Raw genomic sequence first — 57,671 nt, 5'->3', positions numbered from 1 at the left:
CCCCTTCCATCCCACGCCGCGCGTGCTCGGCACGGAGCGCACGGGGCCGGACCTGAGCAACATCGCGGCTCGACAGCCGAGCGCGGTGTGGCACTACTTGCACCTGTACCAGCCGCGCGCCGTCGTCCAGGGGTCTGTCATGCCGTCATTCCCGTGGTTGTTCGAGGTGCGCGACAGCGCCTCGGCCGGCGATTCGGCGATCACGGTTCCGGCGCCGTATGCGCCAACCGGCGGCGTGGTGGTGCCGAGGGAGTCGGCGCGTGCGCTGGTGGCCTATCTCCTGGCGCTGCGCAGCGCTTCACTGCCGTCTTCGTCGTCCGCGCCCGCGTCCGGCGTGGTGCGCGAGACGGCGGCGCCAGTTGCAACGCCGACGAGCACCGATGACGGCTCCGCGTGGCGCGAGCAGGGGGCGAAAGTCTATGCGTCCAACTGCGCCGCCTGCCACCAACCGTTGGGGACCGGGCTTCCCGGCACATTCCCACCGCTCGCCGGCGACGCGATGGTGACGGCGGCGGACCCGACTCGGCACATCGAGACCGTGCTATTCGGTGCGAGCGGGAGCACGATTGGCGGGGTGCGCTACACCAGCCCGATGCCCGCCTGGGGAGCGACGCTCTCCGATGCCGACATTGCCGCGGTCATCAATCACGAACGGAGCAGCTGGGGAAACCGGGCGCCGCTGGTGAGCGCGGCCGATGTCGCGACCATTCGCGCGCAGGGAGGACGTCGTGCGCAGTGAATTCATGCCTGACGAGTCGCTGGTCGAGGTCTATCTCGATGGCGCCGCGGAGCCATTCGCCACTCACGTTCCGCCGGCGCGCTTTGAACTCGACACCACGCGCATCGAGGACGGCGTGCATACCTTGCGCGTCGTTGCGCGCGACGGCTCGGGGCGCCGCGGCGTGCGCTCGGTCTCGTTCACGGTGCGCAACGGTCCGGGCATCGCCATCGACGGTGTACACGATGGCGACGTGGTGGACGGGAAGCTCGCGCTCCTGGTGAACGCGTATGGCGCCGGCTATGAGCAGCACTGGGAACCGGCACGCGCCGAGACCCCTGCACCCATTCCGACCGCCACATGGGTCCTCCTGCTCCTGATAGTGGCCTGGGGGCTCTTCTACCTGGTGAGCAACTGGTCGCCAAACGGATCGCCGGCACTGCTCGAGGGGGCGGGGCATCATGCCTCGGCGCCCTCCGGCGGAGTGGGGACGGCGCTGGTGGTGGGCGGGGCGGTGGCGCTGGTGGTGGCGGTTTTCGCGTTAGGCATCTGGAAGTTCCTCCGTCCCGGCGAGCACGAGGCGGATCACATCAAGCGTCGGGTCCTCGAATGACGGAGGTGCCATGCAACCTGCACCGATGACTTCCCGCCACCGCCTGTTGCTCGACGCACTCAAGCGGCGGGGGCGCGCCACTGTCCCGCAGCTAGCTGACGAGCTGGCGCTCAACATCGAGACGGTGCGCGATCACCTGAAGACGCTGGTCGCGCGCGACCTCGTTCGGCGCGAGCCGGCGTCCCGCCACGGTCCGGGGCGGCCGGAGATCGCCTACGCCCTCACCGACGCCTCGGAAGTGCTCTTCCCTCGGCGCGAGGGCGAGATCCTGCGCGAACTCGGGACGTATCTCGTACAGCACGGGAACGAGCAGCTGCTGCGCGACTTCTTCTCCGGGTATATCGACCGGCGCCGGCACGAGGCGGCGGAGCGCGTGGCGCATCTCGAGGGACGCGAGCGCATCGACGAAGTGGCGAGGATCTTTTCCGAGTTGGGGTTCATGCCCGTCGTCCAGGAAACGAATGACGGGCCGCGCCTGCGGCTCTGTCATTGTCCCCTGCGTGACCTCGTGAGCGCGACCCGCATCCCTTGTCGCGCCGAGATCGGCTTCCTGGCCGAGCTTCTCGAGACGCGCCTCACGCGGGTGAGCTACATTCCCGAGGGTGATGACAGTTGTTCGTATGAAGTGGCACGAGCGACATGCTGACCGAGCAGCAGGTGCGCGACGCGCTCGCCGAGGTGGCCTATCCGGGTTTGCGACGTGACATCGTCGCACTCGGCCTCGTACGCTCGGTCGCGGTGCGCGACGGCCGCGTGCACGTCTCGCTCACGCTTTCCACCGAGCGAGAGGAGGTGCCCGGGCTGCTGCGTGCCGCGATCGTCGAGCGGTTGCAACTGGCGGGCGCCGTCCGCACGGAAGTCCAGCTCCTGACCCCCGAGCGAAAGCCGGTGGAGCGCGATCCGTGGGCGCGGCAGGGGCGGCTGCCCGGGGCGCAGCGGATCATCGCCGTCGGGGCCGGCAAGGGAGGTGTAGGGAAGAGCACGGTCGCGGTGAACCTCGCGCTGGCACTGCAGGAGTCGGGGCTGCGCGTGGGCATTCTTGACGCCGACATCTACGGCCCCTCGGTTCCGGTGCTGCTGGGGCTGGAAGACGGTGCCTTTCGCGCGCAGATGACACCGGAGAAGCAGATCGTGCCGCTGGAGGCGCACGGGCTCGCGGTGGTGTCGTTCGGCTTCTTTCTTGGCGCCGGGTCGCCGGCCGTGTGGCGTGGACCGATGGTGGGGAAGGCGGTGACGCAGTTCTCTCGCGGAGTGGTTTGGCCCGGCCTCGACATCCTCGTCGTGGATCTTCCGCCGGGAACGGGCGACGTCCCGCTGTCGCTGGCGCAGTCGGTCGTGGTGGACGGGGCGATCGTCGTCACGACGCCACAGCGACTCGCCGCGCTGGAGGCGGCGAAGGCGGTGGAGATGTTCCGCACGCTCGATGTTCCCGTGCTCGGCGTGGTGGAGAACATGAGTCACGCCACGTGCGAGTGCGGACGTCGATCGCACCCGTTCGGAAAGGGAGGGGGCGCAGACCTCGCGCGCACGTCCGGTGTGCCGCTGCTGGGGGCGCTGCCGTTCGACGAGTCGGCCGTGGATGGCGGCGATCGCGGTGCCCCCATCATGGTGCAGACGCCGCACGCCGAGATCGCGAGCGCCCTGCGAACGATCGCCGAGATGGTGCGCAGCGCATTGCAGCTGGAAGTGCAGGGAGTGGAGAGCGCGTCATGACGCCATCGCGCCTGATGCCTTCGTCGCGCACCGAGTCGCTGGTCCGCGACGCGCTGCGAACCGTGATCGATCCCGAGATCGGGCTCGACATCGTGACCATTGGGCTGGTCTACGACGTGGAGGTCAGTGGAGACACGGCCACGATCACCTTCACGCTCACCACGCGCGGGTGCCCCATGCAGGCGCACATCACGAACGGCATCGTGCGCGCCGTGTCGTACGTCCCCGGCATTTCGCACGTCGAACCGAATCTCGTGTGGGATCCGTCGTGGCATCCCGGCATGATCATGGAGAGAGCAAAATGAACGTCCTGGTCGAGCAGTTCCCGCTGGCGTTGCAGGTGGTGGATGCCTCACGAGTGGTCGAGGTGGACGTGCGCGAGGAGCTGCGCGCCGGCCGCGAGCCGTTCTCGCGCATCATGGCGGCCCGGCGCGAACTCCCCGACGGTGGGGCGCTGGTGGTCCGCGCGATCTTCGAACCGGCGCCGTTGTACGCGGTGATGGCGAAGCAGGGACTCCTGCACCATACCGAGCAGCTGGCGGACGACGACTGGCGCGTCTGGTTCTATCCCGATGTCGCGGTGCTCGATGTGCGCGACATGGAGCCACCCGAGCCAATGGCGCACACGCTCGCGGCGCTCGAGGCGCTTCCCGATGGGCGCGCGCTGGTGCAAGTGAACGTGCGCGTGCCGCAGTTCCTGCTTCCCAAGCTTGGGGAGCGGGGCTTCACGTACGAGGTCCGCACCGTGGCACCGGACCGCGTGCATCTCGTCATCCGCCGGCCGTCTCCGGCCGCCGCATGACTTCCCTCACTCCAGGAGTGACTTCAGCATGACCGATACGCAGACGCTCGACGTTCGCGTGATTCCCCCGCGCGACAAGCATCCCACGATCTTCCAGACGTTTGACGCGCTTGCCCCGGGCGCATCGTTCGTCCTCATCAACGATCACGACCCCAAGCCACTGCGCTACCAGTTCGAGGCCGAGCACCAGGGGAAGTTCGGCTGGACGTACCTGGAGCAGGGGCCCGAGGTGTGGCGTGTGCGCATCGGCAAGCCTGCCGTGTGACGCCGTGACACTGTGACAGTTCGGCGCGTGGCGGGCGGGACCGGTCGCTGAGGATTGACGCGGCCGGTGGGAAGCCCGATGGTTGTAAGGCATTGTCCGACGAGTCTTCCTCGTGCGCCTTGCCCGCCTCGCGCATGCCGTCCAGGCGACTCACTCGGACGCACCTCATCGACGCGCGCCCCTGGTGGAGGTCATCGACATGAGTGGTGTACGAGTCCTGGTTGGCACACGCAAGGGAGCGTTCATCCTCGAGTCCGACGCCAGTCGCGATGTGTGGACGGTCGACGGCCCGCTATTCGGCGGTTGGGAGATCTACCACATGAAAGGGTCGCCGGTGGATCCTGACCGGATCTACGCCTCGCAGTCGTCGGGGTGGTTCGGGCAGATCATCCAGCGCTCCAACGACGGCGGGAAGACGTGGGAGACGATGGGGAACGAGTTCCCGTACGAGGGCGAGGCGGGGACGCACCAGTGGTACGATGGGACGCCGCATCCGTGGGAGTTCAAGCGCGTCTGGCATCTGGAGCCGTCGCTGAGCGATCCAGACACGGTGTACGCCGGTGTCGAGGACGCGGCGTTGTTTCGCACCACGGATGGTGGCCACACATGGCACGAGCTGCCGGGATTGCGCAGGCACGGTTCGGGGGCGAGCTGGATGCCGGGGGCCGGCGGCTTGGGGCTGCACACGATCATCCAGCACCCTACCAATCCGAAGCGCCTCTGGATCGCGATCTCGGCGGCTGGCGTCTTCCGCACCGACGATGGCGGTGCGTCGTGGGAACCGGCCAACACGGGGCTCACGTCCAAGTACATGGCCGACCCCAACGCGACGGTGGGCTTCTGCGTGCACAACCTCTCGCTCAACCCAGGCAACCCCGAGCGGCTGTACATGCAACTGCACTGGAACGTGATGCGGAGCGACAATGGTGCCGATTCGTGGCAGTTGATCAGCGGCAACTTGCCGAGCGATTTCGGCTTCCCCGTGCAGGTGCACGCGCACGATCCGGAGACCGTGTACGTGGTCCCGATCAAGAGTGACTCCGAGCACTATCCGCCAGATGCAAGACTGCGTGTCTACCGCAGCCGCAACGCCGGCAAGGACTGGGAGGCGCTCACCAAGGGACTCCCGCAGGAGCACTGCTACGTGAACGTCCTGCGTGACGCCATGAGCGCCGATCGCCTCCCGTCGTGCGGGATCTACTTCGGGACAACGGGGGGACAGGTCTACATGTCGCCAGACAGCGGCGACCACTGGCAGGCGATCGCCCGCGACCTCCCCGCCGTTCTCTCCGTGGAGGCGCAGACCCTCCCGTGAGCGCACCGGTCGTGTCGTCGGTCCGTGTGGTCCTCCCCTACCACTTGCGCACCTTGGCCAAGGTGGGCGACGAGGTGCGAGTCGAGGTGGACGGGGCGATAACGCAACGATCGGTGCTCACCGCGGTCGAGCGAGCCTATCCGATGCTGCGCGGGACGATGCGCGACCACGTCACACAACTGCGCCGCCCATTCTTGCGCTTCTTCGCCTGCGAGGAGGACCTGTCGCTCGACTCCCCGGACACCGAGCTTCCGAAGGCGGTTGCCGAGGGGAAGGAGCCGTACCTGGTAGTGGGGGCGATCGCCGGCGGTTGATCGCGTCACCCTTCGTCTCACGCGCCGAAGACGGGATATCGCGCAGCCATTCTGCGGAGCGATGTGGCGGAGCGATGTGGCGGAGTGAGGGGGAGCGCGACAACTTGCGCGCTGTTCGTGCGGATCGTGTCCGTCACTCGCAACCTCAGCCCCGTTCCCGTGCGCCGCCGCATCCAACTCGCCTTGCGCTCCCTGTCTTCGGTTGCGCTCCTCGTCGCGGCGGCCTGCTCCAGGTCACCCGATGCCACGTCAGGCGCGCCGTCGCGCCCCATCACCATCACCAACGTCTCGATCATCGACGGGACGGGGGCGAGCACGATCAGCGGGGCGGTGCGCATCGTTGGCGACACCATCGCCGACGTTGGCTCCGAGGTGGAGTCGGCGCCGGGCGACTCGGTCATCGACGGGCGCGGTATGGTGGTGGCGCCCGGCTTCATCGACACGCACTCGCACCACGCCTCGGGGCTGGGCGATTCTCCCGATGCGCGCGCGGCGGTGAGCCAGGGGATCACGACGGTCGTCGGCGGGCAGGACGGAGGCCATCCCATGCCGTTAGGCGCGCGGCTCGACACGCTGCAACGGAAGGGGACGGTGATCAACGTCGCCTTCTATGCGGGCCATGGCACCCTTCGCGATGCCGTGATGGGGAAGGACTTCAAGCGCACCGCGACGCCGGCGGAAGTCGACTCGATGGCAAAGCTCCTCAAGCGCGAGCTGGATGCCGGCGCGCTGGGGCTGTCGACGGGGCTGGAGTACGACCCGGGGATCTACTCCGCTCGTGCCGAGGTGTTGCAGCTGGCGAAAGTCGCCGCCGCGGAGAAGACGCGCTACATCAGCCACATCCGCAGCGAGGATCGCTGGTTCTGGGACTCGATCGACGAAGTCCTGACCATCGGCCGCGAAGCGCACCTCCCGGTGCAGGTGGGGCACGTGAAGCTGGCGATGATCCCGCTGTGGGGGCAGGCCGACTCGCTCATCCGCACGCTGGAACGCGCGCGCGCCCAGGGCATCGATGTCACCGCCGACATCTACCCGTATCCCTACTGGCAGTCCACGCTCACCGTCCTCTTCCCCAAGCGCGACTTCGACAACCGCGCCGAAGCGGAGAAGATCCTCAGGGAGATTGCCAAGCCCGAGGGGTTGCTGCTGGGTGACTACGCCCCCAACCCGTCGTATGCCGGGAAAACCGTCGCCGAGATTGCGAAGGAACGCAAGGAGGCACCGGCGGTGACGCTGATGACGCTCATCCGTGACGCGGAGGCGATGCGCGCCGAGCGCGAGAGGTCGGGAACGGATGGCGAGACGGTGGAGAGCGTCGTGGCGACGTCGATGGACGAGAAGGACATCGCCCGGCTGATGGCATGGCCGCACACCAACATCTGCTCCGACGGCTCGCTGGATGGCGCGCACCCGCGCGGCTACGGCGCCTTCACGCGCGTGCTGGGGCGGTACGTGCGCGAGCGCAAGGTCATCTCGATCGAGGATGCGATCCGGAAGATGACGTCGCTCTCGGCGAAGCATGTCGGGATCACGCGGCGCGGCACGCTGGCGCCGGGGCAGTATGCCGACCTGGTCCTCTTCGACCCGAACAGCGTCGTCGACAACGCGACCACGAAGGAGCCGCACGCGCTCTCGACCGGCATCGCCAGCGTGTGGGTGAACGGCCAGGAGGTGTGGCATGAGGGGAAGGGGACCGGCGCCCGCCCCGGGGCGGTGATCCGCCGCCAGCAGCAACGCCCTGACATTGCCCCTCCCGAAGGGCGTTAGGCGCGCGCGCTTCGCTCCCATCGCCCCCTCATCGATGATCCCCAGCCGACGCTCGTTCCTCGCCAGCGCTGCCGGTGCCGCTGCTGGGGCTGGTATCGCGTGGCTTGCCCTGGACTGGGGCACGGTCGACGAGGCGCTGGCGCATGCCGCGAGTGCGATGGAGCAGCGCCCGTTGCCACCATTCACCACGCTCACGCCTGATGAGGCGCGCGAGCTTGCGGCAGTCGCGGCCCGCATCGTCCCCACGACCGCCACCCCAGGCGCCACCGAGGCGGGGGTCATCTACTTCATCGACCGCGCGCTGGGGAAGGAGCAGGGGCGCTCGCTCAAGCTGCTGCGTGCCGGCGTCGCCGATCTCGCTCGGCGTGCCGCCAGGCGCAAGCCGGGAGCGACACGGTTCTCGGCGCTCGCTGCGGCGGAGCAGGACGCCGTGCTGGGCGACGTCGAGCGGGGAGAGTTCTTCCAGGCCATGCGCTTCCTGACGATGGTCGGGATGTTCGGCGACCCGTCGTGGGGCGGGAACCGCGAGGCGGTGGGGTGGAAGATCATCGGCTTCGAGCACCGCCGGTCGTACACGCCCCCATTCGGATGGTACGATGCCCAGGTTGCACGGGAGCGTTAGGTCATGACGCAGGGATACGGCGTGACGTATCCGCTCTCGTCGATCGTCGACTTCGTGATCGTCGGCTCGGGGGCCGCGGGGGGCGTGCTGGCCAAGGAGCTGTCGTCCGCCGGTTTTGCGGTGGTAGTGCTCGAGCGCGGCCCGCGGCTCCGTCCCGAGGAGTTCGAGCACGACGAGTACAAGTACTTCTTCCAGAACCACATCGGTGCCAAGACACCGGTCACCTGGCGCGAGACACCGAACCAGGTCGCCAAGCCACGAGAGAACGCGATCTGGGGGGCGCACATCGTGGGCGGGAGCAGCGTACACTTCACCGCAAACTTCTGGCGCTTTCGCCCCATCGACTTCAACGAGCGCAGCGTGGTGGGCGACATTCCGGGCGCGGCACTCGCCGACTGGCCCATCACCTACGACGACCTCGAGCCGTACTACACGAAGGTCGACTGGCACGTGGGCGTGTCCGGGGAGGCAGGTGGGTGGGGCGAGCCGCGGCGTTCGCGCCCCTATCCGGTTCCGCCGCTCCCGGTGAAGTCGTCGGGAGTCTTGTTCGAGCGCGCCGCGCGCAAGTTGGGGTGGCACCCCTTCCCGGCGCCAATGGCGATCCTCTCGCGAGCGCACAACGGGCGCACGCCGTGCCAGAACTGCGGCTTTTGCCAGGGCTACGGCTGCGAGTTCGGGGCCAAGAGTTCGACGCTGGCGTCGATGATCCCGGTGGCCGAGCGCACGGGGCGATGCGAGATTCGCCCAAACTGCTACGTGCGCAAGGTGCAGGTGGATGCCAGGGGGCGGGCGACTGGCGTGATCTACTTCGACCGGCAGGGGCGCGAACAGCTGCAACGCGCGCGCGCCATCATCCTCTCCTGCAACGGCGCCGAGACGGCTCGGCTCCTCCTCATGTCGAAGAGCAACCGCTTCCCGCAGGGGTTGGCCAACTCGTCAGGCATGGTGGGACAGCACCTGATGTTCAACGGCGGTTCGATGGTGGCGGGGATCTACGAGCATCCGCTCAACGAGTACAAGGGGGCGCAGGTCACGCGCATCGCCCTCGACTGGTTCGACAGCGATTCCAGGCGCGGCTTCTATGGCGGCGGCGGGATGGATGCGCGCGGCGACATCCTCCTCCCCATCCTCTGGGGGATGAGCGCGGCCGCCCCCGGTGAGCGCAACTGGGGCGCCGACTACAAGGCGTCGGTCGAGTACGGCTTCACGCGCCAGATGACGGTGATGGGGCACTGCACCTCGCTTCCCGTCGCCGACAACTCCGTCTCGCTCGACCCCACGCTCACCGACGCGCGCGGACTGCCCGCCATTCGCATCACGTATCGCGACCACGAGGATGACCTCAAGATGATGCGCTTTCTCCTCGAGCGCGGGAAGGAGATTCACGCGGCGGCGGGAGCGCAGAAGGTGATGCCGGTGCCGATCACGGTTTCGGCAAGCGGGGTGCATCTTCTCGGGACGTGCCGCATGGGGAACGATCCGCGCACCAGCGTGGTTGATACCAATCATCGTGCGCACGACGTCCCGAACCTGTTCATCTGCGATGGGAGCAGCCTCGTCACCTCGGGGCGCGGTCAGCCAACGATGACGATCATGGCGCTGGCCTTCCGGGCCGGCGACCGGATTACCGATCTCGCGCGCCGGGGAGAGGTCTGAGCCGCGCGGGCCCGGCCTTTCCCTTCGTGCAGACGTGACGCTCGCCAACCTGCCGCTCATCGGCGACTCTGTGTTGACCTTCGACAACCGCTTCGTCCGCGAGCTGCCGGGCGAGCCGGAGCCGTCGTCACGTCGCCGTCAGGTGCACGGCGCCTGCTGGAGCGCGGTGCATCCGACGCCGGTCGCGGCGCCGCGACTCCTGGCGTACGCGCGTGAAGTGGCACAGCTCGTCGGCCTCGACGAATCGTTCGTGGCCTCCCCGCGATTCGCCGAGGTCTTTGGCGGCAACGCGTTGTTGGAGGGTATGCAGCCGTATGCGGCATGTTACGGTGGGCACCAATTCGGGAGCTGGGCCGGGCAACTGGGCGACGGGCGCGCCATCACGCTGGGCGAGGTGGTGAACGCGCAGGGCGAGCGGTGGGAGCTGCAGCTCAAGGGGTCGGGGGCGACGCCATACTCGCGCACCGCCGACGGGCGCGCTGTGCTGCGCTCGTCGATTCGGGAGTTTCTCTGCAGCGAGGCAATGCACCACCTCGGCGTTCCCACGACACGCGCATTGTCGCTGGTGGCGACGGGCGACGAGGTGATGCGCGACATGTTCTACGACGGCAATGTGCGCTTTGAGCCCGGCGCCATCGTCTGCCGCGTGGCGCCGTCGTTCATCCGCTTCGGCAACTTCGAGATCTTTACCGCGCGCGGCGAGATCGACCCGCTGGTGCGCCTCGCCGACTTCACCATCACGCGCGACTTTGCGCACCTCTCGACCATCGCCGACACCGCCGAGCGACGTGAGCGTTGGTTTGCCGAGGTGTGCGAACGCACGGCGCGCATGATCGTGGAGTGGATGCGCGTGGGTTTCGTGCACGGCGTCATGAACACCGACAACATGTCAGTGCTCGGGCTCACGATCGACTACGGCCCGTACGGCTGGCTCGACGACTTCGACCCGCACTGGACGCCGAACACGACCGACGCGCACGGTCGGCGCTACCGCTACGTGGCGCAGCCGTCGATTGCGCAGTGGAACCTGGAGCGCTTTGCCGACGCGCTGCGCCCCCTGTTCGACAGCGACGCCGCGCTCTCGCGCGGGCTCGACCGCTACGTGGAGGAGTTCACCACGCGCTACGCGGCGATGCTGCAGGGGAAGTTCGGCTTCGATGCCTGGGGCGCCGACGAGGAAGCGCAGGCCAACGATGGGCTGCTGCTAATGCAGCAGGCATCGATGGACTACACCAATACCTTCCGGGCGCTGGGCGAGCTGGGTGACACGCTCCCCGCAGCCGATGACGCGCTGCTCGCGGCGTTTGGCGATGTCTTCTACGATGAATCGAAGCGCGATGCCCAGCGCGAGGCGCTCGCCGCCTGGCTGCGGCGCTGGCACGCCCGCGTCTCGCGCAGCGGGGAGCCGGCGGCGGCGCGACGCGCGCGCATGCACGCCACCAATCCGCGCTATGTCCTCCGCAACTACCTGGCGCAGAAGGCCATTGACCGTGCCGAGGCGGGGGATGCCGCCGGCGTACACGAGTTGCTTGACCTGGTGCGCCGCCCCTACGACGACCAGCCCGGGCGCGAGGCGTTTGCTGCGCGCCGTCCGGAGTGGGCGCGCGACAAGGCGGGGTGCTCGATGCTGTCCTGCAGTTCGTAGTTCCTGCCTGGGGGGCATGGTGGCGCCCCCTGGATTGGTGTAGGCTCCACCCAGCCCGCAACCGGACCACTCCATGATGCAACACCCCGTGGCGGCGTGGCACGCCGTCGTCGCCTCGCGCGATGCCGCCGCGTTAGGCGCCCTCCTCGCCGACGACGCCACCTTCCACTCCCCCGTCGTCCACACGCCGCAAGTGGGAAAGGCGCTCACCGTGAAGTACCTCGGCGCCGCCCTCCAGGTCTTCCTCAACGGCTCCTTTCGCTACGTGCGGGAAGTGATCGGGGAGCGCGACGCGGTGCTGGAGTTCGTCGTCGAGATGGACGGGATCACCGTCAATGGCGTCGACATGATCCACTGGAACGACGACGGGCGGATCACCGACTTCAAGGTGATGATCCGCCCGCTGAAGGGAATGAACGTCGTGCGCGAGCAGATGGCGGCGATGCTGGGGCTCGCCCCGCCCGCCTAGTCGCCGCGCCTACTTCGCGCTCATCACCGCGTTGGCCCGCTGCAGCGCCGCACTGGCGTGCGCGCTCTTCGGGTAGAGCTGCGTGTTGAGTTCGTACAGCGCCCTGGCCTTCGCCTTGTCGCGCCCCATCTCGATCATCGCCAGCAGGTCGACTGTCCCTTCCGGCGGGATCACGGTGTAGCCCATGATCTTCGAGACCTGCTCGTAGTGCGCCTTTACGTAGTTGGGGTCCTCGAGGGCGCGCATCAGGTCGGGCGAGTATCCGTCGAAGATGAAGCGCAGCGCATCGTACTCGGCGATGAGCGGCACCGAGCCGTGGCTGTCGTTGGGATAGTAGCGGAAAGCGTAGCGCACCCCGGCCTTGTTCTCGCGCTCGATGAGCGCATTCATGCGGATGATCGAGTTGTAGTGCGGGTTGTCGGCCGTATCGCTGGCGACGAGGGTGTTGGCCTGCCCCACGAAGAGCGTGCGCCCCGGGACGGTCGGCTTGGAGAAGAAGGCCGGAGCGTCCTTGAGGAGGCGGCGATTGTCCCACCAGAGCGACGTGTCGATGGCGACGTAGCTGTTGAAGACCTCTGGCATGGTGTAGAGCGCCGAGAAGGCCATCAGGCCGCCTAACGAATGCCCGACGAAGATGCGGTACGGGGCGGTGCGGTACATCGAGTCGATGCGCGGGATCAGCTCGTCCTTCATGAACGAGAGGAAGTTCGGCCCGCCGCCGGTCCCCTTGAGCGTGGTGTCAGGCTTCCCATCGAAGCCGGCGGTGACCAGCGTCGGAGACAGGTCGCGCATCCGGTTGGTGTTGGGGATGGCGACAACGATCATCTCCGGGACGACGAAGGTGCCGTTCACTCCCGTGCCAAGGATCTGCAGGAGACCGGTGACCGAGTGGAAGTGCGCATCGCCGTCCAGGAGATAGAGCACCGGATAGCGCTGCGGCGTGTAGGTCGTGTCCTTGTACGACGGCGGGAGGTAGACGAGGTAGGGGCGCTGCTCCTTTATGATCCTGGAATAGACCGAGTCGACCGTCCCGATCGTTATTGAGGAGGCGAACGATCGCTGGGCGCGGGCGGTGGAGTTTGACGCGATCAACAGCGCGGCCGACGCGGACAGGAGGAGCAGCGGGCGCGGGACAGCGAAGGAGAGGCGCATGGGACGACTGGGTGTGAGGGCCGATGCCACATTACCGCTTGCCCGGCGCGCCCGCGAGGGGAATTCTTGTGGGGTTCCACCTTCTCCCACTTCGCGCATGACCATGGATTCCGCCCGTCGCGACTTCCTGAAGGCTTCCGCCTCGACCACGGCGGCACTCACGCTGGGGACGCTGGTGCCCGAGACTGCGGCAGCGGCATTGCCCGAAACCGAGAACGCGGTAGCCGGTGTGACCGACGCTGCGACGGCTCCTCCGGGAACTACCGCCGCCCTCGCCCACGAGCGAGCGGTCACCAAGGCGCACGCCGTACCGCTCGGCCGAGTGCAGCTGACGGGGGGGCCGCTCAAGCACGCGCAGGAGCTCGATCGCGAGTATCTCCTTGCCCTCGATCCCGATCGCATGCTCGCCTACTACCGCGAGCGCGCCGGGCTCACGCCCAAGGCCAAGGGCTACACCGGGTGGGACGGGAACGGGCGCAACCTCACGGGGCACATCGCCGGGCATCATCTCTCCGGTGTATCGCTGATGTACCAGGCCACGGGCGACGCGCGCTTCAAGGAGCGCGCCGACTACATCGTGCGCGAGCTGGCGGCGGTGCAGCAGAAGAACGGCGACGGCTACGTGGGCGCGCTCGACGGGTTGCGCGAGGCATTTGCACGTTTGTCGAAAGGGGAGATCAAGAGCGGCGGCTTCGACCTCAACGGGCTCTGGTCACCCTGGTACACCCTGCACAAGACGTACGCCGGGCTGCGCGACGCGTATCGACACACGGGAAACAAGCAGGCGTTGCAGGTGGAAATCGGCTTCGCGACGTGGGCCGAAGGGGTGCTCAAGCCGTTGAGCGACGAACAGGTGCAGAAGATGCTCCTCACCGAGTTCGGCGGGATGAACGAGGTGATGGTCGACCTCTACGCCGACACCGGCGACGTGCGCTGGCTCAAGCTCTCGCACCGCTTCGAGCACCACGCCGTCACCGAGCCGCTCAAGCGCCATCAGGACAACCTCTCCGGGAAGCACGGCAACTGCCAGATCCCCAAGCTCATCGGCTCGGCGTCTCGTTATGCATATGCGGGGGAGATGGACGACATCGTGGCGGCGTCGTTCTTCTGGGACCGCGTCGTGAGGCATCACAGCTATGCCAGCGGTGGCCACGGGCTCAACGAGTACTGGGGGCCCCCGGATGTGCTGAGCACCCGTGTCGACGGGCGCGCCGCCGAGACGTGCAATGTGTACAACATGCTCAAGCTCACGCGGCGGTTGTTCTCGCTGCGCCCGGATGCGGCGTACGCAGACTTCCACGAGCGCGCGCTCTTCAACCACATCCTGGCGTCGATGGACCCTAACGACGGGCGCACCTCGTACATGGTCCCCGTGGGGCGCGGCGAGCAGCAGGAGTACCAGAACATGCAGCGCGACTTCACCTGCTGCGTGGGGTCGGGGATGGAGAGCCACGCGTTGCACGGACTTGGCGTCTGGTACGAGTCGGGCAACACCATCTGGTGCAACCTCTTCGTCCCGTCGACCGCGGAGTTCTCGTTAGGGAAGGCGACGCTGGCGATGGAGACATCTTTCCCCGACGGTGACTCGGCGACCATCACGGTGAAGGTGCTCCCCGCGGCCAAGGCGTTCACGCTTGCCGTGCGGCGCCCGTGGTGGGCGGGGGACGGCTTCGCCATCGCGGTGAACGGGACGCCGATCCCGCAGCCCAAGCTCGAGACACTGCGCGACCCCGTGGCTGGCGGTCGCGCCGGGGGGATCGGCAACGAGGCGACGGCGCCGGTGAGCACGTACGTGGAGCTCACGCGCACGTGGAAGGCGGGGGACACCGTCTCCATCACGACGCCCAAGTCGTTGCGGCTGGAGCCGACCCCGGACGATCCCACGGTGACGGCGATTATGTGGGGGCCGCTGGCGCTGGCGAGCGACATGGGGCCGCGCCTGGCCGACATCGACGAGAACTCGCAGGTGACGCCGGGGATGAAGGTCCCGATGCTCGTCACCGAGTCGCGCACCGTGACCGACTTCGTGCAGCCGGCGGGGAAGGCGGGAGACTTCACCATCACGCGCGTCGCGCGCGATCCCGAGGCGAGCGGTCCTGCGCCGGACATCGCGCTCACCCCGTTCTACCGCACGCACCGCAAGCGCTACTCGCTCTACTACGACCTGGTGACGCCGGCGCAGTTCGACGCCAAGGTCGCGGCGATGGCGGCGGCGCGTGACGCCGAGTCGCGCCTCGAGCGCGCAACGTTGGCCAAGGTGGTGGCCGGCGACGCCGAGTCGGAGAAGAAGGCGAACTACCGCAGCGAACCGGCCGACCGCCCCGTCGGGCGCAACGAGGGGCGCACCCAGCGCAACGGGTTGGGGTGGTTCTCCTACGATCTTGCGGTCGAGGGGGACACGCAGATGGCGCTGGTCGTCACGCACTTCGTGGAGCCCGGGCTTCCGCCGCAGCTTGGCCCCTTCGACATCCTGGTCGATGGGACGAGCGTGGGGGCGCACGTCCCCAACTACTCGGCGTCGGGGTTCTACAAGGCGACGTATCCCATTCCGCAGCAGCTCACGCAGGGGAAGGGAGTGGTGACGGTGCGATTTCAGGCGGTGGGGAGCGGGCGGGTGGCGCCGGTGTTCGAGGTGCGGGTGGTGAGGCGTTAGGCGGGCAAACGTTCACGAAGGGCATGGCGCGCACCGCGAGCCGAGGCGAGACGTCACATGACACTTGCAGCGCTGGTTGCACTCGGGATCTGGTGCGGAATTTGTCAGCAAGAGCGCGTACCGGCGGTCGCGCCGGACTCGATTCCTGTGGCACTGTTACGGACTTTGCCGACTCTGACTCGGCGCAACGGTGAGACGTTGAAAGCGCAGCTGGTCGTTGTCCTGTTTCATAGAGAGGCGACGGTTGCCGATCGCACGAGGGCGATTACTGCGATCGGAGGATGCGTCGTGGGTGGACGCCGGAGCATGCAAGGGGATGGGTGGTACATCGTGCGCGTGCCGACGGCAACGACCGTGGACGGCGTTCTCTCCGTCGTATTTGCGCTGAGGTCGGATCCTTCCGTTGAAGTGGTCGGCGACTACTCGACCAGCGCGCCAGCCGGGCCGCCGGATAGCGTGCCGGCTGGACTCTACTCGCCGTCGTCAGTCGTTGAGGATCCCGACCTTCCCGGATCGAGATACGTTCGCGATGTGGTTGTCATTCTCTTTCGCGCGACGTCGACGCAGGCGGAGCGCCAAACCGCAGTCGCATCCATATCGGGAACGGTAATCGGTGGGCACCGTCTCTTCGGCGTCGATGGGTACTACCTGGTACGGGTTCACGGGGACACTTCGATTCGTTCCGCCAAGTCCGCCGTTGCGAAGCTCCGCACGCTCCCCCAAGTGGAGGAGGCCTCGTTGGAGCGGGTGCACCCGCGCACTTCCTGAGCGGAACGAGGCAACGGCCGTCGTTAGGCATTCAGCCCCGCCATCAACCGCAACAACCCCTCCTGCGTGGCCTGCGCGCGCGTCACCAGGCGCCAGGCAGGCGATTGAAACCGCCCGGTGCGGCGCCTCATGTCGCGGATGCGCCGCGAGCGAGCGGGCGACGCCGCGCAGCCCGTATTGCCGGATGCGGTATTACTCAGTATGATTCTTCATGCCCCGAAAGCTCCCGCATGTCCGCATTGCGATTACGCTCCCACCGGAGACGCTTCGCGCCGCCGATCAACTTGCGAAGCGGCACGATCGGTCGCGCAGCTGGATCGTGGCAGAGGCGATTCGGCGGTACGCGGCGTCGCTGGGTGATAGCTCGGAAGTTGACGACGCGGCGGCGCGGCTTGGACCGTCGCGCCACGAACAGTTGCGACGAGACGTCCGCGTGTCGCCAGACGTTCGCGTTCGGGAGAGCGAAGAGATCGTGTCTGTTGGGGGCGAGTTGGCCGAGCAAGTGAGCCCGCGCTCCTTCGCGTCGTATGACGCCTTCCGGAGGTGGCGCCGACGGCGGCAGACACGGTGAGCGCCGCGCCTCGCTCGAAACTGGCGCGGTTGTGCGAACTGCTCAACGCCGAAGATGCGCGCTACCTCGTCGTGGGCGCTACGGCGATGCAGTTGTGGGGGACCAGCCGCGCCACACGTGACGTCGACATCCTGATCGAGCCGACGGAAGCCAACGCGGCGCGCGTGGTGCGCGCGGTCTCCGCCCTGCCGTTCAAGATCGCCGCCGAGATCGATCCGCGAGAGTTGATCGCGCGGGCCGTGACGATGATCGACGATACGCCGAACGTCGACGTGCTTACGCGCGCGTGGAACCTGACCTGGTCCGAAGCGGCGCGAGAGGTCGTTGTGTTCGAGGTGGAAGGTGTGCCGGTGCCCACCCTGTCACTGGTCAACCTGATCGAGTCGAAGCGCACTGGTCGATTGCAGGACTCCGCCGACATCGAAGTCCTCGAGGCGCTACGCCGGATGCGAGACGTGTAGGGGACTCGGGCGTTGGCGACGGCACGTGAACGCTCGCCGCTGCCATGGAGAACCGACCGACCGGCCGTCGTTAGGCCTCCAACCCCGCCATCACCCGCAACAACCCCTCCTGCGTGGCCTGCTCGCGCGTCACCTCCCCTCGCAGCGTCCCCTCGCGCAACACCAGTATCCGCGACGACAGCGTCATCAACTCCGGCAGCTCGCTGGATATCAGCAACACCGCCGCCCCCTCCGACGCGCGCTGGTCGATCCACGCATGCAACTCCGCCTTGGCTCCCACGTCGACGCCGCGCGTCGGCTCGTCGAGGATGAGCACGTCGCTGTCGGCGGTGAGCCACCTGGACAGCACGACCTTCTGCTGATTGCCGCCCGAGAGCGAGGAAACGAGCAGTTCGCAGCAGCTCACGCAGGGGAAGGGGATGGTGACCGTGCGGTTCCAGGCGGTGAGGAGCGGGCGCGTGGCGCCGGTGCTCGAGGTGCGGGTGGTGAGGCGTTAAGCGGGCGATACGCTCGTCAGCTTTGAATCGCTTGTGCACGCGCCTCAACCTCGCCTGGTTGTGCGAGTTGCGTCGCATATGAAGCAGTATACCGTGCAGATCAAAGGCATTTTCAGTATCGGGGCGTGGCCACTGGACCAGGAGAGGGCGCGGCGGGCGACGTCCCTCGACATGACACTGGGAAGATCCCCGGTGCCCACCGTGAAGACAGCCAAGTACGCTAGGCGGCGCACACACTAAGCCAACGCCTGCCGTCGACTCCAGTTCCCGTCATCGAACTCGGCATCGGCGGACAAGCGAGGTGCTACCAACTCACTCGATCGCGCGCCATGCGTTGCCGCAAGGGAGTAGTCGCCAGCTTCGTGCTATTGGGCCTCGGGTTGCCAGCCTGTTCCGATCAGGAACCGAGCACTGGAGTCGCCGTCCGTCCGACCTATACAGTCAGGCCGACGAGCCCATCTCTCCAGTTTGACCCTGTACCGGGAGGACTGGTCTCGCTCGGCATCACCAATTCCACGAGCCCAGCCGCGACGGTTCAACTGCCAGCGCTCAACAGAAGGTTGCTCCTGCGTGTCACTTTGTCGGGCTCCGTCGATGTTGCGTTGAACTCCCCGTACAACGATGGTACTCCGAATCAACCACAGATCCCGGGGGCGCCAAAAAGCGTCGGTCCGGCCGGATTCTACTACCCCGGCTCGGTCCCAGGATGCGGCGTGCAGTTGCAGGCTGGATACGGCAGTTCAGGTGGGGGAACAAGCTTCGCTTTGGGATGTAACTCCAACAAGTCGACGGACGGTACCGCGCAAGCGATCGGCTACATCTACTCGGCGGGGGCACCGGTCGGGCAAAACGCCTACGGCTCGTTCATTCGATCCGGCGGCAATCCGAATGAGGGCCACTGTGCTTCGTATCCGTCGACGGGTTTCACCGGGTACGGCCCATGTTTCCGGTACTCAACTGGTGGGCAGACCGTGCTCCTGGAGCGCGCAGTCGGCGATCTGAGTCTCGACGCCTTCCCGAGTCAGGTAAACTATGGTGACACGGTACGCGTCGTCGCATCAGTGACGCCAGGAAGTCTAGGAGGACTGGAGCTCCCGTGGTCGATTGACTCCGTGCAATGGAAAACAGCCGCTGGCACGACGATGAGCCCTTGCGGAACTGGAAGCTTCACGCCGACCACGTCCGGGCCGACCCGGACGTGCAAGACTGTCATCAAACGGTCGGGCGTGATGCGCGTGAAGGCGCTCGTGAATGGCGAATGGAAGGACAAGTCCGTAACGATCACGGTGACACCTCCCAAGCTCAAACTGACCGCCGTTCCCGGCGTGATTCAATCGGCCGCTCCCGTGACCTTCACCGCCACGGTGACACCGACTACCACCGTTTGGTGGGCGCCGAGCTGGGACTGGAAACCGGACGCGGGAACGGGCGGAATCAGCTCCAATTGCCAATGGATGGACAACCCGTGCACGCGGACGATCTCGAAGTCGGGGTGGATGAAGGTTACGACGAGCTTTGACGGGTACTCACTCGTGGACTCCGCCCGAGTGTACGTAGTGCCATGTCCACCGATCGGCGACGGCTCGCTTGACGATCCAGGTCTGCGAAGCGCGCTAAGCAGCGAGCAAGTCGCTTCTAGAGGCGAGCAACTCGAACGCGGGGGCGTGATCGTCCGCAATCTTGCTACAGGGCGTGACAGCCTCGTGGCGATCGCGGGCCTCCTTCGCGCGGCCTGCTTCGTAGGTTGGCCCGCACAGTTTCCTTCGTACTCCGGCTACAGGGTTGTGGCGTTCTGGCATACTCACTGGGCGCCAATGAATTATCCCTGCCTCGATACCAAGGGGAATCAATTCCCGGCAGGGAAAGGACTCAGCCGTGGAGACTGGCACTCAGCCTATACGATGAAGTGCCCACTCTATACGGTGGACGATGAACATATTTGGAGAATCAACCCAACACTCCTGAGTCAAGATACGAACTGGGAGCGAAGGCGACCGCCAAGGGAAGTAGCGCGCTCACCGTCGACGACGAAGTGCAAGACTTGGCCTGCATCGTTGCCTTACGAGGACGATCCAAGCAACTACACCTGCTAACCATCGCCTACCGTGACGACAATGCGCGCCTATCTGATTGCGGCGCTGCTGCTCGCAATGCCCAGCGCATCAGTAGCTCAGTCGATGTATTGCTATCCACTTCGATCGGACTCTCTGCATTCAGTCTACCTCGAGAATATTCGCAACTACGCGTCTGAGCCAGACTCATCGTGGGCCGCCGCGGGAACAGCACTTGGCTTTCCGCGAGTGCCGGCGAGCGGAGTGGTACTGATAACCAATGAAGCCGTGTGCCAAGCTGCTGCGCAGGCCTTTCGCGCGAATGTCCCTGCCGGCGGGAGCAGCCCCCCGAGCGGAAGAGTCTACGTATTCGCAGTAGGTGCGAGCCACTTCTACGTAGTTGACCCTGAGTACCGAGTGTCGCCGACCATGTCATACGAGCTGCTGCTGACGACCAACTGGACGCTTGTGAAGAGACTGGGCCACTAGCACGGCGAATGCGGTGTGGCCGGGTCGGAATGAAGCGCGGAACTAGGTTAGTTCAGCCCCGCCATCAGCCGCAACAACCCCTCCTGCGTGGCCTGCTCGCGCGTCACCTCGCCGCGCAGCTTTCCTTCCCGCAGCACGAGTATCCGCGACGACAACGTCATCAACTCCGGCAGCTCGCTGGAAATCAGCAACACCGCCGCCCCCTCCGACGCGCGCTGGTCGATCCACGCATGCAACTCCGCCTTGGCCCCCACGTCGACGCCGCGCGTCGGCTCGTCGAGGATGAGCAGGTCGCTCTCGGCCGTGAGCCACTTGGACAGCACGACCTTCTGCTGATTGCCGCCCGAGAGCGAGGAAACGAGCAGTTCCCGCCCGCTGGCCCGCAACGACACCCGCGAGAAGGCCGCATCCACCGCCGTCCGCTCGGCGGCGCCATCGACCCAACCGGCACGCGCAAAGCGCGACAGCGTGGGAAGCGTCGCGTTCTCGCGCGAGCGCATCCCCAGCACCAACCCCTGCTTCTTGCGATCCTCGGGGACGAAACCGATGCCGTGGCGCATGGCGTCGCGCGGCGAACGGATCTCGACGCGTCTGCCACGCACATAGAGTTCACCGCTCGCCCGCGGGTCGAGTCCAAAGATCGCCTGCGCAATCTCCGAGCGGCCGGCACCGACGAGCCCCGCCAGCCCCACCACCTCGCCCGCATGCACGCGGAACGACAAGTTGCTGAACTTCCCCGGCGACGTGAGCCGCTCGACGCGCAGCCGCTCCTCCCCCGGCGGGGTGGTCGCGTGCTGCGGATAGTACTCGGCCAGCTCACGCCCGATCATCTGCCGCACGAGTGCCGCCTCGTCGAGCGTCGCGGTGGGCTGCGTGGCCACGTGCTCCCCGTCGCGCAGGACGGTGATGCTGTCGCAGAGGGCGAAGATCTCCGGCATGCGGTGCGACACGTAGAGCAGCGTCACGCCCCGCGCGCGCAGCTCGCGGATGAGCGCGTACAACCGCTCCGCCTCGGCGTCACCTAACGACGACGTCGGCTCGTCGAAGATGATGACCTTCGCCCCCTCGCCCACCGCGGCCGAGATCTGCACCAGCTGCTGCTCGGCCACCGAGAGCGACGCCATCAGGCGCGACGGGTCGATCTGCGCCCCGGTGGCGGCGAGCAGCTCCTGCGCCCGCGCTCGCAACGCCGCGCGGTCGACGAAGCCGCGACGGTTGGGGAGCGACCGCAGGCACAGGTTGTCGCCCACGGTGAGGTTGTCGCAGAAGGCGAGCTCCTGGTGCACCATGGCGACGCCGGCGGCGAGGGCGTCGCTGGGAGAGGTGAAGTGCACCGCGCGCCCATCCAGCTCCACCGCCCCGCCATCCGGCTGGTGGAGCCCCGCCAGGATCCTGCCTAACGTGCTCTTCCCCGCGCCGTTCTCGCCGCAGATGGCGTGGCACGCGCCCGGTGCCACGTCGAACGAGACGTCGCGCAGCGCCACCATCCCCGGAAAGCGCTTGGTAATGCCACGAAAGCGGACGCGGGGCGCGCTCACCTACTTCTCGAGCGCGAGAAACTTGGGGTCGACGTCGCTGAAGCCCCAATCCTTCAGCTGGCGCGCCCAGGTCCCGAGATTGTCCTTGGAGACGCGCACCAGCTCCATCTGTACCATCGGCGGTGCGTCCTTCTTGAGGTAGACGTGGTCGAAGATTGTCTTCACCGAGACATATCCCCAGCTGTACGTCGGTTGGGCGAAGAGGACCGGGGCTAGCCCGGCGTCGATGTAGGCCAGCTGCGCCGGCAACCCGTCGATCGAGACGATCTTGATCTTCCTGGGATCGAGGTCGGTGAGGAGCGTGCGCGTGAACAGCGCCCACCCGCCAATCATCGCGATCCCGTTCACGTCCGGATAGGCGTTCTTCACGCGCAGCACCTCGGCGGCGGCGTCCTGCGGCGTCTCGGCGTGATAGAAGGCGTCGACGATGGTGATGCCAGGGTACTTCGCCGCCGTCTCGCGCACGCCCTTTACGCGATTCTGGAGATTTGGCGCGTTCTGGTTGCCGGCGATGATGGCAATCTTCCCCTTCCCCCCCATCTGTGTCGCCAGTTCCTCCATCACTTGCGTCCCCATCTTCACGTCGTCGCCGCCGTAGAAGGAGAAGCGCTTGGAGTCGGGGACATCGGAGTCGAAGGTCATGACCGGGACGCCGCGATCGACCGCCTCATTGACGGCGCCGCGCACCTTGCCGGCGTCGCTGGCCGAGAGGAGGATGGCGTTGGCGCCGGAGTTGACCGCCTCGGAGATGCGTTGCGCCTGCACGGCACCGTCCTCGTTGGGCGGGGTGAGCCAGTCGATCTTCACTGTGACGCCGTGCTCCTTCGACAGCTCGGCGGCCGCCGCCTCCGCCCCCTGCCGCCCGGAGAGGAAGACGGGGTTGGTGGAACTCTTGGCGATCATGGCGATGGTGAACGTCTTGGACGCGGCGGCGCCGGCGCCTTCCTTGTCCGCCCCCTTCTCGCCACCACCGCCGCAGGCGGCAAGGACGGTGACAGCTGCAATAGCCCACGACGAGCGGCGTGCGATGCGCGATGCGGCGAACGACATGAGAGTCCTGGTGAAGGGAAGGAAGCGCCTCACTTCGGCGCGGCGAGCTTCTCGGCCAGGCGCTTCCACCCGCGCTGGTCGAGCACCACCGCCACGATGAGCGCGGTCCCGATGATGATCCACTCGTAGTTCTGGTCCAGGTGCAACGTGCGGATGGCCTGGCGCATCATCACGATGAGCAACGCGCCAAGCATCGCGCTCAACGCGCTCCCCTTCCCGCCGGAGAGCGAGGCCCCTCCCACCACCGCCGAGGCGATGACGTAGAGTTCATAGCCGTTGGCGTCGGAAGAGGTCGCCGAGCCATAGAAGGCGGCGCCAAGGAATGCGGCAAAGCCCGCGGCCAGCCCCGATACGACAAAGACACCCAGCGTGATGCGCCTAACGTTGAGCCCGGAGAAGCGCGACGCCTCCGCGTTGCCCCCGACGGCAAAGATGTGGCGCCCCCATACCGTGCGCGACAGGTAGATTCCGCCCGCCACCGTCACCAGGAGCATGCAGAGGAGCGGGACGGGATACAGCGCCGTCCCCAACCCCAGCGGCGCCTTGGCCACCGAGGTGAGCGCTGCGGGGATGAGGATGCTCTCGGCGCGCGATATGACGAAGGCGATCCCGCGCAGGATCCACATGGTGCCCAGCGTGATGATGAATGGGTGCACGCCAAGCCCGATCACCATCAATCCGTTGGCGAGCCCACAGACGAGCGAGACGGCGAGACAGGTGCCGAGTCCGAGGAGGACGGTCATCGCGGGATCCATCGCTCCCGCCGCGCGCAACACCATCGCCATCGTCACGCCGGCGAGGGCGTAGATGGCGCCGACGGAGAGGTCGATGCCGCCGGCGATGATGACGAGCGTCGCACCCACTCCCATGATCGCGAACGCGCTGGCGTCCGTGGCCATCTGGATGAGGGTGTAGCGATTGAGGAAGTTGTTGACCGTCTCCCCGGTGCGCGGATCGGGGTGCGAGCCGGCGGCGAGTGTGAGCGCTACCCCCAGCAGCAACAGCACCATCACGAGCCCGAACTGCTGCGATCGAACGAGCGAGTGCCCCAGGCGGCTCGCAAGCGATGGCGAGGAATCGGCGTCGGTCACGTCGAGTGTGTTCGGGCGAGTGATGGGACGGGCGAGCGGGGGAGAGGGGCGCCCAAACATACCCAGCGGCCATGGGGCGTCAACGCGCGACAGGGGCTCGCGGCGCGGGCGTTTCCGCTATGGCGCGCCCCTCGCTGTCCCTGTAGCGTCAACGCGTTCCCTCCCCGTCATCACCACACCCGTCATGTCCATCACCAAGCTCGTTTCCAACGTGGGCGGCAAGGCGCGCAAGGCGCGCGACGCCCGTGAGGCAAAGGCCGCGGCCCGCGCCAAGGCAAGCGTTACCGCCCGTCGCGTCACGCTCGGCATCATCGTCGGCAACCGCGGCTTCTTTCCCGGGCACCTGGCCGCTACCGGGCGCACGGAGATGCTCACGGCGTTCGAGGCGGAGGGGATCGACGCGGTCATCATCGACGCCGCGGCCACCAACCATGGCGCCATCGAGAGCCGCGCCGAGGCGAAGGCGTGCGCCGCGCTGTTCAAACAGCACCGCGAGCGCATCGACGGCGTGGTGGTTACGCTCCCCAACTTCGGCGACGAGCGTGCGGTGGCCGACACGTTGCGGCTGTCGGGGCTCGACGTTCCGGTGCTGATCCACGCCACGTCGGACGACCCGGCGAAGATGAAGATCGACAACCGACGGGATGCCTTCTGCGGGAAGATGTCGGTGTGCAACGTGCTCACGCAGTACGGGATCAGGTACTCGCTCACCACCGAGCACACGCAGCGCCCCGACTCGCCGCCGTTCCGACGCGACCTGCGCCAGTTCGCGGCCGTGTGCCGCGTGGTGAAGGGGTTGCGCGGGGCGCGCATCGGGGCGATTGGCGCGCGGCCGCAGGCGTTCAAGACGGTGCGCTACAGCGAGAAGGTCCTCGAGCGCAACGGGATCTCGGTCGAGCCGATCGACCTGTCGGAGATCCTCGGGCGCATCGGGCGCCTCAAGGACAAGGACGCAGCGGTGCAGGGGAAGCTGGCCGAGATGCTCGACTATGTGGATGCGAGCGGCGTCCCCGATGCGGCGCTGATGAAAATGGCGAAGCTCGGGCTGGTGATGGATCGCTGGATGCAGGAGGTGGATGTCACTGTGAGCGCGGTGCAGTGCTGGACGTCGCTGGAGGAGTACTTCGGCATTGTCCCGTGCACGCTGATGAGCATGATGAGCAATGACAACCTGCCGAGTGCATGCGAGGTGGACGTGATGGGGACCATCTCCATGCTGGCGCTGACGCTGGCGTCGGAGACGCCGGCCGCGTTGCTCGACTGGAACAACAACTACGGCGACGACCCCAACAAGGCGGTCTGCTTCCACTGCTCGAATCTTCCCAAGGACTTCTTCGAGTCGCCGGTGATGGACTACCAGGAGATCATTGCCGGGACGGTGGGGCGCGAGAACACCTACGGGACGATCGTCGGGAAGGTGAAGGCGGGGCCCATGTCGTTCGCGCGCTTCTCCACCGACGATGCGACCGGGGCCATTCGCGGCTACGTGGGGGAAGGACGCTTCACGAAGGACAAGCTGTCGACCTTTGGTGGCGCCGGCGTGGTCGAGATCCCCAACTTGCAGCCGCTGCTGCGCCACATCTGTCGCCACGGCTTCGAGCATCACGTGGCGGGGACCTTCTCGCACGTGGCCGACGCGGTGCACGAGGCCGCGTCCAACTACCTGGGGTGGGACGTCATGAGGCACGCCTAGCCCATGACCATCGTTGCCGGCGTGGATTTCGGGACGCAGAGCGTGCGCGTCTCCATCGTGCATAACGAGAGCGCGGTCATCGGGCACGGGGTTTCGGAGTACGTCGTCAAGCGCGACCGGAATGACCCGGACTTCGCCACCCAGTCGCACGACGACCATATGCGCGCCCTGGTCGATGCCATGGCCAGGGCGTTGCAGTCGGCGGGGGTGACGGAGAGCGAGGTGAAGGCGATCGCGCTCGACACCACCGGGTCGACGGTGATCCCCGTCGGCGAGGGGCTCGTCCCGCTCGACGACTACTACCTGTGGTGCGACCATCGCGCCAAGAACGAGGCGGCGCTCATCACGAAGGTCGCGCACGATATGAAGGTCGCAGCGATCGACTGGTGCGGCGGGGTCTACTCGTCGGAGTGGGGGTGGGCCAAGCTCCTCCACTGGCTGCGCCACAACCCCGACAAGCGCCGCGCGCTCGTCACGGCATTCGAGCACTGCGACATGGTCGCCGCTGTGCTGTGCGGGATCACCGACCACCGCCAGGTGCCACGCTCCATCTGCGCCATGGGGCACAAGTGGTTGTGGAACGCCTCGCTGGGCGGCTACCCGCCCGAGGAGTTCTTCGTCGCCGTCGACCCGCTGCTGGCCGGAGTGCGGGAGAAGCTCGATGGCCCCTATCACACCTCGGACCGGATCGCCGGCTCGTTATGCAGCGAGTGGGCGGAGAAGCTCGGCCTCACCGCCGGAATCCCCGTTCCTGTTGGTGCCTTTGACGCGCACTGGGACGCGATCGGCGCGGGAATCGCCGAGGGGGACATCGTGAACGTCATCGGAACCGCGACGTGCGTGATGGCGATTGCCGGCGATACGGGACTCGTCCCCGGCGTGTGCGGCGTGGTCGACGGTTCCATCCACCCGCAGATGATGGGGATCGAGGCCGGGCTCTCGGCGTGCGGCTACCTGTTCGAGTCGCTGTCGGCGCGGACCGGGCGCAGCGCCGCCGAGCTGTCGAGCGGATTCGATGCGTATCGCGGCGGGCAGACCGGGTTGTTGCACCTGACGTGGGAGAACGGCGACCGCACCGTGCTGGTGAACCCCTTCCTGGGCGGGGTGACGCTGGGGTGGACGCTCAACTCGACCGCCGAGGACGACCTCTTCGCCGCCATCGAGGGGACCGCGTTCCATACGCGCATCATCCTCGACCGGATGAGGGAGCACGGGGTGCCGATCCGGCGGGTGATCCACGGCGGCGGGATCCCGCAAAAGAACGCAGCGCTCAACCGGATCTATGCGAGCGTGCTCAACCTCCCCGTGTTGGTCCCCGAGACGCCGATTACCTCGTTAGGCTCGGCGATCTTCGCCTTTCTGGCGTGCGGGGCGTTCACCAGCGTGCAGGAGGCGCAGGTGGCGCTGTGCCCGGCGTACCGGGAGATCCAGCCGGATGCGCGCGATGTGGCGACGTATGAGAAGCTCTATGCGCTGTATCGGGAGTTGTACTTCGCGCTGGGGGAGCCGGGGTCGGCGCCGGTGGGGATCGGGCACGTGCTGCCGGCGATACGGGAGATTGCGGCGGGGGTGCGGGGGGGCGAACTCCGTAACGCATGACGGTGCGCGCTCAGGTCATGCGTCGATCCTTCACACGGACAAAGACCCACTTCGAATCGCGACGCAGGAAGAGGAGCGTTTCATCACGATAGTAGATGTCGCCGAGGATCTCCTGGCGCGATCGCTGGGGTCGAGCGATCGAAACCGTCACGAGCGCACTGTCCCCGCTAGACTCGGGGAGAGAGACAACGATGTACGCATCCAGATCGCTGCTGAGTCGACAGCCCGAACCCGGCATCTTGCGCTTGGCGCTATCGCAGACAATTGCTGCGCCAAGCGAGCGGTACGACGCGGCGATGTTGTCCGCGAGTCGACGACCGAGTGCGGAGTCAGAAGTTGTTCCCCATCGTCCCGAGACGCGTGAGCGAACATCCAGGGCGATACGACCGATAGGACGAGTGTCGGCGAGTCGCCGAGTCACGAAGCGCTCGATGTCCGATGTATCGGTTGTCTGAGCTGCGACGTCGGCTTGCAGAGCAAGCGCGACGATCAGCGCGCAAGCGGCTCTTGGAGTGGTCACGGCGACACGAGTGAGAATCGATTGGGCATTGTTGGAGTCTTACACACAGGCCATCATCGCTGCATTGGCTTCGTCTTCGGTTGAGACCATTGGGTGGGCGGCGTGCCAGTCTTCGTGAACCAGGAAGCCAGCGAATGCTCAGTCGCTCCAATTGTAGGTTCCGCCAGCGAATGCTTCGATATAGATGTGAATCTCGCCGAATTTCGGCTGAAACGGATCGTCATGATAGTCGCCAGCGTTGGTGTCATCAACGTTATACGACTTGAACTTCTGTCGGCCGCTGATGTCGGTGAGAATGGTCGAGGCCCAAGCGCAGCTCGGTTTACTTAGGGCGATTGCGCGGTTGATTTGTGATCGCTGCGGATACGTCAGCGGATACGTTGTGCAGCCGGACGGACAATCGTATGGCCAGCTGGAGTATGACACACTCGCTCCGTAGAGTTGGCCTCCGTAGATCAACGGCGTGCCATGACACGCGTTGGTTATGTCCGTCATGCACGCGTCTGCAATGATCATGCGGAGGGGAGGCGTAGGCGCAATGCGGATGTAGGCCGGACTGGTGAGGTCTCTGCAGCTTGGTAACGTGGCGACGAGGATCCAGAACAGGAGCCGAACGCCTGTTCGGGGGGCGCGCCCTTCCCTTGGGCCGGCCAGTAGCGGGCTGTCACCTTGACGCCACCCACAGTCATGCGCATTGTGCGAACTCGAAGTATGCGCATCCCAATCGCCCCATGACCCGAAGCGCCAAGAAACCGCGCAACCTCACCCTCGACGACGAAGCCATGTCGCGCGGGGAGCAATACAGTCGCCAACACGGGACGAGCGTCTCGCGACTGGTGGGGGACTTTCTGCGCGCCCTGCCGCTTGAGCCCAGACGTCGGTCGCTCTCTCCGGCGGTGCGCCGACTGCTGGGAGTTGCGGCTGGGGGTGACGCGGAGCGGGATGCGTATCGAGCGCATCTGGACGACAAGTACGGTCGCTCGTCCTGATGACCAAGTGTCTGCGTGAGCGGCCGTCGCCCTCGGCGGAGCGCGCAGCACCGATCGGGATGCTCCTGGACACCAACGTCATCCTCGACGTCGTGCTCGCGCGGGAACCATGGGCCGATACGGCGGCGGAGTTGCTCGATGCCGCGGCACGAGGGGCGATCACCGGATGGGTCGCGGGGACGACCGTTACCACGGTGCACTCCATCGTCGAGCGCGCGCGCGACCGCGCTACCGCCACCACCGCAGTCAGTGACCTGCTGCAAGTCGTGAAAGTTGTCCCGCTCACCAGCGAGGATTTCCATCGCGCGCTGGCACTCGGGCTGCGCGACTTCGAAGTTGCTGTGCAGGTAGCGGCGGGGCTGCGCGCCGGCGTGCAGACCCTCATCACGCGGAATGCGCGCGACTTCCGCAGCGCCCCCATCGACGTGCGGTCGCCAGCGGAGGCTGTCGCGGTGATCTCGGCCGAGCCCGGAGAGTAGGCGGGCGCTGAGTCCTACCTCGATCCATCCAGCGCCAGCAAACGCTGCAACACCCCCTTCGGCGCCAGAAACGCCGACCCATGCCGTATCCCCCGCGGCGTGCGCAGTGAATCGCGGTACGCCTCGAACGTGACAAAGTCCTGCGTGCGCACCGCGCCGTAGTGCCCCCGCGTGTACTCGTCGTAGTACACGTACCACCACCGGCCGGTGCGCAGGATCGACGGCCCCTCGGTGTGCAGGTCGGTGAAGGCGGGCGACGCCGGCCCGTACGGCCCGGTCGCCTTGTCGGCGAAGGCGACGCGCAAGTTGCGGCGCTCGGGGAAGAAGGTCTCGTCCTTCATCACCAGCACATAACGAGTGCCCACTTTCGCGATGGTCCCGTCGATGGTGGGGTAGCCGCCGTCGTAGAGGAGCTTTCCCGGGGCGAAGTGCTCGAAGTCCTTCGTGGTCGTGTAGTACAGCCGGTGGTCGGCGCGACCGCGCGAGGTCTTTTCGGCGAGCGAGTCGGTCGCCGGGAAGCGCCCAGGGATCGACGTCGACCAGACGATCACGAACTCCTTCGCTGCATCGTCCCAGAAGAGGTCGGGGGCCCAGGCATTCAGCGCGTTAGGCTCGTGGTCCATCACTCCGATGCGGCGCTGCTCGCTCCAGTGGATGAGGTCCTTCGACCTGGCGACGCCAATCCCGCGGTCGGTCCACGAGATGGTCCACGCCATGTAGAACGTTCCGTCAGGTGCACGCAGGATGGACGGGTCGCGCATCAGCGCGGCCTTGGTGTCCCACTCCTGCCAGCCGATGCCGTTCCCCGTCACCGCGGGGGTGAGGAGCGAGCGAGCGCCGTTGATCGGCTTCCACGTCGTCCCGTCCTCGCTGTACGCCAGGTGCAACCCGTCCTCGCCGTTGCGGGTGAAGTACGAGAAGAGCATGGCGTCGCCGTCGCGGGCGATGCGCGGGTTGGGGTTGGGACTGGAGTGACAACCGGCGACGAGCGCGGCCGCGCACGCCGCGCACGCCGCGGCGGCAAGGCGATGCATCACGACCCCTGGCCGTAGTACGCCTTGGCGCCGTGCTTCCTGAGGAAATGCTTGTCGAGCAACGGCGCGCCTAACGGCTTGGCGTCGGGGTCGAGCACCAGCGTGTGGTACGCCATCGTCGCCACTTCCTCCAGGAACGAGGCGTTGTTCACGGCGTCGACGATCGTCGCGCCCCAGCAGAAGGGGGCGTGGTTGGCGACGAGCACTGCGGGCATGGCCAGCGGGTCGAGCGCGTCGAAGCGCTTGATGATGGCGACGCCGGTGTTGAACTCGTAGTCGGTGGCGATCTCGCGCGCGGTGAGCGACTTGGTAACCGGAATCGCCCCGTGGAAGTAGTCGGCGTGCGTGGTGCCGAGGCAGGGGATCGCGCGCCGTGCCTGGGCAAAGACGGTCGCGAACATCGAGTGCGTGTGCGCCACGCCGCCGATGGTGGGAAAGGCGCGGAAGAGTGCAGCGTGCGTGGGAAGATCGGACGACGGACGCAACGTCCCCTCGGTGACGACCCCCATCAGGTCGGTCACCACCATCTTGGCCGGCGTGAGCGCGCCATACGGCACACCGCTCGGCTTGATGACGATGAGCCCCAGCTCGCGGTCGACGGCGCTGGCGTTGCCGAAGGTGAAGCGTGCCAGCCCGCGCCGGAACAACTCGATGTTGGCCTCGCAAACCGCCTCTCGCATCGCGCGCGAGGCGCGCACCGGGGGGCGGCCGACGCTGCGATACTGGCCCAGTCCCTTGTTAGGTTTGCGCGAGCGGCTCATGCGATCCCCGCGCGCTTCTTGGCCGCTGCAACGATCGCCGCCATGGTGTCACGATGTCTGGAGAAGGTGTCGTCAACCACCTGGAGCGTGGGAATGGCGTTGGGGTTGAGCCCGAGCGTCTCGTTGTTGAACTGGGAGAAGCCCCACTCGTGCACGCCGGTGCTCCCGCGCCCCGCGGCCGGCGCGCTCAGGTGCGAGAAGAACTTCGAGTACTTCCGCCAGAGCGGGCCGTTGCCGGCGTGGTACACGGGGATGAACGCGTGCTGCGCATCGTACGGCATCTCGCCGACGCCGAGCACCTTGGGATACTTGGCGCGCAAGTTCTGCACGAGGAGTCGCGTCCCCTCATGCATGTCGCCGTTGGTGCTGTTCACGTGCCCGCCCACGATATCCATGAAGTAGGCGTCGACGCCGAAACGCTCGATCATCTCGGCGATGCGCCCTTCCATATAGTGGCGCCAGGTGTCATCGCCGAGGTTCATGTACGCCCCCCACCCGTCCTGGTGCCGGTCGTTGTTCCAGTCGACCCAGTTGAGGTTGTAGACGTCGCCGTCGATCTTGCGCGTGGCTCCCTTGGCGAGCCTCGGCCAGTTGGGGAGCTTGCGGTTGGCGGAGTTTGTCCCGTACATGGGCATCATCCTGAAGCCCAGCTTCTGCGCCTCCTTGATGAGCGTGCGGAACCCCGCCTCGCCCCCCATGCGTGCCGGCACAATGTAGTTGGGGTAATCCCAGTAGTAGCGCCCGTCCCATGAGGCGAGGAAGACCAGCACGCGCTCGGCGGGAATCAGCGTGGCGATCCAGCGCAGGATGGCCAGCTGCTGCGCGTAGTCGTTGAAGATGTAGCCGGTGAAGTGCTGTCCGTGCAGCGTCATCACGAGGGCGATGTTGCGCATCCACGCCGGGACGTCGGTGCGCGCCTCCCAGGTGGGGATGTTGAAGGCGCGCTCGATGTGCGCCATGTGCAGCGCCACCGCCTCGTCGAGCGTGGCGGTGTGGCCGAGCTGCCACGTGGGGACGACGAGACGTGTGTCCTCGCGCCATGCATCATGTTCGTAGATTGCCTCGGCGCGGAAGGCGCGCTCGCCAGCCTGGAAATAGTAGCGCTTGGGGCGCACCCGCGTGTCGCGCGACGTGAGATAGAGAAAGTCGCTGTCGCCGGTTTGTACGATGGCAAGCGGCGTGTTCATGCTGTACGGCACCTGCGCCCCGTGCAGGTCGCCTGCACCGAACGTGTAGCCGCCGAGCAGGTCGCCTGCCTTGGGGTCGATGAGCGCACCGCCGCCGAACGACACCTTGCCGCGCGGCACGTCGCGAATCACCGTGGTGATGGTACGAATCGGCTTGGGCATCTCGGCCACGATGTCCCACTCGATCGTACGCCCGGTGCGCCGGAACTTCACCGTGACGGTTCCCGGCGACGTTTCCTGCCCGCCGGCCCACACGAGTCGATTGCAGCTGAGCTCGAGCGCGTCGCCGTTCCCGCTCGCCTTCATCGCCCGCCGGTCCATCGCGTAGGTGTTCTCCTCCGTGAAGAGGAGGAAGGCGAAGCGATGATCACCGAAGACGACCGCCGGCTCCGGGAAGTCGAACGAGAACTTCATCAACGAGTCGCCCTTGGGCGGGATGAAGACCTCGCTGGTGGAGTACAGCTCGACGATGTCGCCAGGTGCGTAGAGCGCGCGGACGGGGAGGGGGGGCGGAACGATCGTCGGCGCCGTGGTCGGCGCGCCCGCATCCGTCCCCAAGGCCTCGAGCGCCCCCGCAGGGACCATCGCCCCCGCACCGACGACCCCAACGGTCCTGATCCAATCGCGTCGCGAAAACGGCTCAGTCATGTGAACACTCGAAAGGGAAGCCCCGAACCCACAGCCCCCCAAGTATCAAGACAATCCAAACCCCTGTCGAGCCTGCCCACCGCCCACGCGTCACGCCACGCGACGCCCGACCACTTTCTCGTTGGCGCCGTCGCGTTCCCAGCCTTCGCCGGGACAGGCATCGCGTACGTCCGAAGTTTCTCCCATGGAAGCCACCGCTCGCGTGCGACGCGCGGACAAATGGATCCCAGCTTTCGCTGGGAAGTGCGGTGTGCGCCGGGGCGGTGGGTGCGCGATGCGATGACGTGGCGTGTTGTGCGACGACTCCGCGCGCTGCTCGGCGAGTTGCGCGCTGGGCGGTGATTGGCGCGCTGGGCGGTGATTGGCGCGATGGGCGGTGATTGGCGCGCTGGGTGGTGATTGGCGCGCTGGGCGCCGACTGGCGCGCTGGGCGGCGACTGGCGCGCTGGGCGGCGACTGGCGCTGGGCGGCGATTGGCGCGATTGGCGCGCTGGGCGGCGACTGGCGTACTGGGCGGTGATTGGCGCACTGGGCGGTGATTGGCGCACTGGGCGCCGACTGGCGCACTGCGCGGCGACTGGCGCACTGCGCGGCGACTGGCGCGCTGGGTGGTGATTGGCGCGATGGGCGCCGACTGGCGCGCTGCGCGCCGACTGGCGCGCTGCGCGGCGACTGGCGTACTGGGCGGTGATTGGCGCACTGAGCGGTGATTGGCGCACTGGGCGGTGATTGGCGCGCGCCGCAACGTGCAGAGCGCACCGTACTCCTCTGCGCGTCTTCGCGCGAGCCGGCAGTTCTTCACGCGCACACCGGGCCCGCCCATCACACGATCATCTTGGTGCATTCGTGCCTTCGTGTGAGAGCGCCCTTGCTCACCCCACGCCGAGCCAAGCCTCGCCCCCCCGAACCGCCACGCGTACGTTCCAGCCACACCGCCAAACGAGCCTCCCAAGACGATGTCCGATCTCGACCGCCGCGACTTCCTGACCCGTGTCGCCGCCGGCGCAATCGCCGGTGCCTCGCTCCCCGTCGACGCGCTCGCGCAGGTGGCCGTCCCTCAACCATCGAACGTGACGCCGATGGCGCTCGCCGCCCCCGCCTTCTCCCCGCTGCCGTTAGGCGCCGTGCGCCCGCACGGCTGGCTCGCCCGGCAGCTGCAGCTCCAGGCCGACGGCCTCACGGGGCACCTCGACGAGTTCTGGCCCGACGTCGCCGAGTCGCAGTGGTTCGGCGGGGAGGCGGAAGGGTGGGAGCGCGCGCCGTACTGGCTCGACGGAGCGATCCCCCTCGCAAGGCTCGTCAACGACACCGCCCTCTCGGCGCGCATCGCGAAGCACGTTGACCACATCGTGACGCACCAGCGCGCCGACGGGTGGTACGCGCCGTATCCGCTCGACGCCAACGAAAAGCGCTACGATCCGTGGGCGATCCTCCTCGCCAACAAGGTCCTCACGCTGCATCACGAAGCCACCGGCGATGATCGTGCGCTGCGCGCCGCGATGCGCAGCATGAAGGCGATGCATGAGGCGCTGCCGGCGCGTCCGCTCTTCGACTGGGGGCGCTTTCGCTGGTACGAGGGAGTCGTCCCTGCATTCTATACGTATGAGAAGACGGGTGAGGCGTGGCTCCTCGACTACGCACGCACGCTGCGCGCGCAGGGGGTCGACTTTGCGGCGCTGATGGCGACCGACGACGTGCGCGTCCCCACGCCACGGCGCGGGCTGTGGAAGTGGACCAAGCACGTGGTGAACATGGGGATGGCGACCAAGGCGGCGGCGCTGAGCTGGCGGCTTGACCAGCGCCCCGCCGACCGTGCCTTTGCCAGCGAGATGATCGAGATCCTCGATCGATACCACGGGCAGGTGACGGGGATGTTCAGCGGCGACGAGTGCCTGTCGGGGAAGAATCCGCTGCAGGGGAGTGAGCTGTGCGCCGTGGTGGAGTACATGTACTCGCTGGAGATCCTCACCAGCACGTTCGGCGATGGCGCCTTCGCCGATCGGTTGGAGCGCCTCGCCTATAACGCACTCCCCGCGACCTTTGCCCCCGACATGTGGTCGCACCAGTACGTGCAGCAGGTGAACCAGGTGCAATGCACCGTCAATGCGCAGCACGGCTGGTCGACGAACGGTCCCGAGTCGAATCTCTATGGCCTGGAGCCCAACTTCGGCTGCTGCACCGCCAACATGCACCAGGGGTGGCCCAAGTTCGCGCAGCATCTCTGGATGACGACGCCAGACGAGGGGTTGGCGGCGATGGCGTGGGCGCCGTGCACGGTACAGACGACGCTCAAGGGGACGCCGGTGAAGGTCGTCGTCGACACCGACTATCCGTTCCGTGAGTCGGTGCGCATCACCCTAACGACGGAGCGCGCAACGCGCTTTCCGTTGGCGTTGCGCATCCCGGCGTGGGCCGAGGGGGCGACCGTGCAGGTGGGGATGGGGGAGCCGATGCGCGCGCGCGCCGGGAGCGTGTATCGCCTAACTCGCGAGTGGAGTGGCATCACGACGCTGGACGTGCGCCTCCCGATGGCGCCGAAGATCACCACCCGCTACAACGGCGCCGTCGCCGTCGAGCGCGGCCCGTTGGTCTACTCGCTCAAGCTCGGCGAGGAGTGGACCCGCGTGAACGCCGACAAGCCGCACCGTGAGCTTCCGCACGGCGACTTCGAGGTGCGTCCGGCCACACCGTGGAACTACGGGTTGATCGTGGACCCGGACAAGCCGGCGGAGAGCGTGCGATTCGCCGAGCATCCGGTGGGTGAGCGCCCGTTTGCTCCTGACGGTGCCGGGATGTCGGCGACGGTGCGCGCGCGTCGCATCCCGCGGTGGGGACTGGAGAACGGCTGGGCAGGAGAGATCTCCCCGGTAGACAACACCTGGGCCGATCCGAGGCGCGCGCCGACGAACGAGCCGGAAGAAGAGGTGACGCTCATCCCGTATGGATGCACGAACATCAGGGTGACGGAGTTCCCTCGGGTGCAGTAGTCGAGCCATGCGCAAAGACACGCAGATGCGAGAGGGGCGCGCGCCGGAGGTGGTGAGCACACCTATTCCGCCCAGGCCGAATTTCCTCGGGAAGGGTTGCGCGAGCTGCCGACGGCTAGCTGGCTGCCTTCATGCGGGCGACTAACGATACGGTGCGCACGGAGGGGCAAGATCGTTCCACCTCAACGTTGGCCTCCCATGCAGCGTATAGCGGCACTTCGACAAGGATACGATATCGTGCGGGATGATCGTCAGTGATGGACAGCGGGCCACGTGGCGCATTGGACCCCGAAACGAGGGGGCCGCGGGCTGAGTCCGGTTGACCAGGGGCAAGCCGATTTGTCAGCCGGACGACCGTGACGGTTGAAACAGAGTCGAGCCCCGCATCGGTCAACGAGTCGCGAACTGTAAGCAGCACGCCCGGCGCTCCGACGCCGGAAACACACTCAGTGTCAGCGCATGCGCCGATGGAAAGGCAAACGATAGTTAGCCAGAATCGCCTGATCCCCGCTGCGCGAAACAAGAGCACTGATAGCATGGGAGGGGCAGAGAGTGAGGGCCTACGGCACGACTTGGAAGTTGCCTAGGTCACGTAGCAACTGGTTCGTGGCTTCGTGTGAGGCCGAGCTGACTCGCCCGGGAGCGACCGTTCGCGTGCGACGCGAGGACAAATGGATCCCAGCTTTCGCTGGGAAGGGGGCGCGCTGGGATGTGGGGCGTGCGCCCCACGACGGGCGCGCACGCCACGACGGGCGCGCACGCCACGACGGGGGCGCGCGCCACGACGGGGGCGCGCGCCACGACGGGCGCGTACGCCACGACGGCTGCGCCCGCCCCCTACGCCAACGCATAGAACAACTCCACATACGACCGCACCGCCCCGTCGATCCCCGCCACCTTGGGGTTGGTCGAGTCGATGAGGTACCACTCGTCAGGCGCATGCGCTCCGCTCCCGATCCCCATTCCGTACTGCCCTGCCGGCAGATGCAACGGCGCGCCGGTGAACGTCACCCCGGGCCACGACCCCGCCAGCCGCGGCCAGAGCGTCGGCTCGGTCCCCAGCTTCTTGTACGCGCTCTGCATCGCCGCCACCAGCTTCGAGTCGGCCGGCGTTTCCGTGGGGTCGTAGCCGCCGGTCATGTTCACCTCGATGTCGCCAAATCCTCGGCTCTTCAAATGCGCCTTGAGCAACTCGAGCGTCCCCTTGGCCGTCATGTCTGGCACGAGGCGCATGTCGATCTTGGCCACCGCGCGGTGCGGGAGAATCGTCTTGCCACCGGGACCAGTGTAGCCGCCGACAAGCCCTTCGATGTTGATCGTCGGTTGCGAGACGAGGCGGATGAGCGACTGGCGCCACGGCTCGTCGGCGAACCAGCGCTCGACGCCGAGTGCCTTCTTGGTGAGCGCCTCGTTCTTGCGCGGGATCGCCTGGTCGATGATCCTCACCTGCGCCGGCGTGAGCGGCTTGACCTTGTCGAAGAAGCCCGCCACCGCCGGCGTGTGTCCGTCGGCCTTCACCAGCGTGTTGAGCGCCTGCACCAGGTGCCACGCCGGCGAGTCGATCTGCGCCTCGTAGCTGGAATGCACGTCGAGCTTGGGGCCGCGCCCCCACTTCTCACCGGTCGACACCAACTCGAGCTCGACGATCCCCTTGGCGCCGAGGTTGATTTCCACCTCGCCATCCGGCGACTGCGTGCCTAACGGGATGATGATCCCCACGCACTTGCGCAGCGCTGCCTCCACATGCGGCTTGAAGACGATCTCGCGGAAGTTGGGCGAACCGATCTCCTCTTCACCCTCGGCGACGAGGACGATGTTCACCGGGAGCTTCTTCCCGGCTCCCTTGAATGCCTTCATTGCGGCGAGGAAGGCGGTCTGCGGACCTTTGGTGTTGGTCGCGCCACGCCCAACCATCACCTTGCCGAGCCCCGGGCGGTCGACAAGGCGCCCCTCGAGCGGCGGCGACGTCCACTCCTTGGGATCGAACTGCTTCACGTCGTACATCATGTAGACGGCGAGCGTGGTCTTGGCGCCGCTGTCGAGCGTGGCAAAGACGCCCCCCTTGCCGGCGGTGGGAATCACCTCGACGTGATCGAAGCCGGACTCACGCGCGAGCTTGGCCATGTACTCCGGCCCCTGCGGATAGTTGAGGTTCTCGGCGGCGATCGACGGGAGCGCGATCCAGTCGCGCATCATCTTCACCGTGGCGTCGTGCTGCGCGGTGATCTGCGCGAGGACGGCGTCCTGCTGCGTTTCGAGGAAAGCGAAGCGATGCGTGTCGCCAATGGCGAAGAGCGCGGCGCTGGCCACGGTCCCCTGCAGAAAGTCGCGGCGGCTCACGTCGCCGATGGGAAGCTGATCGGGTGCAGTGCGATTCTGGTCCACCGGGACTCTCCTGTTGGTTGCGAGTTGGATCGCTGGGCCACGAACGACACTGCGCCAGCAATCGCCGCTTCGAATGTGCGGCGTGCTGGCGCGGTGCGCCACTCGCGATTGCCCGACAGCTCAGCGCGCGGGCATCAGAAGGTGAGCCGGCTCACGATCGATGAAAGGGTGAAGGTGCTGGCCGTCGAGCTGGGCGGCGTGTAGGTCCCGCTCTCATAGCTGCCGTCGGTTGCCGTCCCCGACTCGGTGCCGCCGAAGTAGAGCGAGTAGCTCTTCCCCGTCGCGAGCTTGGGGGTGGAGAGTGCGATCGACTGGAATGCCTTGCTCGGCGCGAAGTCGAGCACCGACTCACCCGTCGACGACTGGATGTGCACCACCGTTCCGGCGGCGCGTGTGGTGCCGAGGGTGAGGAGCACTGCGGCCTGCGTCGACGACGTGCCCGGGGCCTGCGCCATTCCCGAGCTGCCGGCGGCGACCAGGAAGCCACCGGTCATCTGGAAGGAGCCGTCGTAATCCACGGGGGCGTTGTTGTTGCTCGTTGGGCCGTGCACGATGGCGCAGCCGCCGCTCATGACAATCGAACCGTTGGCGTCGATCCCGTCGCCGCTGGCAAAGACGGTGATGCGGCCGCCGTTGATGCGCAGCGTGTAAGCGCTCGCTCCGCCGCCCACACCGCCGGGCTGCGTGTCGCCGGCGCCGGCTAGGTTCACGCCATCGTCACTCGACACCACACGAATGGTCCCGCCGTTGATCACCATGTCGGCGAGCGAGTTCTCCACGCCTTCGTAGCTCCTGGTGACGTTGATGTTGCCGCCGTTGATGGTGAGGTCGAGGTCGGCGTGCACGCCATCGTCGCCCGTGGCAATGGTGACCGACCCACCGTTCACCACCATCGACCTGTTGGTGTGCAAGCCATCGTCAGCTGCATCAATCGTGATCGTTCCGCCATCGATCACGACGAGCGAGTCGCCCTTCACGCCCTTGGCGGAGAGCGAGTCGGCGATGACGACGTTGCTGCCGCCGCCGTTCTTGAAGGTGAAGGTGCCGCCGGTCACGAGCGCGGCCGTCTGCGCCTGGATGCCGTCGCCCGTCGAGGTAACGCCGAAGGTGCCGTTGTTGACGAGAACGTAGCCGAGCGTGGCGTCGTCCTCTTGATCCGACTTGAGGCCATCGCCGCCGGCGGTGAGGGTGAACGTTCCATTGCGCACGATGAGATAGTCCTTGCCGCGAACGGCATCGTCGACCGACGTGACGGTGATCTTCCCGCTGTTGATGACGAGGCCGTCCTTGCCGGTGATCCCGTCGTTGAAGCGCGCATTCACGACGAGGGCGCCATTCCCGCCAATGGAGAGGTTGGCCTTGCTGAAGAGCGCGGCGTTCTGGTCCGCATTGGCCGGGTAGGTGGTGCCGTCGGTGAGCGTGTTCACGCTGTTGTCGGCGAGGATGATGACGGCCTTGGCGGCCTTGGTGACGAAGAGCGGGGCATCGCCACTGTTGCTGATCGCGGCGCCGTCGAGGATGAGGCGCACGACGCCGGTGTCCTTCGAGGTGACGAGGAGTTGTCCGTCGGCGAGCGTCCCGCTCACGCGATATGTCCCTTGCGCCTTCACCGTCACGGTGGTGCCACTGATGGTGACGGCGGTGCTGTTCGTGGTGGCGCTGGTGCCATTCAGCGTGATGGTGGCTTCGTCGGCGCTATTCCATGTGTAGTCAGACGCAAGCTCGTGATGCCCCGCATACGAGGCGAGCGCCCTGGCGACGGTGAACGGGTTGGCATTGACGCCGCTCTCGCTGCAGGAGAGCGCCGACACGGCGACCGACGACGAGGAGTTGTTGGTACCGCTGGAGTCGTCATCGGACCCGGTAACGGCGTCGGAGCCGCCGCAGGCGGCGGCCAGCGCCACGGCCGCCAGGACGGCCGAGTACTTCAAGGTGTGCAGCACGGTGCAATTCACGGTTTGTCTCCCGCGCACGACGTGCGCGTGCTGGTCGTTCGGTGATCAGGTGATGCGTCACCGAGGAGGACACGGCACGCGCAGTGTACCCTGACGGGAGACCGCCGCGAGGCGGCGCGGAACTTACGGCACGTCGCAGCGCGACTGCTTCCAGAGGATTGCGTGTGCGAGGTTGCTGTCGTCGAACGTCGCGCCCACCACGTGGCCGCACCGATTGACGGCATACGCCTCGGTGGATGCGGTTGCGGGGATGCCGGGGAGCGTGAGGATGCGACCGCCGGCCGAGCGCGTCATCGCCAGATGCAACGGCGCCGCCTGCGCGATGCGCCACCCGACGACGCGATTCCGGTCACTGATGCCCGTTGCTGCTCCGGGGCTCCACCCCACGGGCACTCCCTTGCCGGTCCCGGCGCCCCACATCACGGGCGCCGGCGTGGCATTGGTGTACACCGCCACGCCCGCTCCATTGATGCCGCCGGACTTCGGGACGCGACCATCGTACAGCGTCAGCAGCCCGCGCGCGGCGGTGCAATGCTCCTCATTCGTCGTGAAGCGTCCAGTGAGGTCGAGCTTGAACGCGAAATAGTTCCAGCACCCCGAGGTCACGCCGTCGTTGTTGATGTCCCATCCCCACATCACGCGCCGGAAGGGGAGCGTGGGAGGCGTGCCGCCGCCGTTGGGCCACCAGTAGGTCAGGTCGGGAACGTTGGAGCCGTCGCGGTCAAAGTAGCCGACGGTCACGCCACCATTGTTGAGCGCGGAAATGATCGTCGGGCCAACGGCGTGATGGAGCTTCACGCCAGACGCCTTCTTCCACAGGAAGCCGCGGTCGCTCCCCCAAACACCGGGCTGCCACGCAACACCGACGACTTCATCGCGGTCGTTGATGTCCATGGCGATGCTCGAGAGCTCGCACGGAGACCAGACGCCCATCGCCTGCTGCAAATCGGTGTGCAGCGATTGGGCGTCGTAGGCGCGAAAGATCGTCGCGACCGTGACCTGGCAGGCGAATGCTCCGCCCTGCCCGGGAAAGCGTACCTCGACTGGAATGGATGACACCCCCGCCGCCACGCCCGCCGCGTTGATGGCGAACGCCGCAGACCATCGTGCGCCCCGGAGCTGCGGAAGTAGTTGGGGGGTGTAGTGTGGCGCGTCGCGATCGGCGGCCGACGTCGCGGAGGCGACTCCCGATTCGGTGAGTATCGCGCTCGACGTACTGGTGACCGGGTCGCTACAGGCGGTCGCGACCGCCATCGTCAGGAACAAGAATCGTAATGGGCGCATGTCGCCCTCCCTGCCGAGAAACACTCGGCCTTGAAGGTCCCGGGACGAACCACACGGTCGTCACGCGCGGGACATCATACACTGCGCCGTGCGGCTCGTATACGCATCGGCGATATCCCTTCAGTTTGCGCGATGTTCTCCGCTTTCATCGCTGCGTGACCGCGCGAAAGGCTGCACGCGCAGCGCACCTTTCCTGGTAGTGACGACTCGACTGGGGCGTGTCGTCGAGCGAGGGGCGAGCCCCGACGGCGCCCAGTGCATGGGAGGCGCCTAACGTGCGCCGACACCGGTTGTCGCCACCGGCCGATGCGCCACCCACCACACCCCGATCCCGATCACCAGCGTCCCCAACCCGCTGATCGACTCCAGCGGGCGCTCGCGCAACAGCGTCCCGAGCGTCCACAGCGAGAGCGCGATGTAGACAAAGGTCGTGACGGGGAAACCCCACGCCCGATATGGGCGCGGCGCCTGCGGCTGCGTGACGCGGAGCCGCAGCATGCCCAGGATGGTGAGCAACGTGGAGAGGTTGAGCGTGAACCCCGCGTACAGCATCACTTGCTCGAACGAGTTGGTGAGGAGCAGGACGAGGATCAGCACGACCTGCAGGAGGATGGCGTTGCGCGGAACGCCGTTGGCCGCGCGTTTCCCCAACCATCGCCAGCGGGGGAGGTCGGCCATGACGGCGTACGTCACGCGCGACCCGCCAAGCACCAGGGCACTGATGGTCGCGATGAGCACCGTGGCGATGATGGCGCTCATCACGACGGTCCCCGTGCGCCCGAACATCGCGTGCGCCGAGAGCGCCCCGACCTCGACCTTGCCTGCGACGTCGGCGAGGGGGACGGTGCGGAGGAACGACCAGTTGAGGAGGAGATACAGCACGGTGACGATCGCCGTCGCGAGGACGACGGCACGCGGAATGGAGCGCTGCGGCGTGTAGATCTCCCCGGCGATATAGCCGGCGGCGTTCCATCCGGTGAAAGCATACGAGACGTACACGAGCGAGACGGCGAAGGGCGCCGAGAGCATCTCGCGCACTGCCGCCCCCTCGTGCCCCATGGCGAGCGGCGCCGCCGGTTGGTGCCGCAATCCCGCGGTGATGAATGCGCCGATGAGGACGAGCTGCACCACGGTGATCAGGACCTGGAAGCGCTTGGCGGCGTGCAACCCCGCCAGGTGCACGAACGCCACGACGCCCAGCACTACCAGCGAGGCCACGAGCGGCGGGACGGCGACGATCGCCGACAGGTAGCGCCCGAAGGCGATCCCGGCCAGCGCGATGGGAGCGGCAAAGCCAACCGTCATCGACGTCCACCCGCCCAGGAAGCCGGCCATGGGGTGCCACGCGCGCGCGAGGTAGACGTACTCCCCGCCGCAGTGCGGGTACATGGTCCCCAACTCGGCGTAGGCGAGCGCTCCGCACAGCGCGATGATCCCGCCCACGGCCCACAGCGCGAGCAGCGCTGCCCCGGTGTGCAGGGCCTGCGCCTGGAAGCCAAGCGCGGTGAAGACGCCGGTCCCGATCATGTTCCCCACCATCACGGCGGTGGCGGCCCCTACGCCGAAGTGGCGCAGCGAGTCGTCGGGCGTGGCGGCCGGTGCGGAGGTTGCGGCTGGCGAGGAAGGAACCACGGGGCCGGGCGGGCGCGAGGGGCGATACGACGCGGGGTCCGGAACGATCCCGGACCCCGCGTGAACAGCAGCGAAAAAAGCTACCGCGTGAGCAGGATCTCGGTGCGCACGTAGATGAAGCGCCCGTTGAAGCCGAAGGGAGACGCAGCGGGATAGATGAACGTCCCGTTGTTCGTGTTCGCCTCCACCTTCACCTGGTCGGGGAAGGTGTTGAAGATGTTGCGCGACCCGACAGAGACGTTGATGGCGTCGTAGCGGTAGCCGATCTCCGCGTCGAAGAGCTGCTTGGCGCCGAAGGTCTCGAGGCCATCCAGGCTCCCGTCCACGAACTTGCCGTAGTCCTGCACGCGCCCCATCGCATGGAAGCGCCCGAGGTTGTAGTTCGTGGTGAACGACGAACGACGATCAGGGCGCGCCTTCTCGATCGAGTTGACGGTGACCGGGTCGAGTGCGTCGGTGTAGATCGTGTTGGTCCCCTGCAGGATCTTCGGGAGCGGATCGATGCGCGTGACCTTGTTCTTCGTGAAGTTGAAGGAGAGCGCGAAGTCGAGCGTCCCGCTCCCGACCACCGTGCGATAGTTCGCCGCCACGTCCACGCCGTCGGTCTTGGTGTCGAGTGCGTTGGTCGGGAACTGCACGCCGGCAATCGTCGTCAGGCCGGAGTCGGCAAGGATCCTGGCCACGACGGGATCCGAGGTGCCGTCGTACGTGGCGCCCAGGAGGATGCGGTCGGCAATGCTGATGTGGTACAGGTCGACGGTGACGTTGAAGGCGTTGGTCGGCGACCACGCGATGCCGGTACTGAGGTTGATCGACGTCTCGGGTGTGAGCGGCTTGGCGCCGAAGACACGCGACGCCTTGTTTGTCACCGGGAAGTTGCCGATCTCGATGAGGACGCCGTTCTGGATGGCGGTCGTGGTGTGCGAGTACCAGCTCTGCGCGAGCCCCGGCGCGCGGAAGCCGGTGCTGGCGGCGGCGCGCCAGACGAATTCCTTTCGCGGCTGGTAGCGCAGCGCAAACTTCCCCGTCGCCTTGGATCCGAAGTCGCTGTAGTTCTCGTAACGGCCGGCGGCGTTGACGAGGACGTTCCGCGTCAGGTTCGTTTCGAGGTCGGCGTACAGCCCCACGTTGTTGCGGCTGTTCTTGCTCGCATCGCTCGGCCCGAAGCCCTGAAAGACCGACGAGCCGGCCTGGGCGATGTCCGATGAGTCGCTCGTGAGGTGATAGCCGTTGATCCACGAGGCTGTCTCACCGGCCACGACTTCATAGCTCTCCGAGCGGAACGCCCCTCCGATCGCGACGTTGACCGGGTTGGGGAACCCCATCTCGATCGACTTGGAGAGGCTGAGGTTGGTGTTGAACTCGCCGCGTCGCAACGCGCCGGCGTAGAACGACGTCTGGTTCGGGATCCCCGGATCGTCGGCGGTGCCGAGTCGTCCATCCTTGCCAGGCGCCGTCGCAGTGGAGAGCGATGGGCCGAGCGAGGAGTTGAGCGTGTTGCGCAGGTTGAAGTCGAAGCCGTTGTAGCCGTAGTTCATCCCGAGGTCGGTGGCCCAACCACCGAGTGCGCCGCGAACGCCGGCGGCCGCCGAGTAGTCGGTCACGGCGGGGCGGAACTCGGGGAGGAAGCCCATGGGATAGATCTCGGGCCAGTTGCGCCCGTTTTGCGGTTTTCGGAAGAAGCCGTTGCCCGTGCCGTCGCGATCGGAGATGCCGCCAAAGGCGTAGAACTCGGTGGTGCCGCTGGCGTTGAGCGGGAGGCGCAGGTTGGCGAAGGTGTGGATGTCGCGCTCGAGGCCGAGCCCCCAGTTCACGTTAGGCTGGGCCACGGCGGCGCGCTTCTGCACCACGCGACAGTCCTGCACCAGGTCGCTGTTCCCGTTGAGGTCGGGGAACGACCCATCGGGGCAGGCGCGGTTGGCCTTGTCGCGCTTCATGTACTGCCCAAAGAGCGACAGCGAACCACGTCCCAGCTTGAAACCCACACCGCCGTTCACGTCGGAGGTGAAACCGTCGTTGGGATAGGGATCGCCGGGGCGGTTCTGCCCGAACGACGTGTTGATGAAGGGGGAGAACTGCCCTTCCCTGAGGACGAGGTTGACGACGCCGGCGATGGCGTCGGAACCGTACTGCGTCGAGGCGCCGTCGCGCAGCACCTCGATACGCTCGATGGCGCTGGACGGGAAGGCATTGAGGTCGACGCCGCTCGAGCCCGGCGCGGAACCGTTGGAGAAGACGTTGAGGAGCGCCGTCTGGTGGCGGCGCATCCCGTTGATCATCACCAGCGAATGGTCGGGCGAGAGGCCACGCAGCGTGAAGGGGCGCACCACTTCGGTGGCATCTGTCACCGGTTGCGTGGGGAAGTTCACCGAGGGCGACAGGTTGGCGAGGATCTGCGTCGTCTCGGTGGAGCCGGTGCGCTTGAGTTCCTCCACCGTGTAGACGTCGACCGGCACGGCCAGCTCCTCGGCGGCGGTGTGCTTGGCGCGCGAGCCGACGAGTGTCTGGACCGGCGCAAGCTGGTACGCCGAGCGGGTGAGGATGACGTCGATCTCGGTGACCTGCGAGGCGGCGACGTTGACGGCGATGGACTCGGGAGAGAAGCCGAGCGCGCGCACGCGCATGGTGCGCCGACCGGCGGGGACGCCGCCTAACGCGTAGCGGCCGCGGGCCGTTGATGTGCCGCGGGCCCCGCTGCCATCGACCGTGAACATCGCGCCGACGATCACCGCACCGGTGCTATCGGTGACCCTGCCCTGGATCGTTCCTGTCTGTGCGGCAACCGGCGTCGATGACGCGGCGGCGACCAACAGCATTGCTCCCACGGTCCCCGCTACGCGAATGAGCGTTCCTCGCATTACGTCCCCCACGGTGTCTGGTGATTCGAAACAGGACACAGCGCGACACATCCGGGCACGGCCAGAACTTGCAGACGTCCGGGCATTCGCAACAGGTGCACTCCGCGTCCGGTCTCTGGTCTGACCGTTGGGTATCGGCGCGCGTGGATGCGCGTCATCTTTGTACCGTCTTGCTGCGACCGCTTGTGTGCGCCGACGCCCGGCGCCAATGTCCCTCCGGCTGCGCTTACCTTGGGGGGACCGACGGAAGCCGCTCCGTTTCCCGCCCACGCATGCGCCTGCACCTCGTCGACGGCACCTTCGAACTGTTCCGCGCCCATTTTGGCGCCCCGTCGGTACTTGCACCTGACGGTCGCGAAGTCGGCGCCACGCGCGCCCTCCTGCGCTCCCTCCTCGTCCTCCTCCGGGAGCCCGGGGTCACGCACGTGGGCGTGGCCTTCGACCACGTCATCGAGTCGTTCCGCAACCGACTCTTCCCGGACTACAAGACGGGAGAGGGGCTCCCACCCGAGCTGCTGGCGCAGTTCCCGCTCGCCGAGTCGGCCACGCGCGCCCTTGGGCTCGTCACCTGGCCCATGGTGGAATTCGAGGCCGATGATGCGATTGCCACCGCGGCGGCCCGCTGGAGCGAAGCGCCGGGCGTGGAGCAGGTCGTGATCTGCTCCCCCGACAAGGACCTCATGCAGTGCGTGCACGGTGCGCGCGTGGTGGCGCTCGACCGCATCCGGCGCAAGGTCACGGATGAGGCCGGGGTCGTGGAGAAGTTCGGCATCCCGCCATCGTCGATCCCTGACTTCCTCGCCCTGGTGGGCGACAGCGCCGACGGCATCCCCGGTATTCCGCGGTGGGGGGCGAAATCGGCGGCGGTCGTGCTCGCGCACTACCGAACCCTGGACGACATCCCGGACGCCGAGGGGGCGTGGGGAGTGACGGTTAGGGGAGCGGCCGCGCTCGCCGAGCAGCTTCGCACGCATCGCACGGAGGCGAGGCTCTATCGCACGCTGGCCACGCTTCGCACCGACGTCCCGCTCGCTGAGTCGCTCGACGACCTGCGGTGGCGCGGCGCCGACCGCGCGGCGCTCACCGCCTTCTGCGCCGCCATTGGCGACGAGCGCTTCCTGGAGCGCGTTCCGCTGTTTCGTTAGGCGTCGCCCTGGTTGCGCATGAAGTCGGCCAGGTGGCGGATCTTGCCGCGCAGGAACTCACGCAGCTCGTCGGGCATGGGGTGCTCGTCGAGCGCCGTCTCCATGCACCAGAGCCATTCGTCACGCTCGCGCTCGCCAATCGCGAACGGCATGTGCCGAATGCGCAGGCGCGGATGGCCGAACTGTTCCTCGTATAGCGGCGGCCCGCCGGTCCATCCCGTGAGGTACATGAAGAGCTTCTCGCGCGAGCGCTTGAGGCTCGCCGCGTGGAGCGCGCGCACGTTCGCCGCCTCGGGCGACGAATCCATGAGGTCGTAGAAGCGATCGACCAGGCGACGGATCCCTTCCTCCCCCCCCAGTTGCTCGTACGGGAAAACCGGCGGTGTCGTCATGCGACGAATGTTAGCGTCTGTCGCCGCCGCGCGGTGCCTGACGCGCCAGCCACCAGGGGCGCGCGGTGCCTAACGCGCACCGCGCGCCCTGGGCGCTGGTCGCCTGGAACGAGGAGGGGCCTGGGGCGGATCAGGGCGGGGTGTAACTCCCCGTCTTGAACGCACCGAGGATGGTGGTGCCGTCGAGGATGGGTTGCGACAGGCCACTCCCCAGCGACCAGCCGAAGCCGTACACCGACCACGAGATCAGGACGTTGTTCTGCAGCCCCCACGCAGACTGCCACCCCGGGACGATGGAGAAGTCGGGCATGTTGTTCCCGAACGACGCCCCGTTCACGAGGTTCTGGTAGGCACCACTCACCACCACTTCGACGTTGCGATTGGCACCGCCCGAACTCTGTGCGTAGCCCAGGACCCAAAGGGAGTTGTACTGCGCCTGGATGGGGAACGCGGTCCGCACGCGGATCACGCCTCCCTGCAAGCCGAAGGTGGAGACGGTCGGCGCGTTGAGGTCCGGGCCTAACGCCAGCGTGGGGTTCGCCGCGCTCGACGTCAGGTGCGTCACGACACGCCCCATGGTCATGACGCTGCTGGCCACGATCCCCGCCATGGCGGTGAAGGTGTGCAGGTCACCGGTCACGAGTGACGCGGCGGGGACGACGTTCACCTGCGGCGTGGTCGAGGCGCCGGGAAGCGCCATGCCGACTGTCGCGCTCGTCCCGTTCGCGGTCCTGAGGGCGGCGAAGGCGGTGACCGACTCGCCACCGGCCACCCCCTGCACGTTCACGGTGCGCGGCACGGTGGTGATAGCCGAAGCGCCGGCAAAGTTCAGCGTTCCCAACGATGAGTTGTTGGCCGGGTTGAGTCCGCGCTGGATGATGATACGGTCGGCCTGCATCCCCGGCAGTTGCAAGCGGGCGGCGACCAGGTCGTGCACTCCGTCGGGAATGTTGGACAGCGTGAAATTCGGGGCGAACGAGGTGAGCGATGCCGCGCTCTGCCCCCCGAAGCTGACCGTGGCGGCGTCCGTGATCGCGAGCCCCGCCACCGATCCGGTCACCGTCTTCCCGCTGGGCGACACGCACTGAGTCGCTGCGCGCTCCGCAAGCTCGGACTGCGTGCCATAGAAGATGTGCAGGGTCGTCGTGGTCGCGTCGTCCTGCGTCACCCACGCCACACCAGCGCTGTTCCCGACGGTGATCGAGTACGCGTTGGGTGACGACGGGAGGATCTGCTGCCATGTGGAACCCGTCTGCGCCGCGAACCAGAGCGGCGTGTTGCTCGCGCTGCCGCAGAACTGGAACGTGGCGTTCCCGGTCTGGCCGCCCGGCGTGATGGTGAGCGTGAGCTGCGCCGAGACCGTGGCGATCCCCGCCCCCGAGGCGGTGACGGTCACGACCGAACTTCCCGGCGTTGCGCCTGCCGGCACACTGAACGTGAGCGTGGCGCCGTTTCCCCCAGTGGGATTGACGCCGAAATCGGCGGTGACGCCGTTCGGGAGCCCGCTCACGGCGAAGGTGACCGCCCCCGCGAAGTTGCTGCGCACGATGCTCACGCTCGTGGCGTCGGTTCCACCCTGCGCGATGGAGAGCGTGGTGCGGCTCAGCGTGATGGACGAGATGGACGCCACCGGGTTCACGACGAGCGTGATTGCCACGGTGGCATCGGTGATCCCTGTCCCCGACCCCTTGAGCGTGATGGGATAGGTCGCGGCCACCGTCTGTGCCGTGGTGGAGAAGGTCGCCGTGATGGAGTTGCCGGAGGTGGGCGACGGAGCAAAGGTCGCCGACACGCCGTTGGGGAGCGTCCCCGCAACGGCGAGCGTGACGTCACCCAGGTACTCGGTGCGATTGATGATGATGGTCGCCGAGACGTTGGCCCCTCCCGCCGAGGTGGTGAGGGTGGTCGAACCCGACACTGCGAGGGCGATGCTCGCCGGGCGCGCGACGACAGCGAGCGTGTAGGTGGCCGTTGCGTTGGAGACGCCACTCCCCGAGGCGGTGACGGTGAGCGGGTAGTTCCCCTGAGGCGTGTTGAGGCTGACGGCGACGGCAACGGCGAAGGTGTCGGCCGACTGCGTGACGGTCGTCGTGACGCCGGTTGGGGCGCCGGTGACGGCGACGGCAACACTACCCGTGAAGTTGGTGCGCGCGATGGTCGCCTTGAACGAGCCGCTCCCGCCCTGTGCAATGGAAGCCGTGGCCGGAGCAAGCGCCACGGTGATGACCGGCTTGGCGGTCACGCTGAGCGATGCGGTGAAGGTCTGGTCGCTCAGCCCGGTCGCCTTGGCGCGGATGGTGAAGTTGTAGCTGCCGGGGGCGACCGACGTCGCAACGCTCACGGCGAGCGAGCCGGTCGTCGTGCCGCTGCCAATGCTCGATGGTGTCAGCGTAGCCGTGACGCCGCTGGGGAGCCCCTCGGCGCTCACGTCGACAGCGCCGGTGAAGCCGCCGGTACGCGTGACCGTTGCCGTGATGCTCCCCGATGCCCCCTGTTCGATGGAGAGCGAGTTGGCCGAGAGCGCGACGGCGAAGCCCTGGGGGGTGGGTGGCGGTGAGGTCGAGCCACCGTCGCCGCCGCAGGCAGCGACGATCGCGAGGCAGAGCGGGGCGATCGCACAACGAAGGCGCGCGAGCGCTCGACGCGCTGGGAGGGTGTGGCCGGACATGTGGCGAGGCGGTGGGAGTGGGGGGAGCCGCGAGTCGCTCCCCACTCTGAAAAATCCGCGCCAGCAAATCGGTGCGCATGCGCCGCCGCCCCTGTGCCCCCTCAGGCGACCTCAGCTTCGCGTTGGCACATTGTCGCGCTGCAACTGGCCGCAGCGAGACGCCGGCGCACGGGCATCCCGGGGCGCGACGAGCGGTCGTTGGCCAGTACGAGAGGCTCGCGCACGCCGCCAGCTGGCGTGCATATTGGCGCTCCACGCCGGCCTGCCTGTGCGACCGCGCCCTCGCCTTGGGAGGCGCCCCCCGGACAGCCGTCGCGTGCAACGGTGCGAGGTGAGGCGTATGCGGACATCAGGTGTCGCAACGGCGAGCGGAGAGACAACGGCGCGGATGGAAGCGGCACGTACGGCGGTCCGGGCGGCGTGGAGGGGATGGACGGCGGCGGGGCGCTTCGTTGCAGCCGTCGCCGCGATCACGGTTGCCGTAACCACGCTCGCCAGTTCGCTGGCAGCACAGGCCGTGTCGCCACCGTCGCCGTCGGCGCAGCCTAACGGGCCGCGTCGCGTGCGATTGGTCCTCTCGGGCGGCGCCTCGGTCCCGACGGGCGGTTTCTCCACCTATCACGACCTGGGGGTACAGGCGAGCGGCTCGGTCATCGTCGCCGTCCTTCACCAGAAGCTCCGCTTGCGCCCGGAGCTGGCCTACATGCGCTTTAGCGTGATCGAGGAGAAGGTGCGCGCACTGGCGGCATCGCTGGCGCGGCAGCCGGTGGCGTATGCGTCGGTGCAGCCGGGAGCAGCGCGCGGCGCTACCCGCCAGCTGCAGGCGCAGGCGCTGGCCGCCCCCAAGCTCCCCGACCTCAACAAGCTGGGCGACGGGGCGATCTCCTCATTGCTGGGGACCTTTGCCAACCTCGAACTCCCCCTCGGCCCGCGCGGGTTCCAGCCGTATCTCATTGGCGGGATTGGCGCCGTCTCGTTCCGCACCGACGTGACCACCGTGGGCGAGGCGCTGGACGGCGTGGAGTGGGCGTACAACGCGGGCGCGGGGATTCGCTTCAAGCTCGGCCCGTTAGGCGGCGGGCTCGAGGCCCGGCTGCGCCAGATCCCGGTCGATGGCAGCAAGACGTTCTTCAAGAGCGTGTCGGCAATCCCGGTCTCGTTCTCGCTCGTCTTCTAGCGCGCGGCACACCCCGCCCGCCCCCTCGACAACACCAGGGCGGCGGCGGAGTTTGGCGAGGGGCGCGGCCACCAGGTCGCGCCCCTCCTGCCTCTTGCCTCCTCCGTCATCATGCATCGCCTGACCTCGAGGATCCGCGCCGTCGCGGCGATCGGCGGCCTGGTCCTGGCTCACCGCCCCATGCACGCGCAGCAGCCAGCGCGCGCCGACATCATCCTCGTGAACGGGACGGTGCTCACCGTCGACGCCAACGATCGCGTGGCGCAGGCGGTCGCCATTCGCGGCAGCCGGATCGTGGCGGTGGGGAGCAACGCGGAGGTGGAGATCCTGGCGGGGCCCGCGACCGAGCGCATCGACCTGCGCGGGCGCACCGTGACGCCGGGGCTCCTGGACGCGCATGCGCACTTCAGCGGCGGCTACGCCGAGCGGCTCGATCTCTCCTATCCCGGTGCGAAGTCCATCGCCGAGGTCGTGGCCAGGGTGGGGGCCCAGGTGGCGAAGGCGGGGCGCAACGGCTGGGTGGAAGGGCATGGGTGGGACGAGGGGAAGCTCGTCGAGCATCGCTACGTGACGGCGCGCGACCTGGATGCGGTCTCGCCGGACAACCCGGTCTACCTCACGCAGACGACCGGTCACTACGGCGTGGCCAACAGCGTCGCGTTGCGGCTGGCGGGAATCACGAAGGCCACCGCCGACCCGCCTAACGGGACTATCGACCGCTTCCCGGACGGGACGCCGACGGGGGTCCTCAAGGAGTCGGCGCAGGGACTGGTGCGGCGCCTCATCCCGCCGCGCACGGCGGCCCAGCTCGACCAGAGCCTGCGCGACCTGGCCAAGGGATTCAACGCCGAGGGGATGACCGGGGCGAAGGACCCCGGGATCTCCGCGGCAACGTGGGAGGCTTACCGCCGGGTGCAACGCGCAGGCGACCTCCCGGTCCGCATCTTCGCCCTCTGGCAGGGGGGGCGCTCGGTGGAGGGGGCGCGGCGACTGATCGCCGAGCGCGCGGCCATGACACGCCCCTACGAAACGACCGGCGACGACCAGGTCATCGCCGGCGGGGTAAAGCTCTACATCGACGGGAGTGGCGGGGCGCGGACGGCGTGGCTGTACGACGACTGGAACAAGGGGTACACCGACACCGACACGGGGAACCGCGGCTACCCGGCGAGCAATCCCGACACCGTGCGCCTCCTGATCAGGATGTATCACGACGCCGGCTTCCACGTGAGCGTCCACTCCATCGGCGATCGCGGCATCGATTGGACGATGGACTCGTTCGTCGAGGCGCTCAAGGCGAAGCCGACCACGGGGCTGCGGCACGGGATCATCCATGCGAACATCCCGAGCGATCATGCCATCGCGCTGATGGCACAGCTGCAACGCGACTACGACGCCGGCTTTCCGGAACCGTCGGCGACCTTTGCCTGGTGGCTGGGCGACACCTACGCGGCCAACTTCGGCACCGCGAGATCGCGGCGACTCAACCCGTTCGCCACGTTCAACGCCCGGGGGATTCGCTGGGCCAACGGCTCGGACTTCGGTGTGACGCCGTACGCCGCGCGGTACGGCATCTGGAGCTCGGTGGCGCGCCAGACGTTGTTAGGCAGCTGGGGCGACCCGTTCGGGCGCGCCGAGTCGGTGGATGTGCGCACGGCGCTGCGTTCGGTCACCATCTGGGCCGCTCGGCAGATGTTCCTCGAGCAAAAGATCGGTTCGGTGGAGGTGGGGAAGTACGCCGACCTCGCCGTGTGGGATCGCAACCCCTACGCCGTGCCCGTCGCCGACCTCAAGGAGATGCGCTGCCTGCTGACGATGTTCAACGGGCGAGTGGTGTATCGCTCGGCAGGGAGCGACTTGTAATGGAAGGGATGGCGAACGGGGTGTATCACGTGCATCGACCGGTGCCGTGACGCACTGGACGCCCCCCGGATCGAGTGTAGCGTACCTGAGGTAGCCACCAGCCGACCTGGAGCGCGCACGTGCTGTCGTACGTCCACGGGACATCAACCACACCGCTCCTCGGCGAGACGATCGGCGCCGCGCTCAGGCGTGCGGTGGAGCGGTTCGGCGATCGCGAGGCGCTGGTGGTGCGCGGGCAATGGTATCGCGCCACGTATCGCCAGCTCTGGGATGCAACGACGGCGCTGGCGCGCTCGCTGATGGCGGCGGGGATCCAGCAGGGCGACCGCGTGGGGATCTGGTCGCCGAACCGCTGGGAGTGGATCGTGGTCCAGTTCGCCACGGCGCGCGTGGGCGCGATCCTCGTGAACATCAATCCGGCGTACAAGACGGCGGAGCTGGAGTACGCGCTCACGCAGTCGGGGACCAAGCTCCTCTTCCTGGCGCGTCACTTTCGCACCTCGCACTACGCCGAGATGGTCGATGCGGTGCAGCCCAACTGTCCGCAGATGCAGCAGCGCGTGATCCTGGATGGGGAGTGGGACGCCTTCCTCGAGCACGGCGTCGACGTGAGCGAGGCGGCGCTGGCCGAGCGCGAGGATTCGCTCCAGTTCGACGATCCCATCAACATCCAGTACACCTCGGGGACGACGGGCTTTCCCAAGGGGGCCACGCTCTCGCACCACAACATCCTCAACAACGGCTACTTCGTCGGGCAGGCGCTGCACTACACGCACGAGGATCGCATCTGCATCCCCGTCCCGTTCTATCACTGCTTCGGGATGGTGATGGCCAACCTGGCGGCCATCACGCACGGGGCGTGCATGGTGGTGCCGGGTGAAGCGTTCGACCCGACGCTGGCGCTGGAGACGGTGCAGGAGGAGCGCTGCACGTCGCTCTATGGCGTGCCCAGCATGTTCATCGCCGAGCTGGCGCTTCCCGACTTCGTCACGTTCGACCTCTCGTCGTTGCGCACGGGGATCATGGCGGGGTCGCCGTGCCCGGTGGAGGTGATGAAGCGCGTGGAGTCCGAGATGCACATGACGGAGGTGACGATCTGCTACGGGATGACGGAGACCTCACCCGTGTCGACGCAGAGCGCGACCGACGATCCGCTGGAGAAGCGCGTGAGCACCGTGGGGCGCGTGCATCCGCACGTGGAGGTGAAAGTCGTCGATCCGGAGACCGGGCGCGCGGTGCCGCGCGGGACCAAGGGTGAGCTGTGCACGCGCGGCTACTCGGTGATGATCGGCTACTGGAACGACGCGCATGCCACGCACGCGGCGATCGACACGGGCGGCTGGATGCACACCGGCGACCTGGCGACGATGGACGACGATGGCTACGTGAACATCGTGGGGCGCATCAAGGACATGATCATTCGCGGCGGCGAGAACATCTATCCGCGCGAGATCGAGGAATTCCTGTACACGCATCCGCTGGTGCAGGACGCGCAGGTGATCGGCGTCCCCAGCGAGCGCTACGGCGAGGAGGTGATGGCGTGGATCATCGCCAAGGCCGGGGCGACGCCAACGGCAGACGACATCACGAACTTCTGCAAGGGACAGATTTCGTCGTACAAGGTTCCCCGCTACATCAAGTTTGTCGACGCCTACCCGATGACCGTGTCGGGCAAGGTGCAGAAGTACAAGATGCGCGAGGTGGCGGTGGCGGAGCTGGGGCTGGACGCCGCAGCAAACGTGGCGACGGCATGATGGTCACGCGCTCGGTCGCGAAGGGCAAATGACGTGGACCCCAGCTTTCGCTGGGGAACACCTCTCGGTCCCAGCATTCGCTGGGGTGTTCGCTTCGCTCCATCTTCTCGTCCTCTCGTCCTCTCGTCCCCAGCCTTCGCTGGGGCAGGCCTCTCGTCTTCTCCGGTAGGGTATGCTTCGCCGAACCTTCCTCGCCTCCGTCGGCGCCGCACTCGCGACGCTCGACCCCGCGCGGCTCGAGCGCCTCGCCGCCTACCAGCCGTCGCGCCCCGCGGCCGACCTTGCCGATGACGAGGATTTCTGGTTCCAGGTGCAACAGGCGTTCACCGTCGACCGCAACAACATCAACCTGAACAACGGCTCGGTGGCCCCGTCGCCGCGTTCGGTGCAGCGCGCACAGCTCGACTACCTCACGCTCACGAACATGAGCCCGTCGCACTACGTGGACGAGATGCTCTATCCGGAGTTCGAGGTGGTGCGGCGCCGGCTCGCGGCGCGCTTCGGCTGTGACGCCGAGGAGTTGGCCGTCACCCGCAACACGACCGAGGCGCTGGAGGCGGTGCAGCTCGGGATGCCGCTGTCGCGCGGCGACGAGGTGATCACCACCACGCAGGACTACCCGTCGATGCACACGGCGTGGCGCCAGCGCGAGCGGCGCGACGGGATCGTCCTCAAGCTCTTCTCGTTCCCCGTGCCGGCCACCGATCCGGACGACTTGGTGCGGCGCTTCGAGGGAGCCATCACGCCGCGCACGAAGGTCCTCCACGTCTCGCACGTCTACTTCACGACTGGGCAGATCGCCCCCGTGCAGCGTATCTGTCGCATGGCGCGCGCGCGGGGAATCGAGGTCGTGGTGGATGGCGGGCACGCCTTCGCGCAGTTCCCCTTCACGCGCGATGACCTGGACTGCGACTACTTCGGCACCTCGCTGCACAAGTGGCTCTCGGCGCCGGTGGGAACCGGTTTCCTCTATGTGCGCCGGTCGAAGATCAAGTCGATCTGGCCGCTCTTCGCCGCGAGCGCCGAGATGGAGGACAACATCCGCAAGTTCGAGGCGATCGGGACGTTCCCCGTGCACATCCGCAACCCGATCACCGAGGCGCTCGACTTCCACGAGGCGATCGGCGCGGAGCGGAAGGCGGCGCGCCTCCGCTTCCTGCGGCGCCGGTGGACGCGTCACGTGGCGCAGTTTCCCAAGGTCCGGCTCCTCACGCCCGACGACGACGCGCAGTCGTGCGCGTTAGGCGCGATGAGCATCGACGGCGTCAGCGGCCCCCAGCTCGTGGACCACCTCATGACCAGACATCGCATCCACGTGCGGGCGCGGATCGTCCCCAACGAGTTCTCGTGCATTCGCGTAACGCCAAACGTCTACACGACGGTGGCCGAGATCGACGCATTCGCGAAGGCCATCGAACTCGTGGCCACGAAGGGACTCTAGATGCGAACAACGCTACGGGCGGGAGTGCTGGCCGTGACAATGGCGGCCGCACTGGCCTGTGGGGGATGTGGACGCGGGGAGGGGACGAGGAGCGGGCGTGAAACGACCGGCGCCAGCGATGCCAACGGCGGCTCCGGCGCGAATGGCAGCGCGGGCTACGGCACCTCGACCAAGGCGTCGCGCGACTTCGTGGCGCTCGTCGACGAGTATCTCGACGGATGGTCGGCCTTCTATCCCTCCATCGCGGCGGGGAACGGGATTCACCAGCACGACGACCGGCTGGAGGATTTCACCGCAGCGAACATCGCGCGCCAGCTCTCCTGGTTCCGGGAGATGAAGGCGCGCCTGGCGCGCATCTCCGTCGATTCGCTCACGCCTGACGAGCGCGTGGACCACCGCATCCTGGGTGGGGTCATCGACGGATGGGTGCTGGACCTCGACGTGGCGCGCAGCTGGCAGCGCAACCCGATGGTCTATGCCTCGGCGCTGGCCGACGGTGTGCACAACCTGATGACGATGGAGAGCGCCCCGAGCGAGGCGCGCATGCGGCGCGTGACGGCCAAGCTGCGGCAAGTGCCCGCGCTCCTTGCCGCGGCACGCGCCAACCTTCGCAACCCGCCGCACATCCTCGCCGAGCGTGGGCTGGCGATGTTCCGCGGGGCGAGCGGGATGTTGGAGAAGGACCTGGGGATGGCACTCGATGCCCCGCGCGGCGAGACGTGGAACGCGATGATGGTGGAGTCGCGCCAGGCGCGCGAGGCGATCGATGCCTTCATCGCCGAGTATCAACGGACCATCCTCCCGCGCGCCACCGGCACCGTGGCGTTAGGGCGAGACTACGTGGAGGCGCGCTACCGCGCCGAGGAGCTGATCGACGTCCCGGCCGACACGATGCTCGCCATCGCCCAGCGCGAACTCATGGCCGAGCAGGCGCTCTTCGTGGAGAAAGCGCGCGCCGTCGATTCGACGCGGGAGGCCATGGCGGTGTGGGGTGACGTGC

The 57,671-nt window shown here is 67.2% G+C and carries 47 protein-coding genes (2 of these 47 only partly in view); 30 read left to right on the top strand and 17 right to left on the bottom strand.

Annotation, left to right across the window (positions count from 1 at the left end):
* The 14 genes from IT359_08805 to IT359_08740 all read left to right on the top strand — a co-directional run.
* Positions 1-739: the 3' portion of a cbb3-type cytochrome c oxidase subunit II gene (locus tag IT359_08805; protein ID MCC6929073.1), read on the top strand. The gene continues 293 nt to the left of window position 1, outside the view; 739 of the gene's 1,032 nt are visible here — the last part of the coding sequence; its start codon lies off the left edge, out of view; the stop codon is at positions 737-739.
* Positions 729-1,331, top strand: a complete 603-nt coding sequence (locus IT359_08800; GenBank protein MCC6929072.1) for a hypothetical protein — start codon at positions 729-731, stop codon at positions 1,329-1,331. The genes IT359_08805 and IT359_08800 overlap by 11 nt, the downstream gene beginning before the upstream one ends.
* Before the next feature lie 10 nt (positions 1,332-1,341).
* Positions 1,342-1,977 carry a MarR family transcriptional regulator gene (locus IT359_08795; GenBank protein ID MCC6929071.1) on the top strand — a complete coding sequence of 212 codons (636 nt, stop codon included), beginning with the start codon at positions 1,342-1,344 and terminating at the stop codon, positions 1,975-1,977.
* Positions 1,971-3,044, top strand: a complete 1,074-nt coding sequence (locus IT359_08790) for an Mrp/NBP35 family ATP-binding protein (protein MCC6929070.1) — start codon at positions 1,971-1,973, stop codon at positions 3,042-3,044. The genes IT359_08795 and IT359_08790 overlap by 7 nt, the downstream gene beginning before the upstream one ends.
* The gene (locus IT359_08785; protein MCC6929069.1) at positions 3,041-3,349 is read left to right on the top strand and encodes a metal-sulfur cluster assembly factor; all 309 of its coding nucleotides are present in this window, start codon (positions 3,041-3,043) and stop codon (positions 3,347-3,349) included. Before IT359_08790 ends, IT359_08785 begins: the two co-directional genes overlap by 4 nt.
* Positions 3,346-3,846, top strand: coding sequence for a DUF2249 domain-containing protein (locus tag IT359_08780; GenBank protein ID MCC6929068.1), 501 nt, complete (start codon positions 3,346-3,348; stop codon positions 3,844-3,846). The genes IT359_08785 and IT359_08780 overlap by 4 nt, the downstream gene beginning before the upstream one ends.
* A gap of 28 nt (positions 3,847-3,874) precedes the next feature.
* Positions 3,875-4,111, top strand: a complete 237-nt coding sequence (locus IT359_08775) for a DUF2249 domain-containing protein (GenBank protein ID MCC6929067.1) — start codon at positions 3,875-3,877, stop codon at positions 4,109-4,111.
* A 199-nt stretch (positions 4,112-4,310) separates the two neighbouring features.
* A complete protein-coding gene (locus tag IT359_08770; protein ID MCC6929066.1) occupies positions 4,311-5,426 on the top strand; it encodes an exo-alpha-sialidase in 1,116 nt (371 codons plus the stop codon).
* Positions 5,427-5,437: 11 nt separating this feature from the next.
* Positions 5,438-5,740, top strand: coding sequence for a MoaD/ThiS family protein (locus IT359_08765; protein MCC6929065.1), 303 nt, complete (start codon positions 5,438-5,440; stop codon positions 5,738-5,740).
* 159 nt (positions 5,741-5,899) lie between these two features.
* The gene (locus IT359_08760) at positions 5,900-7,507 is read left to right on the top strand and encodes a D-aminoacylase (protein MCC6929064.1); all 1,608 of its coding nucleotides are present in this window, start codon (positions 5,900-5,902) and stop codon (positions 7,505-7,507) included.
* 34 nt (positions 7,508-7,541) lie between these two features.
* Positions 7,542-8,129 carry a gluconate 2-dehydrogenase subunit 3 family protein gene (locus IT359_08755; protein MCC6929063.1) on the top strand — a complete coding sequence of 196 codons (588 nt, stop codon included), beginning with the start codon at positions 7,542-7,544 and terminating at the stop codon, positions 8,127-8,129.
* 3 nt (positions 8,130-8,132) lie between these two features.
* Positions 8,133-9,785, top strand: a complete 1,653-nt coding sequence (locus IT359_08750; protein MCC6929062.1) for a GMC family oxidoreductase — start codon at positions 8,133-8,135, stop codon at positions 9,783-9,785.
* Positions 9,786-9,855: 70 nt separating this feature from the next.
* Positions 9,856-11,430: a YdiU family protein gene (locus IT359_08745; GenBank protein MCC6929061.1), complete on the top strand. Its 1,575-nt coding sequence runs from the start codon at positions 9,856-9,858 to the stop codon at positions 11,428-11,430.
* A 73-nt stretch (positions 11,431-11,503) separates the two neighbouring features.
* A complete protein-coding gene (locus IT359_08740; GenBank protein ID MCC6929060.1) occupies positions 11,504-11,899 on the top strand; it encodes a nuclear transport factor 2 family protein in 396 nt (131 codons plus the stop codon).
* 9 nt (positions 11,900-11,908) lie between these two features.
* Here IT359_08740 and IT359_08735 read toward each other — a convergent pair whose 3' ends face one another.
* Complete coding sequence (locus tag IT359_08735) at positions 11,909-13,051, bottom strand: alpha/beta hydrolase (protein MCC6929059.1); 1,143 nt, start codon at positions 13,049-13,051, stop codon at positions 11,909-11,911.
* Between the two features lie 97 nt (positions 13,052-13,148).
* Here IT359_08735 and IT359_08730 point away from each other — a divergent pair, with 97 nt between their 5' ends.
* The 3 genes from IT359_08730 (at position 13,149) to IT359_08720 (ending at position 17,504) form a co-directional block, all read left to right on the top strand.
* Positions 13,149-15,704 carry a glycoside hydrolase family 127 protein gene (locus tag IT359_08730; GenBank protein ID MCC6929058.1) on the top strand — a complete coding sequence of 852 codons (2,556 nt, stop codon included), beginning with the start codon at positions 13,149-13,151 and terminating at the stop codon, positions 15,702-15,704.
* Between the two features lie 979 nt (positions 15,705-16,683).
* Positions 16,684-17,043 (top strand): CopG family transcriptional regulator, encoded by a 360-nt coding sequence (locus IT359_08725; protein MCC6929057.1) that lies wholly within the window; start codon positions 16,684-16,686, stop codon positions 17,041-17,043.
* Positions 17,016-17,504 (top strand): hypothetical protein, encoded by a 489-nt coding sequence (locus IT359_08720; protein ID MCC6929056.1) that lies wholly within the window; start codon positions 17,016-17,018, stop codon positions 17,502-17,504. Before IT359_08725 ends, IT359_08720 begins: the two co-directional genes overlap by 28 nt.
* Positions 17,505-17,574: 70 nt before the next feature.
* On the opposite strand, the gene IT359_08715 is transcribed toward IT359_08720, so the two are convergent.
* Positions 17,575-17,853, bottom strand: a complete 279-nt coding sequence (locus IT359_08715; GenBank protein ID MCC6929055.1) for a hypothetical protein — start codon at positions 17,851-17,853, stop codon at positions 17,575-17,577.
* A gap of 1,265 nt (positions 17,854-19,118) precedes the next feature.
* On the opposite strand from IT359_08715, the gene IT359_08710 reads away from it, so the two are divergent.
* Positions 19,119-19,520, top strand: a complete 402-nt coding sequence (locus IT359_08710; protein ID MCC6929054.1) for a hypothetical protein — start codon at positions 19,119-19,121, stop codon at positions 19,518-19,520.
* 1,068 nt (positions 19,521-20,588) lie between these two features.
* Here IT359_08710 and IT359_08705 read toward each other — a convergent pair.
* Genes IT359_08705 through IT359_08695 form a run of 3 tightly spaced genes read right to left on the bottom strand, consistent with a single transcriptional unit; the run spans position 20,589 to position 24,220 of the window.
* Positions 20,589-22,079: a sugar ABC transporter ATP-binding protein gene (locus IT359_08705; GenBank protein MCC6929053.1), complete on the bottom strand. Its 1,491-nt coding sequence runs from the start codon at positions 22,077-22,079 to the stop codon at positions 20,589-20,591.
* Entirely contained in the window at positions 22,080-23,129 is a 1,050-nt protein-coding gene (locus IT359_08700) for a substrate-binding domain-containing protein (protein MCC6929052.1), read from the bottom strand. It abuts the gene before it with no gap.
* 29 nt (positions 23,130-23,158) lie between these two features.
* A complete protein-coding gene (locus IT359_08695) occupies positions 23,159-24,220 on the bottom strand; it encodes an ABC transporter permease (GenBank protein ID MCC6929051.1) in 1,062 nt (353 codons plus the stop codon).
* A 184-nt stretch (positions 24,221-24,404) separates the two neighbouring features.
* Between IT359_08695 and IT359_08690 the strand changes: the two genes are divergently transcribed.
* Together IT359_08690 and IT359_08685 are read left to right on the top strand one after the other, a co-directional pair.
* Positions 24,405-25,913 carry an L-fucose/L-arabinose isomerase family protein gene (locus IT359_08690; GenBank protein MCC6929050.1) on the top strand — a complete coding sequence of 503 codons (1,509 nt, stop codon included), beginning with the start codon at positions 24,405-24,407 and terminating at the stop codon, positions 25,911-25,913.
* A gap of 3 nt (positions 25,914-25,916) precedes the next feature.
* The gene (locus IT359_08685; GenBank protein MCC6929049.1) at positions 25,917-27,512 is read left to right on the top strand and encodes a ribulokinase; all 1,596 of its coding nucleotides are present in this window, start codon (positions 25,917-25,919) and stop codon (positions 27,510-27,512) included.
* Positions 27,513-27,522: 10 nt separating this feature from the next.
* Here IT359_08685 and IT359_08680 read toward each other — a convergent pair whose 3' ends face one another.
* Positions 27,523-28,032, bottom strand: a complete 510-nt coding sequence (locus tag IT359_08680; protein MCC6929048.1) for a hypothetical protein — start codon at positions 28,030-28,032, stop codon at positions 27,523-27,525.
* Positions 28,033-28,170: 138 nt separating this feature from the next.
* Complete coding sequence (locus IT359_08675; GenBank protein MCC6929047.1) at positions 28,171-28,548, bottom strand: hypothetical protein; 378 nt, start codon at positions 28,546-28,548, stop codon at positions 28,171-28,173.
* 215 nt (positions 28,549-28,763) lie between these two features.
* On the opposite strand from IT359_08675, the gene IT359_08670 reads away from it, so the two are divergent.
* Positions 28,764-29,021 carry a hypothetical protein gene (locus tag IT359_08670; GenBank protein ID MCC6929046.1) on the top strand — a complete coding sequence of 86 codons (258 nt, stop codon included), beginning with the start codon at positions 28,764-28,766 and terminating at the stop codon, positions 29,019-29,021.
* A complete protein-coding gene (locus IT359_08665; protein MCC6929045.1) occupies positions 29,021-29,500 on the top strand; it encodes a PIN domain-containing protein in 480 nt (159 codons plus the stop codon). The genes IT359_08670 and IT359_08665 overlap by 1 nt, the downstream gene beginning before the upstream one ends.
* Positions 29,501-29,514: 14 nt before the next feature.
* Here IT359_08665 and IT359_08660 read toward each other — a convergent pair whose 3' ends face one another.
* From IT359_08660 to IT359_08650, 3 genes are read right to left on the bottom strand one after another with little or no spacing between them, the layout of a single operon-like run.
* Positions 29,515-30,537: a glycoside hydrolase family 43 protein gene (locus tag IT359_08660; protein MCC6929044.1), complete on the bottom strand. Its 1,023-nt coding sequence runs from the start codon at positions 30,535-30,537 to the stop codon at positions 29,515-29,517.
* A complete protein-coding gene (gene araD / locus IT359_08655; GenBank protein ID MCC6929043.1) occupies positions 30,534-31,295 on the bottom strand; it encodes an L-ribulose-5-phosphate 4-epimerase AraD in 762 nt (253 codons plus the stop codon). The genes IT359_08660 and araD overlap by 4 nt, the downstream gene beginning before the upstream one ends.
* A complete protein-coding gene (locus IT359_08650; protein ID MCC6929042.1) occupies positions 31,292-33,130 on the bottom strand; it encodes a hypothetical protein in 1,839 nt (612 codons plus the stop codon). Before IT359_08650 ends, araD begins: the two co-directional genes overlap by 4 nt.
* A 376-nt stretch (positions 33,131-33,506) precedes the next feature.
* Between IT359_08650 and IT359_08645 the strand changes: the two genes are divergently transcribed.
* Both IT359_08645 and IT359_08640 read left to right on the top strand, forming a co-directional pair.
* Positions 33,507-33,650 (top strand): hypothetical protein, encoded by a 144-nt coding sequence (locus IT359_08645; protein ID MCC6929041.1) that lies wholly within the window; start codon positions 33,507-33,509, stop codon positions 33,648-33,650.
* A gap of 436 nt (positions 33,651-34,086) precedes the next feature.
* A complete protein-coding gene (locus IT359_08640; protein ID MCC6929040.1) occupies positions 34,087-36,117 on the top strand; it encodes a glycoside hydrolase family 127 protein in 2,031 nt (676 codons plus the stop codon).
* An 837-nt stretch (positions 36,118-36,954) separates the two neighbouring features.
* Here the strand turns inward: IT359_08640 and IT359_08635 are convergent.
* The 5 genes from IT359_08635 to IT359_08615 all read right to left on the bottom strand — a co-directional run bounded on the left by IT359_08635 (position 36,955) and on the right by IT359_08615 (position 46,231).
* Positions 36,955-38,502 carry a M20/M25/M40 family metallo-hydrolase gene (locus IT359_08635; protein ID MCC6929039.1) on the bottom strand — a complete coding sequence of 516 codons (1,548 nt, stop codon included), beginning with the start codon at positions 38,500-38,502 and terminating at the stop codon, positions 36,955-36,957.
* 134 nt (positions 38,503-38,636) lie between these two features.
* Positions 38,637-40,445, bottom strand: coding sequence for a carbohydrate-binding domain-containing protein (locus IT359_08630; protein ID MCC6929038.1), 1,809 nt, complete (start codon positions 40,443-40,445; stop codon positions 38,637-38,639).
* A 135-nt stretch (positions 40,446-40,580) separates the two neighbouring features.
* The gene (locus IT359_08625) at positions 40,581-41,741 is read right to left on the bottom strand and encodes a hypothetical protein (GenBank protein ID MCC6929037.1); all 1,161 of its coding nucleotides are present in this window, start codon (positions 41,739-41,741) and stop codon (positions 40,581-40,583) included.
* Between the two features lie 270 nt (positions 41,742-42,011).
* Positions 42,012-43,373: an amino acid permease gene (locus IT359_08620; GenBank protein MCC6929036.1), complete on the bottom strand. Its 1,362-nt coding sequence runs from the start codon at positions 43,371-43,373 to the stop codon at positions 42,012-42,014.
* An 80-nt stretch (positions 43,374-43,453) separates the two neighbouring features.
* Entirely contained in the window at positions 43,454-46,231 is a 2,778-nt protein-coding gene (locus IT359_08615; GenBank protein ID MCC6929035.1) for a TonB-dependent receptor, read from the bottom strand.
* Between the two features lie 272 nt (positions 46,232-46,503).
* On the opposite strand from IT359_08615, the gene IT359_08610 reads away from it, so the two are divergent.
* Positions 46,504-47,376 carry a hypothetical protein gene (locus IT359_08610; protein MCC6929034.1) on the top strand — a complete coding sequence of 291 codons (873 nt, stop codon included), beginning with the start codon at positions 46,504-46,506 and terminating at the stop codon, positions 47,374-47,376.
* On the opposite strand, the gene IT359_08605 is transcribed toward IT359_08610, so the two are convergent.
* Together IT359_08605 and IT359_08600 are read right to left on the bottom strand one after the other, a co-directional pair.
* Positions 47,373-47,768 carry a group II truncated hemoglobin gene (locus tag IT359_08605; GenBank protein MCC6929033.1) on the bottom strand — a complete coding sequence of 132 codons (396 nt, stop codon included), beginning with the start codon at positions 47,766-47,768 and terminating at the stop codon, positions 47,373-47,375. The two genes, IT359_08610 and IT359_08605, sit on opposite strands and share 4 nt — an antisense overlap.
* 130 nt (positions 47,769-47,898) lie before the next feature.
* Complete coding sequence (locus IT359_08600) at positions 47,899-50,436, bottom strand: hypothetical protein (GenBank protein ID MCC6929032.1); 2,538 nt, start codon at positions 50,434-50,436, stop codon at positions 47,899-47,901.
* Between the two features lie 388 nt (positions 50,437-50,824).
* Here IT359_08600 and IT359_08595 point away from each other — a divergent pair, with 388 nt between their 5' ends.
* The 5 genes from IT359_08595 to IT359_08575 form a co-directional block, all read left to right on the top strand.
* Positions 50,825-51,613 carry a hypothetical protein gene (locus IT359_08595; GenBank protein ID MCC6929031.1) on the top strand — a complete coding sequence of 263 codons (789 nt, stop codon included), beginning with the start codon at positions 50,825-50,827 and terminating at the stop codon, positions 51,611-51,613.
* Between the two features lie 180 nt (positions 51,614-51,793).
* Complete coding sequence (locus tag IT359_08590) at positions 51,794-53,476, top strand: amidohydrolase (protein ID MCC6929030.1); 1,683 nt, start codon at positions 51,794-51,796, stop codon at positions 53,474-53,476.
* A 119-nt stretch (positions 53,477-53,595) separates the two neighbouring features.
* Positions 53,596-55,230 carry an AMP-binding protein gene (locus IT359_08585; GenBank protein ID MCC6929029.1) on the top strand — a complete coding sequence of 545 codons (1,635 nt, stop codon included), beginning with the start codon at positions 53,596-53,598 and terminating at the stop codon, positions 55,228-55,230.
* A gap of 172 nt (positions 55,231-55,402) precedes the next feature.
* A complete protein-coding gene (locus IT359_08580) occupies positions 55,403-56,671 on the top strand; it encodes an aminotransferase class V-fold PLP-dependent enzyme (protein ID MCC6929028.1) in 1,269 nt (422 codons plus the stop codon).
* Positions 56,672-57,671 carry the 5' portion of a DUF885 domain-containing protein gene (locus IT359_08575; GenBank protein MCC6929027.1) on the top strand. Its footprint extends 839 nt past the window's final position, so the window shows 1,000 of its 1,839 coding nt (coding positions 1-1,000); its start codon is at positions 56,672-56,674; its stop codon lies off the right edge, out of view. It begins immediately after the preceding gene.

Source organism: Gemmatimonadaceae bacterium, assembly GCA_020852815.1.
Taxonomy (GTDB): domain Bacteria; phylum Gemmatimonadota; class Gemmatimonadetes; order Gemmatimonadales; family Gemmatimonadaceae; genus SCN-70-22.
This window is presented reverse-complemented; position numbering and strand designations above follow the sequence as displayed.

Coding starts and splice junctions, on each gene's coding strand:
- IT359_08795 (MCC6929071.1), top strand. CDS start 1,342: ATGCAACCTGCACCGATGACTTCCCGCCACCGCCTGTTGCTCGACGCA.
- IT359_08790 (MCC6929070.1), top strand. CDS start 1,971: ATGCTGACCGAGCAGCAGGTGCGCGACGCGCTCGCCGAGGTGGCCTAT.
- IT359_08785 (MCC6929069.1), top strand. CDS start 3,041: ATGACGCCATCGCGCCTGATGCCTTCGTCGCGCACCGAGTCGCTGGTC.
- IT359_08780 (MCC6929068.1), top strand. CDS start 3,346: ATGAACGTCCTGGTCGAGCAGTTCCCGCTGGCGTTGCAGGTGGTGGAT.
- IT359_08775 (MCC6929067.1), top strand. CDS start 3,875: ATGACCGATACGCAGACGCTCGACGTTCGCGTGATTCCCCCGCGCGAC.
- IT359_08770 (MCC6929066.1), top strand. CDS start 4,311: ATGAGTGGTGTACGAGTCCTGGTTGGCACACGCAAGGGAGCGTTCATC.
- IT359_08755 (MCC6929063.1), top strand. CDS start 7,542: ATGATCCCCAGCCGACGCTCGTTCCTCGCCAGCGCTGCCGGTGCCGCT.
- IT359_08750 (MCC6929062.1), top strand. CDS start 8,133: ATGACGCAGGGATACGGCGTGACGTATCCGCTCTCGTCGATCGTCGAC.
- IT359_08740 (MCC6929060.1), top strand. CDS start 11,504: ATGATGCAACACCCCGTGGCGGCGTGGCACGCCGTCGTCGCCTCGCGC.
- IT359_08735 (MCC6929059.1), bottom strand. CDS start 13,051: ATGCGCCTCTCCTTCGCTGTCCCGCGCCCGCTGCTCCTCCTGTCCGCG.
- IT359_08730 (MCC6929058.1), top strand. CDS start 13,149: ATGACCATGGATTCCGCCCGTCGCGACTTCCTGAAGGCTTCCGCCTCG.
- IT359_08725 (MCC6929057.1), top strand. CDS start 16,684: ATGCCCCGAAAGCTCCCGCATGTCCGCATTGCGATTACGCTCCCACCG.
- IT359_08710 (MCC6929054.1), top strand. CDS start 19,119: ATGGAAAACAGCCGCTGGCACGACGATGAGCCCTTGCGGAACTGGAAG.
- IT359_08700 (MCC6929052.1), bottom strand. CDS start 23,129: ATGTCGTTCGCCGCATCGCGCATCGCACGCCGCTCGTCGTGGGCTATT.
- IT359_08690 (MCC6929050.1), top strand. CDS start 24,405: ATGTCCATCACCAAGCTCGTTTCCAACGTGGGCGGCAAGGCGCGCAAG.
- IT359_08685 (MCC6929049.1), top strand. CDS start 25,917: ATGACCATCGTTGCCGGCGTGGATTTCGGGACGCAGAGCGTGCGCGTC.
- IT359_08675 (MCC6929047.1), bottom strand. CDS start 28,548: ATGATCATTGCAGACGCGTGCATGACGGACATAACCAACGCGTGTCAT.
- IT359_08670 (MCC6929046.1), top strand. CDS start 28,764: ATGACCCGAAGCGCCAAGAAACCGCGCAACCTCACCCTCGACGACGAA.
- IT359_08665 (MCC6929045.1), top strand. CDS start 29,021: ATGACCAAGTGTCTGCGTGAGCGGCCGTCGCCCTCGGCGGAGCGCGCA.
- araD (MCC6929043.1), bottom strand. CDS start 31,295: ATGAGCCGCTCGCGCAAACCTAACAAGGGACTGGGCCAGTATCGCAGC.
- IT359_08650 (MCC6929042.1), bottom strand. CDS start 33,130: ATGACTGAGCCGTTTTCGCGACGCGATTGGATCAGGACCGTTGGGGTC.
- IT359_08640 (MCC6929040.1), top strand. CDS start 34,087: ATGTCCGATCTCGACCGCCGCGACTTCCTGACCCGTGTCGCCGCCGGC.
- IT359_08625 (MCC6929037.1), bottom strand. CDS start 41,741: ATGCGCCCATTACGATTCTTGTTCCTGACGATGGCGGTCGCGACCGCC.
- IT359_08615 (MCC6929035.1), bottom strand. CDS start 46,231: ATGCGAGGAACGCTCATTCGCGTAGCGGGGACCGTGGGAGCAATGCTG.
- IT359_08610 (MCC6929034.1), top strand. CDS start 46,504: ATGCGCCTGCACCTCGTCGACGGCACCTTCGAACTGTTCCGCGCCCAT.
- IT359_08605 (MCC6929033.1), bottom strand. CDS start 47,768: ATGACGACACCGCCGGTTTTCCCGTACGAGCAACTGGGGGGGGAGGAA.
- IT359_08600 (MCC6929032.1), bottom strand. CDS start 50,436: ATGTCCGGCCACACCCTCCCAGCGCGTCGAGCGCTCGCGCGCCTTCGT.
- IT359_08595 (MCC6929031.1), top strand. CDS start 50,825: ATGGAAGCGGCACGTACGGCGGTCCGGGCGGCGTGGAGGGGATGGACG.
- IT359_08590 (MCC6929030.1), top strand. CDS start 51,794: ATGCACGCGCAGCAGCCAGCGCGCGCCGACATCATCCTCGTGAACGGG.
- IT359_08580 (MCC6929028.1), top strand. CDS start 55,403: ATGCTTCGCCGAACCTTCCTCGCCTCCGTCGGCGCCGCACTCGCGACG.